47 protein-coding genes and 1 tRNA gene (2 of these 48 running past the window's edge) are annotated in these 57671 nt (G+C 63.4%); 23 read left to right on the top strand and 25 right to left on the bottom strand.

Annotation, left to right across the window (positions count from 1 at the left end; translation table 11 throughout):
• From JT360_RS17035 to JT360_RS17015, 5 genes are all read left to right on the top strand, one after another.
• A protein-coding gene (locus tag JT360_RS17035) for a lysylphosphatidylglycerol synthase domain-containing protein (protein ID WP_214472814.1) crosses the window boundary here: on the top strand, positions 1 to 783 show its 3' portion. It extends 150 nt beyond the left edge of the window; the window shows 783 of its 933 coding nt (coding positions 151-933); its start codon lies off the left edge, out of view; it ends in the stop codon at positions 781 to 783.
• Between the two features lie 179 nt (positions 784 to 962).
• Positions 963 to 1036 (top strand) — tRNA-Gln (locus JT360_RS17030).
• A gap of 90 nt (positions 1037 to 1126) precedes the next feature.
• Positions 1127 to 1777, top strand: a complete 651-nt coding sequence (locus JT360_RS17025) for a hypothetical protein (RefSeq protein WP_214472813.1) — start codon at positions 1127 to 1129, stop codon at positions 1775 to 1777.
• Between the two features lie 31 nt (positions 1778 to 1808).
• On the top strand, positions 1809 to 3494 hold the full coding sequence (locus tag JT360_RS17020) for a tetratricopeptide repeat protein (RefSeq protein ID WP_214472812.1): 1686 nt from the start codon (positions 1809 to 1811) through the stop codon (positions 3492 to 3494).
• 539 nt (positions 3495 to 4033) lie between these two features.
• Complete coding sequence (locus JT360_RS17015; RefSeq protein WP_214472811.1) at positions 4034 to 5038, top strand: L,D-transpeptidase family protein; 1005 nt, start codon at positions 4034 to 4036, stop codon at positions 5036 to 5038.
• 88 nt (positions 5039 to 5126) lie between these two features.
• On the opposite strand, the gene JT360_RS17010 is transcribed toward JT360_RS17015, so the two are convergent.
• A complete protein-coding gene (locus JT360_RS17010; RefSeq protein WP_214472810.1) occupies positions 5127 to 5813 on the bottom strand; it encodes a D-lyxose/D-mannose family sugar isomerase in 687 nt (228 codons plus the stop codon).
• A 290-nt stretch (positions 5814 to 6103) separates the two neighbouring features.
• Between JT360_RS17010 and JT360_RS17005 the strand changes: the two genes are divergently transcribed.
• A complete protein-coding gene (locus tag JT360_RS17005; RefSeq protein WP_214472809.1) occupies positions 6104 to 7162 on the top strand; it encodes a D-TA family PLP-dependent enzyme in 1059 nt (352 codons plus the stop codon).
• 226 nt (positions 7163 to 7388) lie between these two features.
• Here JT360_RS17005 and JT360_RS17000 read toward each other — a convergent pair whose 3' ends face one another.
• The 8 genes from JT360_RS17000 to hutI all read right to left on the bottom strand — a co-directional run bounded on the left by JT360_RS17000 (position 7389) and on the right by hutI (position 25348).
• On the bottom strand, positions 7389 to 8147 hold the full coding sequence (locus tag JT360_RS17000) for a heme ABC transporter permease (protein WP_214472808.1): 759 nt from the start codon (positions 8145 to 8147) through the stop codon (positions 7389 to 7391).
• A gap of 103 nt (positions 8148 to 8250) precedes the next feature.
• Complete coding sequence (locus tag JT360_RS16995; RefSeq protein ID WP_214472807.1) at positions 8251 to 10023, bottom strand: glucan ABC transporter ATP-binding protein/ permease; 1773 nt, start codon at positions 10021 to 10023, stop codon at positions 8251 to 8253.
• Between the two features lie 370 nt (positions 10024 to 10393).
• Positions 10394 to 18982 carry a glycoside hydrolase family 94 protein gene (locus JT360_RS16990; protein WP_214472806.1) on the bottom strand — a complete coding sequence of 2863 codons (8589 nt, stop codon included), beginning with the start codon at positions 18980 to 18982 and terminating at the stop codon, positions 10394 to 10396.
• Positions 18983 to 19269: 287 nt separating this feature from the next.
• Positions 19270 to 19848: a HutD/Ves family protein gene (locus JT360_RS16985; RefSeq protein ID WP_214472805.1), complete on the bottom strand. Its 579-nt coding sequence runs from the start codon at positions 19846 to 19848 to the stop codon at positions 19270 to 19272.
• 11 nt (positions 19849 to 19859) lie between these two features.
• Positions 19860 to 21533, bottom strand: coding sequence for a urocanate hydratase (gene hutU / locus JT360_RS16980; protein WP_214472804.1), 1674 nt, complete (start codon positions 21531 to 21533; stop codon positions 19860 to 19862).
• A 23-nt stretch (positions 21534 to 21556) separates the two neighbouring features.
• Complete coding sequence (gene hutG, locus JT360_RS16975) at positions 21557 to 22375, bottom strand: N-formylglutamate deformylase (RefSeq protein ID WP_214472803.1); 819 nt, start codon at positions 22373 to 22375, stop codon at positions 21557 to 21559.
• A gap of 214 nt (positions 22376 to 22589) precedes the next feature.
• Positions 22590 to 24125 carry a histidine ammonia-lyase gene (gene hutH, locus JT360_RS16970; protein WP_214472802.1) on the bottom strand — a complete coding sequence of 512 codons (1536 nt, stop codon included), beginning with the start codon at positions 24123 to 24125 and terminating at the stop codon, positions 22590 to 22592.
• Complete coding sequence (hutI, locus tag JT360_RS16965; RefSeq protein WP_214472801.1) at positions 24122 to 25348, bottom strand: imidazolonepropionase; 1227 nt, start codon at positions 25346 to 25348, stop codon at positions 24122 to 24124. The genes hutH and hutI overlap by 4 nt, the downstream gene beginning before the upstream one ends.
• 98 nt (positions 25349 to 25446) lie before the next feature.
• Between hutI and JT360_RS16960 the strand changes: the two genes are divergently transcribed.
• Together JT360_RS16960 and hutC are read left to right on the top strand one after the other, a co-directional pair.
• Entirely contained in the window at positions 25447 to 26799 is a 1353-nt protein-coding gene (locus JT360_RS16960; RefSeq protein WP_214472800.1) for a formimidoylglutamate deiminase, read from the top strand.
• The gene (gene hutC, locus JT360_RS16955) at positions 26796 to 27533 is read left to right on the top strand and encodes a histidine utilization transcriptional repressor HutC (RefSeq protein ID WP_214472799.1); all 738 of its coding nucleotides are present in this window, start codon (positions 26796 to 26798) and stop codon (positions 27531 to 27533) included. Before JT360_RS16960 ends, hutC begins: the two co-directional genes overlap by 4 nt.
• Before the next feature lie 140 nt (positions 27534 to 27673).
• On the opposite strand, the gene JT360_RS16950 is transcribed toward hutC, so the two are convergent.
• Positions 27674 to 28018 carry a RidA family protein gene (locus JT360_RS16950; protein ID WP_214472798.1) on the bottom strand — a complete coding sequence of 115 codons (345 nt, stop codon included), beginning with the start codon at positions 28016 to 28018 and terminating at the stop codon, positions 27674 to 27676.
• 223 nt (positions 28019 to 28241) lie between these two features.
• On the opposite strand from JT360_RS16950, the gene aztA reads away from it, so the two are divergent.
• The 4 genes from aztA (at position 28242) to JT360_RS16930 (ending at position 31410) form a co-directional block, all read left to right on the top strand.
• A complete protein-coding gene (gene aztA, locus JT360_RS16945; RefSeq protein WP_214472797.1) occupies positions 28242 to 29075 on the top strand; it encodes a zinc ABC transporter ATP-binding protein AztA in 834 nt (277 codons plus the stop codon).
• Entirely contained in the window at positions 29075 to 29950 is an 876-nt protein-coding gene (gene aztB, locus JT360_RS16940) for a zinc ABC transporter permease AztB (RefSeq protein ID WP_214472796.1), read from the top strand. The genes aztA and aztB overlap by 1 nt, the downstream gene beginning before the upstream one ends.
• A gap of 27 nt (positions 29951 to 29977) precedes the next feature.
• A complete protein-coding gene (aztC, locus tag JT360_RS16935; protein ID WP_214472795.1) occupies positions 29978 to 30919 on the top strand; it encodes a zinc ABC transporter substrate-binding protein AztC in 942 nt (313 codons plus the stop codon).
• 152 nt (positions 30920 to 31071) lie between these two features.
• A complete protein-coding gene (locus JT360_RS16930) occupies positions 31072 to 31410 on the top strand; it encodes a protein tyrosine phosphatase family protein (RefSeq protein ID WP_214472794.1) in 339 nt (112 codons plus the stop codon).
• Here the strand turns inward: JT360_RS16930 and JT360_RS16925 are convergent.
• Positions 31407 to 31874, bottom strand: coding sequence for an Lrp/AsnC family transcriptional regulator (locus JT360_RS16925; protein ID WP_214472793.1), 468 nt, complete (start codon positions 31872 to 31874; stop codon positions 31407 to 31409). The two genes, JT360_RS16930 and JT360_RS16925, sit on opposite strands and share 4 nt — an antisense overlap.
• 136 nt (positions 31875 to 32010) lie before the next feature.
• On the opposite strand from JT360_RS16925, the gene hppD reads away from it, so the two are divergent.
• From hppD to JT360_RS16910, 3 genes are all read left to right on the top strand, one after another.
• On the top strand, positions 32011 to 33123 hold the full coding sequence (hppD, locus tag JT360_RS16920; protein WP_214472792.1) for a 4-hydroxyphenylpyruvate dioxygenase: 1113 nt from the start codon (positions 32011 to 32013) through the stop codon (positions 33121 to 33123).
• Between the two features lie 70 nt (positions 33124 to 33193).
• Positions 33194 to 33418: a type II toxin-antitoxin system Phd/YefM family antitoxin gene (locus tag JT360_RS16915; protein WP_023780515.1), complete on the top strand. Its 225-nt coding sequence runs from the start codon at positions 33194 to 33196 to the stop codon at positions 33416 to 33418.
• A complete protein-coding gene (locus JT360_RS16910) occupies positions 33415 to 33792 on the top strand; it encodes a type II toxin-antitoxin system VapC family toxin (RefSeq protein ID WP_214472791.1) in 378 nt (125 codons plus the stop codon). The genes JT360_RS16915 and JT360_RS16910 overlap by 4 nt, the downstream gene beginning before the upstream one ends.
• Positions 33793 to 33809: 17 nt before the next feature.
• Here the strand turns inward: JT360_RS16910 and JT360_RS16905 are convergent, their stop codons facing one another.
• The 4 genes from JT360_RS16905 to hmgA form a co-directional block, all read right to left on the bottom strand.
• Entirely contained in the window at positions 33810 to 34346 is a 537-nt protein-coding gene (locus JT360_RS16905; RefSeq protein WP_214472830.1) for a DinB family protein, read from the bottom strand.
• A 21-nt stretch (positions 34347 to 34367) separates the two neighbouring features.
• Positions 34368 to 35381: a fumarylacetoacetate hydrolase family protein gene (locus tag JT360_RS16900; protein WP_214472790.1), complete on the bottom strand. Its 1014-nt coding sequence runs from the start codon at positions 35379 to 35381 to the stop codon at positions 34368 to 34370.
• A 90-nt stretch (positions 35382 to 35471) separates the two neighbouring features.
• Entirely contained in the window at positions 35472 to 36326 is an 855-nt protein-coding gene (locus JT360_RS16895) for an MBL fold metallo-hydrolase (RefSeq protein ID WP_214472829.1), read from the bottom strand.
• A gap of 11 nt (positions 36327 to 36337) precedes the next feature.
• Positions 36338 to 37651, bottom strand: coding sequence for a homogentisate 1,2-dioxygenase (hmgA, locus tag JT360_RS16890; protein ID WP_214472789.1), 1314 nt, complete (start codon positions 37649 to 37651; stop codon positions 36338 to 36340).
• 96 nt (positions 37652 to 37747) lie between these two features.
• Between hmgA and JT360_RS16885 the strand changes: the two genes are divergently transcribed.
• A complete protein-coding gene (locus JT360_RS16885) occupies positions 37748 to 38185 on the top strand; it encodes a MarR family winged helix-turn-helix transcriptional regulator (RefSeq protein WP_214472788.1) in 438 nt (145 codons plus the stop codon).
• Between the two features lie 40 nt (positions 38186 to 38225).
• On the opposite strand, the gene tdh is transcribed toward JT360_RS16885, so the two are convergent.
• Positions 38226 to 39260: an L-threonine 3-dehydrogenase gene (gene tdh / locus JT360_RS16880; RefSeq protein WP_214472787.1), complete on the bottom strand. Its 1035-nt coding sequence runs from the start codon at positions 39258 to 39260 to the stop codon at positions 38226 to 38228.
• Between the two features lie 52 nt (positions 39261 to 39312).
• The gene (locus tag JT360_RS16875; RefSeq protein ID WP_214472786.1) at positions 39313 to 40500 is read right to left on the bottom strand and encodes a glycine C-acetyltransferase; all 1188 of its coding nucleotides are present in this window, start codon (positions 40498 to 40500) and stop codon (positions 39313 to 39315) included.
• Between the two features lie 306 nt (positions 40501 to 40806).
• Here JT360_RS16875 and JT360_RS16870 point away from each other — a divergent pair, with 306 nt between their 5' ends.
• The gene (locus tag JT360_RS16870) at positions 40807 to 42879 is read left to right on the top strand and encodes a putative bifunctional diguanylate cyclase/phosphodiesterase (RefSeq protein ID WP_214472828.1); all 2073 of its coding nucleotides are present in this window, start codon (positions 40807 to 40809) and stop codon (positions 42877 to 42879) included.
• A gap of 74 nt (positions 42880 to 42953) precedes the next feature.
• Positions 42954 to 43691, top strand: coding sequence for a polysaccharide deacetylase family protein (locus JT360_RS16865; RefSeq protein ID WP_250888853.1), 738 nt, complete (start codon positions 42954 to 42956; stop codon positions 43689 to 43691).
• Positions 43692 to 43706: 15 nt separating this feature from the next.
• Here JT360_RS16865 and JT360_RS16860 read toward each other — a convergent pair whose 3' ends face one another.
• The gene (locus JT360_RS16860) at positions 43707 to 44135 is read right to left on the bottom strand and encodes a MarR family winged helix-turn-helix transcriptional regulator (protein ID WP_214472784.1); all 429 of its coding nucleotides are present in this window, start codon (positions 44133 to 44135) and stop codon (positions 43707 to 43709) included.
• 114 nt (positions 44136 to 44249) lie between these two features.
• On the opposite strand from JT360_RS16860, the gene JT360_RS16855 reads away from it, so the two are divergent.
• Positions 44250 to 44657 (top strand): hypothetical protein, encoded by a 408-nt coding sequence (locus JT360_RS16855; protein ID WP_013896093.1) that lies wholly within the window; start codon positions 44250 to 44252, stop codon positions 44655 to 44657.
• A gap of 142 nt (positions 44658 to 44799) precedes the next feature.
• Here the strand turns inward: JT360_RS16855 and JT360_RS16850 are convergent, their stop codons facing one another.
• Positions 44800 to 46845: an oxidoreductase gene (locus JT360_RS16850; RefSeq protein WP_214472783.1), complete on the bottom strand. Its 2046-nt coding sequence runs from the start codon at positions 46843 to 46845 to the stop codon at positions 44800 to 44802.
• Between the two features lie 136 nt (positions 46846 to 46981).
• On the opposite strand from JT360_RS16850, the gene queF reads away from it, so the two are divergent.
• Positions 46982 to 47443 (top strand): preQ(1) synthase, encoded by a 462-nt coding sequence (queF, locus tag JT360_RS16845; RefSeq protein WP_214472782.1) that lies wholly within the window; start codon positions 46982 to 46984, stop codon positions 47441 to 47443.
• Positions 47444 to 47451: 8 nt separating this feature from the next.
• On the opposite strand, the gene JT360_RS16840 is transcribed toward queF, so the two are convergent.
• The 4 genes from JT360_RS16840 to JT360_RS16825 all read right to left on the bottom strand — a co-directional run bounded on the left by JT360_RS16840 (position 47452) and on the right by JT360_RS16825 (position 51871).
• Complete coding sequence (locus JT360_RS16840) at positions 47452 to 48042, bottom strand: YqhG/Tai3 family protein (RefSeq protein WP_214472781.1); 591 nt, start codon at positions 48040 to 48042, stop codon at positions 47452 to 47454.
• A 4-nt stretch (positions 48043 to 48046) separates the two neighbouring features.
• On the bottom strand, positions 48047 to 48526 hold the full coding sequence (locus tag JT360_RS16835; protein WP_214472780.1) for a DUF3828 domain-containing protein: 480 nt from the start codon (positions 48524 to 48526) through the stop codon (positions 48047 to 48049).
• 98 nt (positions 48527 to 48624) lie between these two features.
• Entirely contained in the window at positions 48625 to 50277 is a 1653-nt protein-coding gene (locus JT360_RS16830; RefSeq protein WP_214472779.1) for an ABC transporter substrate-binding protein, read from the bottom strand.
• A gap of 43 nt (positions 50278 to 50320) precedes the next feature.
• Positions 50321 to 51871, bottom strand: coding sequence for a trimethylamine methyltransferase family protein (locus JT360_RS16825; protein WP_214472778.1), 1551 nt, complete (start codon positions 51869 to 51871; stop codon positions 50321 to 50323).
• 91 nt (positions 51872 to 51962) lie between these two features.
• Between JT360_RS16825 and JT360_RS16820 the strand changes: the two genes are divergently transcribed.
• Entirely contained in the window at positions 51963 to 52865 is a 903-nt protein-coding gene (locus JT360_RS16820; protein WP_214472777.1) for a LysR substrate-binding domain-containing protein, read from the top strand.
• 243 nt (positions 52866 to 53108) lie between these two features.
• Positions 53109 to 54998, top strand: coding sequence for a DNA mismatch repair endonuclease MutL (gene mutL, locus JT360_RS16815; protein ID WP_214472827.1), 1890 nt, complete (start codon positions 53109 to 53111; stop codon positions 54996 to 54998).
• Between the two features lie 185 nt (positions 54999 to 55183).
• On the opposite strand, the gene JT360_RS16810 is transcribed toward mutL, so the two are convergent.
• Positions 55184 to 56077, bottom strand: a complete 894-nt coding sequence (locus JT360_RS16810; protein ID WP_214472776.1) for a DMT family transporter — start codon at positions 56075 to 56077, stop codon at positions 55184 to 55186.
• A 91-nt stretch (positions 56078 to 56168) separates the two neighbouring features.
• Between JT360_RS16810 and JT360_RS16805 the strand changes: the two genes are divergently transcribed.
• Positions 56169 to 57095: a LysR family transcriptional regulator gene (locus JT360_RS16805; RefSeq protein ID WP_250888852.1), complete on the top strand. Its 927-nt coding sequence runs from the start codon at positions 56169 to 56171 to the stop codon at positions 57093 to 57095.
• A 26-nt stretch (positions 57096 to 57121) separates the two neighbouring features.
• Here the strand turns inward: JT360_RS16805 and JT360_RS16800 are convergent, their stop codons facing one another.
• Positions 57122 to 57671, bottom strand: the 3' portion of a protein-coding gene (locus JT360_RS16800) for a hypothetical protein (protein WP_250888851.1). It continues 8 nt past the right edge of the window; only the last 550 of its 558 coding nucleotides appear in the window; its start codon lies beyond the right edge, outside the window — the gene reads right to left on this strand; the stop codon is at positions 57122 to 57124.

Here is a 57671-nt window from a genome sequence, read left to right as displayed (position 1 = left end):
GGGTTGAGTTCCGTCATCGCCTATGCCGCGCTCGCCGGCTACGACCACATCGCGCTGCTGCATATCGGCAAGAAGGTGTCGTGGCTGTTCGTGACCCTGTGCTCCTTCACCACCTACGCGCTGTCGCACAATATCGGCGGCTCTGTGTTTTCGGGCGCGGTCATCCGCTACCGCGCCTACGGCACAAGGGGGCTGAGCGGCCAGGATGTCGGCGTGCTGGTGGCGATCTGCTGGATCACCTTCGTGCTGTCGACTATCCTCGCCTCCGGCCTTGTGCTGGTGTTCGAGCCGCAAATTATCGACCGGTTCTCCGGCATCGCCCATCACGGCCTGTCGGAAGCGGCGGGCATCGCGATGCTGGTCCTCGTCGCCGCCTACATCTTCGGCAGCTGGCTGCATCTGCGACCGCTGAAGATCGCCAGCTTTCAGCTGCACTATCCAGCGCTGCCGATCGTCGCCAGGCAATTGCTGATCGGCCCGATCGAACTCTTGGCCGCCGCCGCGATCATCTTCTTCACGCTGCCCGAGGCTCACAATCCCGGCTATTTCGTCGTGCTCGGCGTCTTCCTCGTCTCCTTCTCGATCGCCCAGATCTCGCACGCGCCGGGTGGCCTCGGCGTGTTCGAGGTGGTGTTCCTGGCCGGGCTTTCCGACATGGACCCGGTCGGCGTGCTGGCGGCGCTGCTGGTGTTCCGGCTGTTCTACCTGATCATCCCGCTGATTCTCGGCCTCGGCATCGTGCTGTTCTTCGAGCGCTCGCAGTTCAGCCGGACGGAGAGCTGAGGTGCGATTAGCTCCGAGGGGTTACGCCACTGGGCCGTGCGAAACATGGCGGCTGAAACCGGCTGACAAAACGTAGCGATTGAAGCGCAGAGCAGGCTTGACTATTTTCCGCTGGCGGCTACAAGGCAGCGCTCAAGCGGCTCAGCCGTTCGGCCCGCGCGGTTCATGACCGCGCCTGCTGGGGAATAGGTTAACGGTAGACCCACGGACTCTGACTCCGTTAGTCCTGGTTCGAATCCAGGTTCCCCAGCCAGAAATTCCACAACAAAAAGAATGATTTGGCGGGGAAATTTCAGCCCAGTTCATTTTTGCATCGCTATGCTTCCCTGCACGAGACCGCGTCATGCCCACCGATAGCCAGTACATTCTCGCAAACATCAAGCAGGGATGCGTGATGCTCACCGATAATGAGTTCTTCATCGACAGGCTGGTGAAGTATGTCGGCAATGGGAGAATCCGGTGGCACGTCGAATTCCGTGGGCATCGCATCGAGTTGACGACAGGCCAGCTCAAGAAGCAGCCTACCTTCCGCAGGAAGATGCTCGAACAGGCTGGTGTGCTGCCGCCCCAACTTGCCGGGGCCGCCTACAGGCGATGGGCACTCGATCTGAGGAAGAATGCCATTGAGCTTCCTTGGCGGGATAGGCCGGTTGATGCCGGTTTCGCTATCGACAGGCTTGTCAGTCATGGAGGCGACCGCTGGACGGTTGAATACCAAGGCAAGGCAATCAAGTTCACGACGACTAAACTCCGCAGGCAGGTTAGTTTCCGCAAACGAATGCTGGCCAAGGTCAAGGTTCTGCCGCCTCAACTGGAGCCGGCTGCCTATCGGAAGTGGATGGATTGGCTCATTCAAAATGCCACCGAGGCTGACCCGCAGACCGGCGACGACTTGATGAGCGAGAAAAGTTGGCTTGACGACCTGCCAGAGCTAGCCGGCTGGCAAAATGAAGCGCGGCTTAAGGAACCAGCTAGCGGTGGCGGTAATATCTGAGAAATAAACGCCCAAAATTGAATGGAAGTCCATGGACCGCTTCAACCTCGGCAGCTACCGCCGCCCCATCTCCACCCGTTCCGCCGAAACCCAGCGCTGGTTCGATATCGGCCTGAACTGGTGCTACGGCTTCAATCATGAGGAGGGCATCAAGTGCTTCGAGAAGGCGCTGGAGACGGACCCGGGCTGCGCGATGGTGCATTGGGGCATCGCCTATGCGGCCGGGCCTTTCTACAATCTGACCTGGAAAGAGCATGGCGAGGCCGAGGCCAACAGCGCGACCAAGCGGTGCTTCGAGCATGCCCAGCTGGCGCGCGCCAATGCGGCTTCCGCCAGTGAAGTTGAAAGGCTGATAATCGAGGCGCTGGCTTGCCGCTTCCAGAAGCCACATCGAGTGAGCCTCCAAGAATTCGAGCAATGGGATGACGCCTACGCCGCCGCGATGCGGCGGGTCTATGAAAGGTTTCCCGACGACCATGATGTGATGGCGCTGCTGGTCGAGGCGTTGATGATGCGTACGGTGCGGCGGCTTTGGAACCTGAAAACCGGGGCGCCGGCGCCGAATTCGGATGTGCTCGAGGCGCTGGAGGTTTGCGAACGGTCGATCCGGCTCGCTGATGAGGCCGGCATCGCGCAGCATCCGGCGGTCGTCCATTTGCACATCCATCTGCTGGAGATGTCGACCATGCCGGAACGCGGCATGCGTTCGGCGGATCTGCTGGGGCAAATTTGCCCCGATGCCGGGCACATGAACCACATGCCGGGGCACATCTATGTGCTATGCGGCGAATATGAGAAGGCGAAGCTCGCCAGCGAAAAGGCGATCCGCGCCAACGATCTCTATCTCGCTTATGCGCACGAGCCGACCTACTACCTGCTCGGCTGCTGCCACGATCTGCATCTGATGATGTTCACCTGCATGTTGTCGGGCCAGTACGGGCCGGCGCTGTGGGCCGCCGACAAGGTGCGCAGCCTGGTCGCGCGTGACGTCGTCAGCCTTGCCGACCGGCCCAAGCTCACGCAAACAGTGGAAGGCTACCACGCGATGAAATCGCATGTGCTGGTGCGCTTCGGCCGCTGGCAGGAGATCATCGACGAGCCGGTGGCCGAGGAGCCCGGCCTCTATGTGCTGACGGCGGCCATGCAGCACTACGCTAGGGGTGTCGCCCATGCGACGCTGAGGCAGTTTGCCGAAGCCGAGCGCGAGCGCGAGCTGTTCCATCGGCATGTGGCGGGCATTCCGGCCGAGCGGCGTTTTCTGAGCAATCCGACCCGCGCCTCGCTGTCTGTCGGTGCTGCGTTGCTCGACGGCGAACTTGCCTACCATCAGGGCCGGCACGAGGAGGCGTATGGCCATCTGCGGCAAGCGGTCGAGCTGGACGACAATCTCTCCTACACCGAGCCATGGGCGTGGATGCACCCGCCGCGCCATGCGCTGGCGGCATTGCTTCTCGACCAGGGCCGTGCGCAAGAGGCCGAGCAGGTCTATCGCGACGATCTCGGCCTGAGCGGCAAGGTGCAGCGCTGCGCCCAGCACCCGAACAATGTCTGGGCGCTGCATGGGCTGGTCGAATGCCTGGAGCGGCGCGGTGAGGTGGAAGAGCTGCCGGCGCTGCAGGCAAGGCTCGCCACGGCGCAGGCCAAGGCGGACGTGGCGATCAGCTCGTCATGTCTGTGCCGGACGAGCGTGCACCCAGCGCCAAGCTGCTGTGACTGAGGCGACGCCCGCCTGGCGGCCGATCAGCCAAAGCTCCACACTTTGCCTCGTTCCACCCATCTGCCGTCCTCGATCAGCGCAGAGCAGTCTATCTCATCGTGAAGTTGGGCGTGTGGATCGGACGAAAGCCAGGAAGCGTAAGACCGAAGCTGCTTGAGCCTGGCTGTCTTCTCAAGCCGTGCCTGGCGCTCATCCTCGGCTGGTTGAGGCGGTCTTTCGTTCCTCTGGGCGGGAAATTGCATCTTTAGTCTCCTCGATCGTCACCCCAGCCCACGGAGAGGCCGCTCAATGGAAGTTGATCCATTATTGCTCCAGTCCCTGCTCCGCACCTGGGCTAATGCGAACACATGCGCGGACGAGAGTCGCCATCCGTTTTGATGAGGCGGCCCATTATCAACAAATGCATCCGCGTGACCGCCGGGGGCGCTCCTGGTCCGGGCTCGCTTCGGCCTATTAGCAGCGGTGATCGCGACTGAGCTGCAGGTAAATGGAACCAGATCGGCCGTGCAACGTCATAGAAGTGCAGGAGTGTGACGTCGATGATCAGGCTCGTTCTTGTCGCGGCCGCGGCGCTCGTCATGGCATGCGGTGCAACAGCGGCGGCAAAGCTGGACGCAACAACCGTCAACAACGCTCAATTCGACGACAGCGAAGCGAAAGGCGTCAGTGCAAGCGTACTGAAGGCGGAAATCCTCCTCGATCGCGCACGCTTCTCACCTGGCCTGATCGACGGCCGTGGAACAGAGAACTTCACCAAAGCGATCCGCGCGTTCCAGGCGGCCAACGGATTGCCCCCCGATGGCAAGCTCACCCGTGAGACATGGGACAAGCTGGCCGCGACCTCCTCGAGCCCGGCGCTTGAGACTTACGAGCTGACTCGCAAGGATGTGCATGGACCGTTCACGAAGCGAATTCCGGCGCGCATGGAGAGGATGGCCCGCCTGCGCAGGCTCGGCTACCACAATGCGGTGGAAAAGATGGCGGAGCGCTTCCACGTCAGCGAGCAACTGCTCAAACGGCTCAATCCTGGCGTCGGCTTCAGGAAGGCGGGGCGAAAGCTGCTGGTGCCGGCCGTCACCCGAGGCGATCCGCCCGGAGGTATCGCGAACGTCGAAGTCGACAAGAGCGCGCGCCAGGTTCGAGTGCTCGACGCTTCCGGTAAAGTGCTTGCGGTTTACCCCGCCTCGATCGGGAGCCAGGAGAAGCCGGCGCCGAGCGGCCAAGCGGAGGTCAAACGCGTGGTGCACAACCCCACCTATCACTACGATCCCGCGTTCGCCTTCAAGGGAGTCCGGACCAAGCGCCCCTTCACGATCGCTGCCGGTCCCAACAATCCGGTGGGATTGGTCTGGATCGATTTGTCCATCGAGAGTTACGGCATCCACGGGACCCCGGACCCAGCCAAGATCGGTAAAACCTTCTCGCATGGCTGCATCAGGCTGACCAATTGGGATGCCGAAGACCTCGCCGCCGGAGTGCAGAAAGGCACAAAGGTTGTCTTCACTGACGAAGCGGTGGGATCGATCAACCAGGGGGCGCAGTAGGCAGCGCTAACCCGCTTTCGGCCGACCGTGGCTGCTGTCATCGAGGGCACTGGCCGTCAGCTGGCCGGTGCCTCAATTCACGGCGAAACTACCCCAGCCACTTCTCATAGTCGGCGACCAGCAGGTGCAGCGGGGCGACATCCTCGTCAATGTTGGAGAAGCGGCCGATCGGCTCGCGGAAAACATTGTCGGTGAGATCGTCGTTGACGGTCGACACCTCGCCGATCAGCACATCCTTGCCCTCGGCCCAGAAGGCGTGCCAGACGCCCGGCAGCAGCGTGACGCTCTGGCCCGGATCGAGCTTCAGCAGACCGCCGGCGGGCAGCCTGTGGATGGTCCCGTCGACCGGCACCGACACCTCGGCCTTGGGATCGATGCCACCGTCGCGATCGTGCATGAACAGTTCCAGCACCAGCTTGCCGCCGCCACGATTGATGATGTCCTCGGCCTTGATGTTGTGGCGGTGCATCGGCGACAGCTGGTCCTTGCGCGAGATCATGATCTTCTCGGCATAGAGCATGCCCATGCCCTTCTTCATGTCCTCGTAGCGGCCGTTGCGGACGGTGAACAGGAACAGGCCGAGTTCCTTGAACTTCTCCTGGCCGTAATCGGTGATGTCCCAGCCGAGCCGCGAGGTGAAGATGGCCGAGGAATCGACCTGGCGCGCCTTCATCTCTTCCGGCGACCAGTAGGCGAAAGGCGGCATGATGTAGCCGAATGAGCGGATGAAAGCGTCGGCTTCGCGGATGATGTCGTTGATGGCGGAGCGTTTCATGATCATGACCCTTCGTGTCGATTTTGCTCAAGCGCTTAGCGTCTGACGGGGTTCATACGATGCGCTTCAGGTTGTTAGCACGCATGTCGTTGTCCCAAAACCGCTACGCACTTTTGGGCGACATGCATTGGCAAATCGCATAGCCGAACACCGGTGCGGTGTCGATCCATCCAGCCGCCTGCCCTGCCCTGGGCCGTGAACGGATGGCCCACCGATCCGGTCCGCTGGCTGCGTGACATCACGCGCTTTCGAGGCCATAACCCCTGCGGACTTTCACAGGGTGACAGCTGATGCCGACCATCCATGACCTCGATACGCCGTCGATCCTGATCGACGCCGCACGTGCCGAAGCCAATATTGCCCGCGCACAGGCGCATGCCGACAAAAACGGGCTGAAGCTCAGGCCGCACATCAAGACGCACAAGCTGCCCTATTGGGCGAAGAAGCAAATGGCGGCGGGTGCCGTCGGCATCACCTGCCAGAAGATCGGCGAGGCCGAGGTGATGGCGGATGCCGGCCTGACCGATGTTTTTCTTCCCTACAACATCCTTGGCCGCGCCAAGCTGGAGCGGCTCCTGGCGCTGCACAGGCGCGTAACCTTGTCGGTGACGGCGGACAGCATGGAAACCATCGACGGGCTGGCCGCTACCTTCACCGATACCGGCCATCGCCTGTCGGTGCTGGTCGAGTGCGACACGGGCATGGGGCGCTGCGGCGTGCAGACGGCTGGTGAGGCGGTTGGGCTGGCAAGACAGATCGACACGGCCAAGGGCCTCGCCTTCGGCGGGCTGATGACCTATCCGGCCGCGGGCCGTGCGGCGGAGGCCGAGGCCTGGCTCGCCAACGCAAGGCAGGCGCTGGCCGCCTGCGGTTTTGCCTGCGAACGCATCTCCAGCGGCGGCACGCCTGATATGTGGCGCTCCGCCGATGCATCCGTCGTCACCGAATATCGTCCCGGCACCTACATCTATCTCGACCGCTACCAGGTTGCCAAAGGCGTCGGCACTCTCGACGATTGCGCGCTGACGGTGCTGTCGACGGTGGTCAGCCATCCGACGCCAACCCGCGCCATTCTGGACAGCGGCAGCAAGGCGCTGTCCAGCGATACGCTGGGATTACCCGATTTCGGCGAGTTGTTGGGCGTTGCGGGCGCGCGGGTGACGGGCCTGAGCGAGGAGCACGGCACCGTCACGCTTTCGGGCGACGGCAAATTGCGCATCGGCGAGCGCGTGCGCGTGGTGCCCGACCATTGCTGCGTCGTCACCAATTTGTTCAACGAGGTCAACCTGATCGACGGCGACAAAGTGCTGGAAACGCTGCCGGTGGCCGCGCGTGGGCTGATGGGGTGAGTGAACTGATCACCGCTTCCGGCAAGGGCTGGCGGGACAGCACCCCCCTCTGGCCTGCCGGCCATCTCCCCGCAAGGAGGGAGATCGGCAGCTCCGTCGTCGGGTTTCAATTACAGCCGTCATAACATTGGTGATTGGCGAAGGCAGAAGCGACATCCAATCTCCCCCCTTGCGGGGGAGATGGCCGGCAGGCCAGAGGGGGGTGTGAAGAAACTCGGCGTCAGCCCTACGGCCGCTCCGCCTGCCTTGCCGCCACGCGTCGCATGGCGATGACCCGGCGGCGGCGGATTTCGGTGCGCATCGCCATCAAATGCAGTGTGAAGAACAGCGCCGTGAAGCCGACGGCCATGACCAGCAGCGGCCAGAGCATCGAGGGGTCGATGGCCGATCCGCCCATGCGGAACACCGAAGCCGGCTGGTGCAGCGTGTTCCACCAGTCGACCGAGAATTTGATGATCGGGATGTTGATGAAGCCGACCAGCGTGATGATGGCGGCGGCCCAGGCGGCGCGTCCGGCATCGTCGAGCGCGCGGGTCAGCGCGATAATGCCGAGATACATCAGGAACAGCACGAAGACCGAGGTCAGCCGCGCATCCCAGACCCACCATGTGCCCCACATCGGCTTGCCCCAGATCGAGCCAGTGATCAACGCCAGCGCGGTGAAGACCGCGCCAATGGGGGCCGCCGATTTCAGCGCGACATCGGCCAGCGGATGCCGCCAGACCAGCGTGCCAAGTGCCGAGACCGCCATCAGCGTGTAACACATCATGGCGAGCCAAGCGAAAGGCACGTGGATATACATGATGCGAACGGTGATGCCTTGCTGGAAGTCCTCCGGCGCGGTGAAGCTCATATAGAGGCCGACGGCCAGGATCAGCGCCGCAATCGCTGCCAGCCACGGGACGATCTTGTCGGCCAGCCCGACGAAGCGTGTCGGGTTGGCGAAATCGGTCCAGCCGGTCAAGCGTGAAGTGGTGTCGCTCATGCCGATCTAAATAACCCGGCGGCGGCCTCACGGCAATCGAGCGGTTGTCGCAGGCAGTGGAGCGTACTTTCCTTCTCCCCTTGTTGTGGGAGAAGGAAAAAAGTTAAGCGGCCTCGCCCTGGACCGAGCGGCTGAGGCGACGGACTTCCTCGTCGTTGAGCAGGCCGCCGGCGCGCAGCAGGCTGGCGAAGCGGCCGTTGCGCAGCGACAGTTCGGCGAAGCCGCCCATTTCGACCACCCTGCCCTTGTCCATGAACACGACCAGATCGGCGTCGCGAACGGTGGTCAGGCGGTGGGCGATGATGAAGGTGGTGCGGTCGCGCCTGAGTTCGTCGATCGCTCCCTTGACGCGGTCCTCGGTCTCGACGTCGAGCGCGCTGGTCGCCTCGTCGAGCACCAGGATCGGCGCGTCCTTCAGCACGGCGCGGGCGATGGCGATGCGCTGGCGCTCGCCGCCCGATAGCTGACCGCCGCGTTCGCCGACCACCGTGTCGTAGCCATTGCTCTTGGCCAGGATGAAGTCCTGCGCGGCGGCCGCATTGGCGGCGGCATGGATCTCGTCGTTGGTCGCATCGGCGCGGCCGACACGGATGTTGTCCTCGATCGAACGGTTGAGAAGCCCGGCATCCTGGAAGACGGTGGCGATCGAATGGCGCAGCGACTTGCGGGTCACGTTGCGGGTATCGACGCCGTCGATCAGGATACGGCCGCTGGACGGCGAGAAGACGCGCTGCAGCAGATTGATGAGTGTGGTCTTGCCCGCACCCGTCGGTCCGACGATGGCAACGGTCTGGCCGGCCTGCACCTCGAATGACACATCCTCGATGCCATGGCCCGAATTGGCGAACTCGAAGCCGACATTCTCGAACCGGACATGGCCGGTGACGTTGGTGAGGTCACGCAGGCCATCCGGCTCGGCGGCGTCGGCCGCAGAGTCCTCGAAATGGTAGAAGTCCTCGAGCTTGGCGCGGGCCTCCGAGATCTGGTTGGCGAAAGCCGACATCTGGTCGAGACGAGCGATCAGCAGGGTGGCAAAGCCGGTGAAGGCGATGACGTCGCCGATGCGCAGCTGGCCATGGGTGACCAGATACGCGCCGATCAGAAGCACCACCATCATCGAGATGGTCGACGACAGGCGGTGCAGCGCATTGGCCATCGCCCACCAGTCGAGCACCGGGTTCTGTGCGTCGAGCAGGTTCTTGACATAGCGGCGCAGCGTATCGGCTTCATGGCCGAGGCGGTTGTAGCTCTGCAGCACGGCGACGTTGCTCACCGAGTCCGTCACATGTGCGAACACCTTGTGATAGTGGCGCTCGACGGCGGCCTGACCTTCCTTGGTGCGCTTCATCACCAGCCGGCCGATACCGACATAGAGCACGCCGAGCGCGAGCAGCACCATCGACATGCGCAGGTCCATGCTGATGGCCGTCGGGATCAGCAGGACCAGAGCGACGGCGGTGGACAGATGCTGGCGCATGAATTCGAGCCACAGGCTGAACAGCGTCTCGACGGCGCGCAGCAGCGTGTGCAGGGCGTTCGACGTGCCGCGCTGATGATGCCAGGCGAGCGGCATGGTGATCACGCGCTCGAACGACTGGCACAGCACCTCGCTGCGGCGGGCATGGGCAAAACGGTCGGCGCCGCGCGCCACCAGAACGAAAGCGATAATGTTGAAAGCACCAAGGCCGGCCCACAAAGCGAGGGTCGAGAACACCGAGCCGTGAGCGGAAATCGCATCGATCACCCGACCGAACATGATCGGCTCGAGGATCGCGATGATGGCCAGCGTGACATTGGCGCCGCAGATCAGCGCGACGCGCTTCCTGTCGGCGGCCAGATAGCCCAACGCTCTCCAATAGATCTGCAGAAGTGACACTTCAGCTACTCCGCTAACTCTCTATTGTGCCCAACCCGATATTGTGCACTGCACCATTTATTGACACGTAACGGTTGACGCGTCGCAAAACAATGCCCGTCTATCGCTTCCGTTCCCATTTAGCGAACAAAAGATGACGACGATGCGAAATCTGGCGTGATCACCTAACGGTTTGAGATAAAAGGTGAAATGTCAGCCTTGCGGCAAAATCGTGGCAGCAGACGAGCAGTGCCACATTTTTAATCACAGCGATCGTGTCCGGCCGATCGGATGGAATGCAGCCTACGCCGCCAACGGCCACGCGCAAGTAAACAGCGCGCGATCTCGCGCGCCACCAAGGGCGCGCGAGACACAACCTAAACTTTTGATTTCACGCGGGTATCTTGACCACGACCTCGGTCTGACCGCCAGCTTTAGGTTCGAAGGACGCGGACTTTGTTTTCGAACCATCGACTTCGAGCGAGATGGTCTTGGCCTTTTTGTCGCGGATGACATGAACCTTGACCTCGGCGCCGAGCATCTTGAGCGATGCCTGGTAGCCATCCCAGTGGCTGGGCAGTTTGGGCCGTAACGTGATCTGCTTGCCGCGCCGTTCTATGCCGAGAATGCCTTCGACCGCCGCTCGGTAAAGCCAGCCTGCCGAGCCGGTGTACCAGGTCCAGCCGCCGCGGCCTGCCTTGTCGTCTCCGGCATAGATATCGGCCGCGACCACATAGGGCTCGACACGATAGTGCTCGGCCGAGGCCTCGTCGAATGCGTGGTTGACCGGGTTCAGCATCGAGAAGCAGCGATAGGCTTCGTCGGTCTGCCCCATCTCGGCCAACGCAATGACGAACCAGGTGGCGGCGTGGGTGTACTGGCCGCCATTCTCGCGCACGCCGGGCGGATAGCTCTTGATATAGCCGGGATCCTTCTGCGTCTTCGAGAAGGGTGGCGTGAACAGCTTGACGATCTTGAGCTTGTCGTCGACGAGCAGCTTCGTCGCCTGCTGCATGGCCGTCGTCGACCGCGCCGGGTCGCCCTCGCCTGAAAGCACGCTCCAGGATTGGGCGATGGAATCGATCCTGCACTCCTGCGACGTTCGGGAGCCCAAAAGCGTGCCGTCGTCGAAGCTGCCGCGCCGGTACCATTCGCCGTCCCATGCGGTGCTTTCAAGCGCCCGCTTCAGCGCATCGGCATGCTTTGCCCAGGCCTGCGCGCGCTTGCTGTCGCCCTCTGCCTTGGCGACGGGTGCGAAATCGCCCAACGTCTTCAGCAGGAACCAGCCCAGCCAGACGCTCTCGCCCTTGCCGTGCTCGCCGACACGGTTCATGCCGTCGTTCCAGTCGCCGCCAAGGATCAGCGGCAGGCCGGCAGGACTGCTGCGCTTGATGGCAAGGTCGAGCGCACGCGCGCAATGGTCGTAGAGCGACACCGTCTTCTTGGAGATTTCCGGGGTGAAAAAGGCATCGTGCTCGCCCTCGCCCAGCGCCTGCCCATCGATGAAGGGCAGTTGCTCCTTCAGGATGCCGGCGTCGCCGGTCACCGTCAGATAGCGCGCCGTGGCGTGGGCCAGCCAGACCACGTCATCGGAGATCAAGGTGCGCACGCCTGCCCCGGTGCGCGGCAGCCACCAATGCTGCACATCGCCCTCCGGGAACTGCCGCCGCGCGGCGTTGAGGATCTGGTCGCGCGCCAGCGTCGGATCGTGCGCCAGCAGCGCCAGAGTGTCCTGCAACTGATCGCGGAAGCCGAAGGCACCGCTCGCCTGATAGAAGGCCGAGCGGGCGCGGATGCGGCAGGCAAGGCTTTGATAGGGCAGCCAGTGATTGACCATGGCATCGAGCGCCTTGTCCGGCGTCTCGACCTGGATGGTGTCGAGGAAACCGCGCCATTCGCGCTCGTTGTGGGCCAGGCGCTGGTCGAAATCCTGGCCCCGGTGCTTCTGCACCAGCGTGCTCGCCTGCGCAGGGGAATCGGCATCGCCAAGCAGCCAGAGCAGCGTGACGTCGCCGCCGGCCGGGATCTCGACGTCGCGGGCGATCGCCGCGCAGGGATCGTCTCCGGCCTCGACACGGCCGGACAGCGCCGCACCGCTCATCACCGCCTGCGGCAGCTCGCTGGACCCATGCCGGCCGAGGAACTCGGCGCGGTCCGATGTCACCGAATGGACACCGGCATCGGCGGCGAGGAAGGCCACCCGCTCGCTGAAATCGAGCCCGTAGGGGTTTTGCGCCAGCAATGCGCCGGTCGCCCCGTCGCGGGACGGCACGATGGTTGCCGCAGTGCGAGAGCGATGCCCGCCAAGCACCCATTCGGCATAGGCATAAACGCGCAGCCGCGCCGGCACCGAGCCGGAATTCTGGATGCGCAGCCGTGAAATCTTCACCGGATCGACCGGGTCGACTACATGGGTCAGGTCCATCGACAGCGGCCCACGCCTGGAGCGGAAGGTCGAGAAGCCCTGGCCGTGCCAGGCTTCGTAGGTCATCGAGGGATCGCGCACCACTGCGGCGATCGGCGAGAACGCCCTGCCGCTGGCCTGGTCGTATATATAGATGCCCTCACCCGGCCGGTTCGAGACCGGATCATTCGACCACGGCGTCAGCTGGTAGTCGCGGCTGTTGCGGCTCCAGGTGAAGGCGGCCCCTTCGGCCGAGGTGTGGAAGCCGAACGAGGCGTTGGCGACGACATTGATCCAGGGCTGCGGCGTGGTGCGCAGGCCTGCCAGACGCACCACATAGTGCCGACCGTCGCCGTCGAAACCGCCAAAGCCGTTCCACTGGTTGAGGCCGGTGCCATCGGCGCTGGCATCCACCACCGCCTGCGAAGCATATGCGTGCGTCATGGGCGTGGGCGCCGAAATTTCGCGCGGCGTCAGCAATCCGGCCAGCTGCACCCCGTCGCGCGCCTGCAGGGCAGCCGCCTCGGCCCGCTCGATCTGATCGAAGATGGTGCCGTTGCGCGTATGCAGCACGACCCGGGCGACGGCGAGCAGCGTCCTGTAGGTGGTCTCTTCCATCAAATCGCGGCGCACCGCGAAAATGTGCTGTCGGGGGCCTAGTTCCTTGCCGCGCAGACGGCTGTTTTCGCACAGCGTCTCGACCGCGCGCTGCAGATCCTGGACATAGGACGAGGCCTGCTCGTTGACGACGACGAAGTCGATCATCATGCCGCGGGTGCGCATATATTCCTGGAAGCGCAGCGCCTGGGCAACGATTTCCAGATCGGCGACGTCGCCGATCCTGACCAGAAAGATCGGGAAATCGCCCGAAATGCTGGTCGGCCACAGGCTGGACTGCTTGCCCAGGCCCGAAGCGATGGATTCGGCCGGCAGGCGCAGGAACGGATCCGGATAGATCAAATAGCGCGCCAGTTTCTGCACATTGGCGGCATCGGTCAGACTGAGGCCCATGTGGCGGGTCTGCACCTGGCTGCGCGTCCAGGCGAGCATGGCCTGGCGGGCAAAGCTCTCCTGATGATCGAGCCGGCCGATGGCTTCTTCCAGCTCGGCGCGGTTGGCCCCGACGACGGTCCAGAAGGTCAGCGATATCTTCTTGTTGGCGGGCACGCGCACCTGGCGGCGCAGCGAGGCGATTGGATCGAGCGTGAAGCCGGAACGGCCGCCGAGCCTGGCGCCTGGATCAAAAGCGGCGGCATCGACGATGGTGCGGCCACGGCCGATGAAGGCGCGCCTGTCGGTCTCGGCCTCGGCATCACGCGCCGGTCCGGACGGATCGGTGACGAAATGCACCAGGGTGACGTCGGGCTCGCTGGCTTCGCGCTTGCGGCGCGTGGCGAAGATCGCGCCATTGTTGGCGGCGATTTCCGTTTCCACGAACATCTTCGAGAAGGCCGGATGCGCGTTGTCGGAGGCCTCCCAGCCCAGCACCAGCTCGGCAAAGGACGTCACTTCGATGTAACGATCGGATGTGCTCTCATTGTAGAGCGTGACCCTGCGACCCTCGCCATTGCCTTCCGAGATGACGATGCATTCGACCTCGGAGCGCAATGTACCGACCGTTTTGACGAAACTCGCCTTGTCGTCGGAGAACAGGGTCTGCGTCTTTTCCTCGGCCGCGCGCTTGGGCTCTGAAGTCGCCGACCACCAGTCGCCGGTGGCAACGTCGCGGAGGAAAATGTAGGAGCCGAGCCGGTCCTCGACCGGATCGGGCTGCCAGCGTGTGACGGAAAGATCGCCCCAGCGGCTGTAGCCAGAGCCGGTCGCCGTCACCATCACCGAATAGCGGCCGTTCGACATCACATTGGTCGAACGCAGCGCCCGCGGCGGATCGAGCACGATGCGGGTGTCGGGGCTCTCGGTTTCGGTCTCGTCCTTGGAGCGCTCGTCCGCTTCGGTGCGGACGGTCGCCGTCGGGATGTCGCGCGGCGCCCTCTCCTGCAACAGCAGTTCGGCCGATTCAATGACCGGATCGCTGTGGAAGCGATCGCGCAGGCGGCCCTCGAAGATGGCGTCGGCGACGGCGGCGATCGACATGCCCGAATGGTGCGCCATGTAATTCTGCACCACGGCATGATTGGTGCCTTCCGGCACGCGCTGCGGCGTGAAGTCGACCGCGTCGTAGAAGCCGTGGCGGCCAAGCGCGCCGATTTCACGCAGCCGCGCAAGGTTCTGCACGGCTTCGCGCGGGTTGAACTGCGCCGCCAGGATGGTCGCATAGGGCGCAATCACCGTGTTCTGGCCAAGGCCGCGTTTCAGCCCAAGGCCAGGCACGCCGAAATTGGTGTACTGATAGGTCAGTTCCCGGTCGCGGGCGTTATAGGCCGCTTCCGAAACGCCCCACGGCACGTTCTTCTGGCGGCCGTACTGAATCTGGCGCTTGATGATCAGCTTGCTGGTCTGGTTCAAGATCGAGCCTTGCGGCTCCTTCATCACCAGCGGCGGCATCAGGTACTCGAACATCGAGCCCGACCAGGACATCAGCGCGCCTTTGAAGCCGATTTCGACGATCGGGCGGCCGAGCCGGAACCAGTGCTCGGTCGGCAGGTCGCCCTTGGCAATGGCGAACAGGCTGGTCAGTCGCGCCTCGGAGGCGAGAAGGTCGTAGCAGCTTTCGTCGAGTTGGTGTTCCTCGACCCGGTAGCCGATCGACAGCAGCTTGCGCTCCGGCCGCATCAGGAAGGAGAATTCCATCTCGAAGGCGAAGCGGCGCGTGCGCTCGCGCAGGGTCAGGAGCTTGGCGCGCAGCGCTTCGACGGCATTGTCGTCGCTGTGGGCATCGTGGACATGCGCCTCGCAAGTGGCTTCCAGTCTCGCCGCCCAGTCGACGATGACATCGCTCTGGGGCGATGCCGCCTCGGTGTGGATGGCGGTGGCGAGCTTGCGGATCTCGCCGGCCAGCACGGCGAGGTTGATGGTGCGGATCGAGGCCATTTCCGGCTGTGCCTTGATCGTATCGACGGCGCGCCGCATGCCGTCGAGGCGGTCAATGAGACGCTGGCGCAGAGGCCTAAGCTGGCGGCGGTCGTCGGGCAACTCATCAAGGCTTTCGCTCAGAATGGTCACCGTATCGAGAATGCCTTCGAAATCGCCCTGGAGGTGAACGGAAGGGGCTTCGGCCCACTCGGCGCAGGCAGCAGCCACCGCCACCAGGTGACCGGCGAGATTGCCGCTGTCGACAGCCGAAATATAGAGCGGGTAGAGCGGCTTCAGCGTCGTGGTGTCGTACCAGTTGAAGAGATGGCCGCGGCTGCGCGGCATGCTCTCTATGGTGGTCATCGTGGCGTCGATGCGGGTGATGGCATCGGACAGGCTGATCCAGCCGAAATCGCGCGCCGATACGACCGACAGAAGATAGACGCCGATATTGGTCGGAGACGTCCGCGGCGCCACGACCGGTGCCGGGCTTTCCTGGAAATTGTCCGGCGGCAGGCTGTGATGCTCCGCGGTGACGAAGGTCTCGAAATAATGCCAGGTGCGCCGCGCCACGGTGCGCAGCGTATGGATATCGGCCTGCGAAATGCGCAGCCGATCCTCGGTTTCGGCCGAGCGGCTGATCCAGCTGGCGATCGCCGGCGAGCCGATCCAGAACAGGGCAAAGAAGAAGGCAACGAAAGCGCCGGTGGAATCGGCCAGCACCGGAATGGCGAGGCCGACGAAGCCGATGATCACGGCACCGTACATCATGCCGTAATAGGAGCCGACATCATTGTCGCCCGCCTTGTGTGCCTGCGAGGCGGTGCGCCATTCCAGAAGGTTCTGGCGGCTGACGAACAACCGATAAAGCGTGCGCACGATGGCATCGCCCATCATCCAGGCATTGTGCGCCATCAGCACGATCTTCAGCGCCACCATGGCGGTGCCAAAGGCGACGTCGCGCGCCAAGGCCGAGAAATGGCCGCGCGGCGTCTGGTCGCCGCTCTTCGGCAAGATGGCGTTGACGACGTCGAAGGTCGGCGCCATGAACAGGCTGAGGATCAGCAAGGCCTGCCACTGCGCGGCCTGCGTGAAGGGCAGCAGGGTCCAGCCGGCAATCGCCGCCATCACCCAGAAGATCGGCGTCAGCGAACGGCGCAGATTGTCGACCATCTTCCAGCGCGACAGGGCCGGAACGCCGGAGCGCGGATCGAGGATGAAGCCGAGAAGCTGCCAGTCGCCGCGTGCCCAGCGATGATGGCGCGAAGCGTCGACCGAATAGCGGGTCGGATAGTCCTCGACCAGTTCGACGTCGGTGACCAGCGCCGAGCGCGCCAGCGCGCCTTCAAGCAAATCGTGGCTGAGGATGGTGTTTTCCTCGATGCGGCCCTGCAGCGCCGCCTCGAAGGCGTCGACATGGTAGAGGCCCTTGCCGGTGAAGGAACCGTCGCCGAAGACATCCTGATAAAGGTCCGAGACGGCGAAGACATAAGGGTCGAGGCCGCGATTGGCCGAGAACACACGCTGGAAGAACGAGGCCTCGTCGCCGCTGGTGAGCGAGGCGGTGATGCGCGGCTGCAGGATCGTGTAGCCGGCGGTGACGACTCGCTTGGTGGCATCGAAATGCGGGCGGTTGAGCGGATGGCAGAGCTTGCCGACAAGGCTCGAGACCGCATCACGGGTGGTGCGTGTATCGGCGTCGAGCGTCATCACATGGACGACTTTTTCCGGCAGCGGGACCTCGAGCGGCAGGAAGGTGGTGTCGCTGTCGCCGCGCAGCAGCAGGTCGAGCTCATGCAGCTTGCCGCGCTTGCGTTCCCAGCCCATCCAGCACCCTTGAGCGGCATTGTAGAGCCGCCGGCGGTGCAGGATATAGAAGCGCGGTGCGCCTTCCGAAGGGTAGCGGGCGTTGAGACGGGCGATCTCGGCGCGGGCGTATTCGAGGATCTCGGCGTCGGCCGCATCGATCTCGATCTTGCTGTCGGGCCAGTCCGACAGCAGCGCGAAATGGATCTCCTCCGCCAGATTGGCAAGGTAGTGCACTTCGATGTTGCGGATGTTTTCCTCGACATCGTCACGTGAGCCGATCAGCGAAGGCACAACCACCAGCGTGCGGGCTTCGGGCGGCACGCCGTGCCGGTAGTCGTAGCCGATCAGGCGTGTCGGCTTGAGGAAAAGCGAGACCACGGTGTTGAAGAAGGCGAGCGCGCCTTCGCTCGCCGGCACGGCAAACAGCGCCAGCATCAGAACGATCGACGGTACTGAGAGGCCGAGATTGGCCAGCGCATTGCCGGTGAGGACAAGAAGCAGGACGGTCAATGCGAAGACGGGCAGGACGATGCCAAGCCATCCGGTCTTGCCGAAGGTCCGCTTGACCGTCTGGCTGATGGTCGGCCGATAGCCGATCGCTTTCTCCAGTTCCAGACGGCGTGGACCGACGAGATAGAAACCGACGTCGGTGTGAGCGGATGCAATTAGCGCATCACCCTCCTCGCCGCTGTCCAACCCGGCCTCAGCGGTGGTATGACCAGCCAATTCGATCGCCTTTTCGGCGACGCGGTATTCCGACAGGTTGGAGCGGCGTGCCAACTCCTCGATCGCGGTCCGGTACTGATCGCGCGAGAAGAAATCGAGCGCGGCGAAATCTGTGCGCTCGCGCAGCACGGTATCGATGCGGCTGACGCCTTCGAACCATACCGTCCAGTCGATGTCGTTGATGAGGCGAAGGCCGCGGATGATGTTGCCGGTCGTCACATTGCCGCTGGACAGGGTGTGATGCTCGGAGATGATGATCTCCTCGGCATCGGAGCCGGTCTTTTCGAGCTCGCCCTCAAGCCACTCCAGGGCCTTGCCGGCATTCTGTGACCCATCGCGCAGGCGATAGAGAAGCTGGGTAGCAAAGGTGGTGTCCTGCGCGTGCGTGCTGAAATTGGCCAGGATCGCCTGGCGGTCGGCGCTGTCGTCCGTCGCCAGCACCTTGTCGGCGACATCGTTGGCGATCTGGCGCATCTGGCGGGTGCGATTGACCCTGACCGCCAGCCGGCGGAGATTCTCGATCAGCACGAAGCGCAGAAGCGATGGCAGCGCCCAGAGTTCACCGATTTTCAGCGGCTCGACCGACTGGAAACCCTGGACGATGGACTTGAACATGGTCGCCGAGACGGAACTGTCCGAATGCGCCACATAGGTCCAGGCCAGAGCCAGTGCGCGCGGCACGCTGCCTCCATCGGGCAGTTTCAGCTTCGGCAGCTGACGGTAGAAACGGCGCGGCAGGTCGCGCTTGACCTGGAAAATGGTCTCTTCGACCAGATAGTTGTTGTCGAGCAGCCATTGCGCGGCCGGGGTGATCGTTTCACCCTTGGCCTGCGCCGCATTGGTTGAACGGTAGACTTCGAGGATCTTCTTGGCGCTGTCGCGGATGCGAGCCTGGAAATCGAACGGGATCAGGCCGAACAGATCAGCGAGATCGCCTTTTGCCAGGCTTTCGCCGAGCAGCCGGAGGCGTTCCTCTGGCAGGAATGTCGATCTTATCGGCTCTTCCGTGATGGCCGGAAAGCTCGCGCTTGTCTTCTCGATCTGGGCTGGATTCGTCTGAATATTCATTGAAAATTCCGTAAGCGGGCACTCAGCGGCGTCACCGCCACGGCAATGGCCCTAAAACCGGTCGAAATGCAATTGGTTGCATCAACCCCTATGCCGAAAGTTTGTTTCCACACCACTATGGGGCGTCATCTTTCGACCAACTCAAAGACGAGCGCCCCTCGCTCCCGTCAGGATCGATCGACGGTGAGGATTTGGGCTTTTTCGTGATCCCGGCAAGAGCTTACGCTATATTTCGCCGGCATTGCGATCATGTTTGGAAACAGGCGGTAACCGTTGGCGCGAAAGTGTCAGACCGCGGGGGCTATCCGGATCACGAACAGCGTCGCATTGGGAGCGGGCTCGACCCGCAGCACCGGAGCATCCGGCCCGAGCAGCAGCGTATCGAGCGGACCGAGGCGAACTGGCCCGGCGTCCGGGAAATCGGCTTTGCCACCGTGACAAAGGATGAGGGTTGAACCGGCGCGGGTCGCGATTTCCACAGGCTGCGAAAGCGCCAGGCGCTCGACCGAATGCAGCATGCGGCCGCGGCGGGTCATGACGTTGAGATCGGCGATCGGGCCGGCGATCAGCGCAGCACTGGTCGGCATGTCGGCTGGGAACGAAAAAGGCTGGGAAGCGGGCGTCAGCCGCGCCTCCGGCTGGCCGGCGATATCAAGCACGATCCCCTCGCCTTCCAGCACCGAGAGCGTACGGTCGATGCCGGCAAAGTTGGAGAATGGCCCGCTGCTTTCGACGCGGGCCATCGAAACGCGCCAGTCAAAATCATCGAGGCCGGCGCCGTCAGGCGAGACGGCGATCTCGGTCGTCGTGCCGCCGCCATTCTTCCACGGCATGACGCGGTAGTCGGCAGCCCGCAGGACGCGCATGAGTTGGCCCGTTAGCCGAGAATGCCAGGCAGGTTGAGCTGGTGTTCCCTGGCGCAGTCAATGGCGATGTCGTAGCCGGCATCGGCGTGACGCATGACGCCTGTCGCCGGGTCGTTCCACAGCACGCGTTCCAGGCGCCTTGCGGCGTCCGGCGTGCCGTCGGCGACGATGACCATGCCGGCATGCTGGGAAAAGCCCATGCCGACGCCGCCACCATGGTGCAGCGACACCCAGGTGGCGCCCGACGCGGTGTTGAGCAGCGCGTTGAGCAGCGGCCAGTCGGAGACGGCATCCGAGCCGTCCTTCATCGATTCCGTCTCGCGGTTCGGCGAGGCGACCGAACCGGAATCAAGGTGATCGCGGCCGATGACGACAGGCGCCTTGAGTTCGCCTTTGGCCACCATCTCGTTGAAGGCGAGACCCAGCCGGTGGCGATCGCCAAGACCGACCCAGCAGATGCGCGCCGGCAGGCCTTGGAAGGAGATACGCTTGCGCGCCATGTCCAGCCAGTTGTGCAGATGGGTGTTGCCGGGCGTCAGTTCGCGCACCTTGGCATCGGTCTTGTAGATGTCCTCGGGATCACCGGAGAGTGCTGCCCAACGGAACGGGCCGATGCCGCGGCAGAACAGCGGGCGGATATAGGCAGGCACGAAGCCGGGGAAGGCAAAGGCATTCTCGAAACCTTCGTCCTTGGCCACCTGGCGGATGTTGTTGCCATAATCCAGCGTCGGCACGCCGGCATTCCAGAACGCAACCATAGCCTCAACATGTTCGCGCATGGAAGCACGCGCCGCCTTCTCGACCGCCTTGGGGTCGCTGACGCGCTTCTCGCGCCACTCAGCCATCGTCCAGCCTTTCGGCAGATAGCCGTTGATGGGGTCATGGGCCGAGGTCTGGTCGGTGACCATGTCGGGGCGAATGCCGCGCCTGAACATCTCGGGCACGATCTCGGCCGCGTTGCCGAGCAGGCCGACCGACTTCGCTTCGCCGGCCTTGGTCCAGCGCTCGATCATCCCCATCGCCTCGTCCAGCGTCTCGGCTTTCTCGTCGACATAGCGGGTGCGCAAGCGGAAATCGATCGAATCCGGATTGCATTCGATCGCCAGGCAGCAGGCGCCGGCCATGACGGCGGCCAGCGGCTGCGCGCCGCCCATGCCGCCGAGGCCAGCGGTCAGGATCCATTTGCCCTTGAGGTTGCCGCCATAATGCTGGCGGCCGGCCTCGACGAAGGTCTCGTAAGTGCCCTGCACGATGCCTTGCGTGCCGATGTAGATCCACGAGCCGGCCGTCATCTGGCCGTACATCATCAGGCCCTTCTTATCGAGCTCGTTGAACTTCTCCCAGGTCGCCCAGTGCGGCACCAGGTTGGAATTGGCGATCAGCACGCGCGGCGCATCCGGGTGCGTGCGGAACACGCCAACCGGCTTGCCTGACTGCACCAGCAGCGTCTCGTCCTCGCCAAGCGTCTTCAGCGAAGCGACGATGCGGTCGAAATCGTTCCAAGTGCGCGCCGCCCGGCCGATGCCGCCATAGACGACCAGCTCGTTGGGGTTTTCGGCAACGTCAGGGTCGAGATTGTTCATCAGCATGCGCAGCGGCGCTTCGGTCGTCCAATACCTGGCATTGAGCTTGTCGCCGCGGGGGCTGCGCACTTCGCGGATGTTGTGGCGAGGATTGGTCATCATTGTCCCTTTCGGATGGCGGCGCGTCAGCGCCCGGCCCAGTCAATGGCGGTTTCGAGAATCTGCTTCAGCGTGGCACGGATGGGCGCCGCATAGGTGGCGTCATAGGGCGTCGGCCAGTTGTCCGGCGTGCCCTTCGCCTCGGGCTCGCGCATGTAGCCGCGGTTGGAGAGTTCCATCTGTAGCGCATGCACGCCCTGCCGCGGCTGGCCAAAATGGCGCGTGATCCAGCCGCCCTTGAAACGGCCGTTGACGACCCATGTCTCGCCGGCCGTGGCAAGGATTGCAGCGACTTTTTCCTGCAGGACGGGATCGGCGCTCTTGCCGTCGTTCGTGCCGAGATTGAAGACCGGCAGCGTGCCTTTGAACAGGCGCGGCAATATCGAGCGGATCGAGTGGCAGTCGTAAAGGACGATCTTCTCGTGCAGGCCACGCAAGCGGTCGACCTCGGCCTGCAAGGCGGCATGGTAGGGCACGAAGAATTTCTGGCGCCGTTCGTCGATCTCCGACGGTCCCGGCTCTTCGCCCTCGCCGTAGAGCGGATCGCCATCGAAAGTCTCGGTCGGGCAAAGGCCTGTTGTCGCCTGGCCGGGATAGAGCGAGGCGCCGGACGGATCGCGGTTGACGTCGATGACGGTGCGCGAGATCGCGGTGTGGACGACGGTGGCGCCGAGGCTGCCGGCGAAATCATAGAGATTGTCGATCCACCAGTCGCAATCGCGGCGAGCAAGCCAGGGCGACACCAGCCGATTTTCGAGACCGGCGAGGTCGATCCCGGTGTGCGGGATCGACACCAGCAGCGGCGCGGTGCGGCGGGTGACGGTGAGCCAGGGGTTGGCAGTCATAGAAAATCTCCATGTGCTGGAGCTCTACGGCGCCCCCCTCTGCCCTGCCGGGCATCTCCCCCACTTGGGGGGAGATTGGCCGTAGCGACGGCTTTCGCCAATCGCCAGCGTTGAAGGAAGAGCGGCGCCAAGGAAACTGCTGATCTCCCCACTTGTGGGGGAGATGTCCGGCAGGACAGAGGGGGGCGCGAAGGATCGCGGCCTATGCCTGCATTCATGACGCTATCCCCGGCAGCACGATCGCACCCGCCGCCCTCACGGTCGCGCCACTGCGCACCATGGCGATTGCCTTCTCCATGTCGGGGTGAAAATGCCGGTCGTTGTCGAGATGCGGCACCTCGGCCCGGACCAGCTTGCGCACCGCTTCCAGAGCGTCACTCGATGCCAGAGGGGCATGGAAATCGCAGCCTTGCGCGGCGGCCAGCAATTCGATGCCGATCACCGCCGTCGCATTCTCGACCATACCGATCAGCCGGCGCGCGCCGTGGGCCGCCATCGAAACGTGGTCTTCCTGGTTGGCCGAGGTCGGAATGGAGTCAACGCTCGCCGGATAGGCCTTCTGCTTGTTTTCCGAAACGAGTGCCGCCGCCGTCACCTGCGGGATCATGAAGCCGGAATTCAGGCCGGGCTTCGGGGTGAGGAAGGCCGGCATGCCCGACAGCGCCGGATCGACCAGCATGGCGATGCGGCGCTCCGACAGCGAGCCGATCTCACAGACGGCAAGCGCGATCATATCGGCGGCGAAGGCCACCGGCTCGGCGTGGAAATTACCGCCGGAAAGGGCGGTGTCATCCTCGGCGAAGATCAGCGGATTGTCGGTAACGCCATTGGCCTCGGTTTCGAGTGTGTCGGCCGCCTTGCGCAACACATCCAGCGCCGCGCCCATGACCTGCGGCTGGCAGCGCAGGCAGTAGGGATCCTGCACGCGCTCGTCGCCGACCCGGTGTGACTCGCGGATAGCGCTGCCGGCCATCAGATTGCGCAGCGCGTCCGCCGTCTCGATCTGGCCGCGGTGCTTTCTCAAGCGATGAATGCGCGGATCGAACGGCGCGTCGGAACCCTTGGCGGCATCGGTCGACAAGGCACCGGCGACCAGTGCCGACTGGTAGAGCACTTCGGCCTCGAACAGGGCGGCCAGCGCGTAGGCGGTGGAAAACTGTGTGCCGTTGAGCAGCGCCAGACCTTCCTTGGCGCCTAACGTCACCGGCTCCAAGCCGTGCGAGACGAAGGCGACCTTGGCGGGGAAGCGGCCATGCGGGGTAAAGCATTCGCCGACGCCGATCATCACCGCCGTCATGTGCGACAGCGGCGCAAGATCGCCGGAAGCGCCGACGGAGCCTTGCGCCGGCACCACCGGGATGACGTCGTTGGCGAGCATCGCTTCCAACAGCTCGATCGTCTCGGGGCGCACACCGGAGGCACCCTGCGCCAGGCTGGCCAGTTTCAGCGCCATCATCAGCCGGGCAACGGCGACCGGCATCGGCTCGCCGACGCCTGCGGCATGCGACAGCACGATGTTGCGCTGCAAAGTCTCGAGATCCTCGGCCGGAATGCGGACGCTGGCCAGTTTGCCGAAGCCGGTGTTGATGCCATACACCGGCTCACCCTTGGCAACGATCCTGGCGACAGCCTCGGCGCTCGCCTTGATTTTCTGGCGGCACGCATCGTCTAGCCTCAATGCGGCGCCACGGTAGATGGCGCGCCAGTCGGCCAGCGTCGCATTGCCGGGCTTCAGGGTCAGTTCGGTCATTGTCCTCTCCAGATGCGGGCATGGAGCGGGTTGAAGCCCATGCGGTAAACGAGTTCGGCGGGACGTTCGATGTCCCAGATCGCCAGGTCGGCGGATTTGCCTGACACGAGCGTACCGGTTTCCGCCTGCAGGCCAAGCGCTCGGGCGGCCTCGCGGGTAACGCCGGCAAGACATTCATCGACCGTCATGCCAAACAAGGTCGCCGCCATGTTCATGGTCAGAAGCAACGAGGTCAGCGGCGAGGTGCCGGGATTGTTGTCGGTGGCGACAGCCATCCTGACGCCATGCCGGCGAAACAGCTCGATCGGCGGTTTCTTTGTCTCGCGAATGAAGTAGTAAGCGCCGGGCAGCATCGTCGCCACGGTCCCCGCCTTGGCCATCGCCACGGCGCCGGCCTCATCGGTGTATTCGAGATGATCCGCCGACAACGCACCATAACGAGCGGCAAGTTCGGCGCCATGCAGGTTGGACAGCTGGTCGGCATGAAGCTTGACCGGCAGGCCTGCGGCCTTGGCGGCGTCGAAGACGCGCGCCATCTGTTCCGGGGAAAAGGCAATGCCTTCGCAAAAGCCGTCGACCGCATCGGCCAGTCCTTCAGCGGCAACCGCCGGAAGAATCCCCTTGGCGACCAGATCGATAAAGGCGTCCTTGTCGCCCTTGGCTTCCAGCGGCAGCGCGTGGGCCCCGAGAAAGGTCGCGCGGATCGTCACCGGCCGCCGTTCGCCCAGCTTCCGGGCAGCGCGCAGCGATTTCCGCTCGTTTTCAAGGTCGAGTCCGTAGCCCGACTTGACCTCCACGGTCGTAACACCTTCGGCAATCAACGCGTCGAGGCGCGGCAGCGATTGGGCGATCAGATTGCTCTCGCTGGCAGCACGCAAGGATTTGACCGAGGAGACGATGCCGCCGCCGGCCCTGGCGACCTCTTCATAGGTGGCGCCGGCCAGCCGCATCTCAAACTCATTGGCGCGGTTGCCGGCATGGATCAGATGGGTATGGCAGTCGATCAGGCCGGGTGTGATCCAGCGGCCCTCGCAATCGATGATCTCGCCCTGGGCAAATGCCGAAGGCATCCCGGATTCCGGACCGGCATAGACAATGCGGCCATCCCGCGCGGCGAGCGCGCCGTGCTCGACGACACCAAGCCCGGCGGAATTTTCAGCCATGGACGCAAGGCGCGCATTGCGCCACAGACGAAGTGCCCGGCTTTTGCTCTCTGCAGCCATCATCTTTTCCGTTTCAATCGGTGGCAATTATGTATATACATATTGAAACGCACTGCAAGTGCTATCATCGCATGCGAGACAGGGAAGCGGAGAGAAAAGTGACTGACATCTTTGCGGCACAGGCGCTTCTTCCCGATGGCTGGCACAGCAATGTGCGGATCACTTTCGCCGATGGGCGCATTGCAGCGGTCGAACCCGGAGCCCCCGCGTCGGCTGGCGACGAACACCACTCCATCCTGCTGCCCGGCATGCCCAATCTGCACAGCCACGCCTTCCAACGCGGCATGGCCGGTCTTGCCGAACTTCGCGGCCCCTCCGCCGACAGTTTCTGGAGCTGGCGCGAGGTGATGTATCGCTTCGCGCTGTCGATGACCCCAGACCAGGTCGAAGCCGTTGCCGCACAGCTCTATGTCGAGATGCTGGAGTCCGGTTTTTCGCGCGTCGGCGAGTTTCATTATCTCCATCATGACCGCAATGGGCAACCCTACGCCAACCCCGCCGAGATGGCCGAGCGGATTGCAGCGGCCGCGGGCGAAACCGGTATCGGCCTGACGCTGCTGCCGGTGTTTTATGCGCATTCCTCCTTTGGTGGCGCCGCGCCGAATGAGGGCCAGCGCCGATTCGTCAACGATGTGAATCGGTTCGCACGGCTTGTTGAGAAGTCTAGCGAATCTGTTCGCGGCTTGAATCAAGCCGTCGTTGGTGTCGCCCCGCACAGTCTGCGCGCCGCGACACCGGAAGAACTCACTGCCGTTGCGGCTATCGCGCCGGACGGACCGATCCACATCCACGTCGCCGAGCAGGTGAAGGAAGTCGAGGACTGCCTGGCCTGGTCCGGCGCACGGCCGGTCGAATTTCTGCTGGCCAACGCCGAGGTCGACCAGCGGTGGTGCCTGATCCATGCCACCCATATGACGGACGCGGAAACGACTGCGATGGCCAAGAGCGGCGCCATTGCCGGTCTATGCCCGATCACCGAAGCCAATCTCGGCGATGGCACTTTCGCGGCGCCGCTGTTCAGGGAGCATGGCGGCCGCTTTGGCGTCGGCTCCGATTCCAACGTGCTGATCGGACTGCCCGACGAATTGCGCCAGCTCGAATATTCGCAGCGCCTTGCGCACCGCGCACGCAATGTGCTTGCCGTGGCCGGCGGTTCGACGGGACGAGCGCTGTTCGATGCTGCCCTTGATGGCGGCAGCGCCGCGCTTGGCGCCGGCGCCTCGCGGATCGCTGTCGGCGCAGCCGCCGATCTCGTCTCGCTGGACGCCAAGAACCCTTCGCTGGCCGGCAAGACCGGCGACGCGATCCTCGACGCCTGGATCTTCGCCAATGGCAGCAAGGTTGACTGCGTCTGGGTGCATGGACAGAAGCTGGTCAGCGGCGGCCGGCATTCAAGGCGCGAAGCCATCGCCGAGCGGTTTCGCGGTGTGATGACGGCGCTGTCGGCATGAGCACGGTCGAGACAGCGGCGGCGGACAGTGGCGGCTCGCTGCACCAGCGCATCCTGTCCGACATCAGTGAGAAGATCCTGTCAGGCGCCTGGGCGCCCGGCCATCGCATTCCGTTCGAGCACGAGCTGACGGAGCAATACGGTTGCTCGCGCATGACGGTGAACAAGGCGCTGTCGCAGTTGGCCAAGGCCGGCCTGATCGAACGCCGCCGCCGTTCCGGCAGCTTCGTGCGCCGGCCGCAATCGCAAGCGGCGGTGCTGGAGATCCACGACATCCGGATCGAAGTCGAAGCGCTTGGCCTAGCCTACCGCTACGAGCGCGTGGCGCGGCAGAAAAGGCGCAGCAGCGCCGAGGATCGCGGTTTACTGGAACTCGACGCCGCTGGGCCGGTGCTGGCGCTGGAATGCCGGCACTTCGCCGGCAAGCGGCCGTTCGCGCATGAGCAGCGGCTGATCAACCTCGCCGCCGTGCCCGAGGCGGGCGAGGAAGAGTTTCTCGACATCGCGCCCGGCCCGTGGCTGATCGGCCGCGTGCCTTGGAGCGAGGCCGAGCACCGCATCCGCGCGGTTGCCGCGGATGATCATGCAGCCGATGCCCTCGACATCGACCCCGGAGCGCCCTGCCTGGTGGTCGAGCGCCGGACCTGGGGCGCCGAACATCCGGTTACCCATGTGCGCTTCACCTATGCGGCTGACAGCCACACGCTGGTGGCGAGGTTCAGGCCGCAGGGGTAGTGCTTGCTCACCCTCCCCCTTGTGGGGAGGGTCGGCGAGCCGACGTTGCGAAGCAAGGTTGGCGAGACGGGGTGGGGGTGAGCGCCGACCCCCACCCCGCTGCTGCGCAGCGACCCTCCCCACAAGGGGGAGGGTAAAGCTCAAATCGCCGCCGTGATAATGATCTCGACCAGATATTCCGGCGCGGCGAGCTTGGCTTCACCGGTGGCGCGGGCCGGGGTGTGGCCCTGGGGCACCCACTTGTCCCATTCCGAATTCATCTCGGCGAAGGTGCCCATGTCGGCCAGCCAGATGATCGCCTGCACGATTTTGGTTTTGTCGGTGCCGGCCTTGGCCAGCAATTCGTCGATGGTCGCCAGAATATCCCTGGTCTGAGCGGCGACGTTGCCGCCGGGCTCGCCGACCTGGCCGGCCAGATAGACGGTGTTGCCATGGATGACGATCTGGCTCATGCGCGGGCCAACATCGATGCGACGAATGCTCATGGGAGGTTCCTTCGTTTGACGGGTCGCGCCTGTTTAGAGTTGGCGTGGGCTTCGGGCAAGGCCGCCGGCGCCAAATCCCCTTGGACCAGCGAGGGGCGAGATTCATGGCAAGTTGAGCCGCCGGTCGCAATTCCGCCCGATTGGCTTGTTGACTAATGTAATAACATCACATATCCAATCGGTCCCCTGCCCGCGGCAGGGTTTCGCCGCTCCACGGAACGACATGAACCAGACCTGCCTGACATTCCGTGACCTGACGCTGGGCTACAACAGCCACCCGGCCATCCATCATCTCGACGGCGCGATCCGCAAGGGCTCGCTGACGGCCGTGGTCGGCGCCAACGGTTCCGGCAAGTCGACGCTGATGAAGGGTATTGTCGGGGTACTGAAGCCGATGGCCGGCGAGGTTGTCCGCGCGCCGGGCGTGCGTGCGGCTTACCTGCCGCAGCAATCCGAGCTTGATCGCTCCTTTCCGGCGCGCGTTGTCGATCTGGTCGCGCTCGGTCTTTGGCCGAAGCGCGGCATGCTTGGCCGTTACACCAAGGAAGACCGCGAGTCCGTCAGTCAAGCACTGATGGCGGTCGGCCTCGGCGGCTTCGAGAAGCGGCCGATCGACACCCTGTCGGGCGGCCAGCTGCAGCGCACGCTGTTTGCCCGCGTGCTGTTGCAGGACGCCGACCTCATCCTGCTCGACGAGCCGTTCAATGCGGTCGATGCCAAGACGGTCGGCGACCTGATCGCCCTGATCAAGCGCTGGCACGGCGAAGAACGCACCATCATGGTTGTCGTCCATGATCTCGATCTGGTGCGCCAGAATTTCCCTGAAACCCTGCTGCTGGCCCGCCGGCCGATCGCCTGGGGCGAAACCAGGGAAACGCTGAAGCCGGAGAACCTGTTGCGCGCCCGCCGCTTCCATGAAGCCTGGGAGGAAAATGCGCCCTGGTGCGAGCCGGACGAGCACGCTCATGGCCCCGATCGTGATCATCATGACCATGATCACGATCATCACGGCCACGCTCACGACCATCACCATGGCGCCGGGCCGAGGGCTGCCTGATGGAGATGCTCTACGGTCTTTTCATCGCCCCCTTCGCCGATTTCGCCTTCATGCAGCGGGCGCTGGTCGGCTCGCTGATGCTGTCGCTCGGCGCCTGCCCGATCGGCGTCTTCCTGATGCTGCGGCGCATGAGCCTGTCGGGTGACGCCATGGCACATGCCATCCTGCCGGGAGCGGCGGCCGGCTTCTTGTTCTACGGCCTCGAAATCCTGCCGATGACCATTGGCGGCCTGATCGCCGGCGTCATTGTCGCGCTCGGCGCCGGTGCTGTCTCGCGCTTCACCATCCAGCGCGAGGACGCCTCGATGGCGGCCTTCTACCTGATTTCGCTCGCCATCGGCGTGCTGATGGTGTCGATCCGTGGCTCCAGCGTCGATCTCATGCATGTTCTGTTCGGCACCGTGCTGGCACTCAACAATGAGGCATTGACGTTGATCGGCGGCATCGTCGCGGTAACCCTGGTCAGCCTCGCCATCTTCTGGCGGGCGCTGGTCGCCGAATGCCTCGATCCGCTGTTCCTGCGTTCGGTCAGCCGCATGGGCAGCCCGGTGCATTTCATCTTCCTTGGCTTGGTCGTGCTCAACCTCGTCGGCGGCTTCCAGGCGCTCGGCACGTTGCTGTCCGTCGGGTTGATGATGCTGCCGGCGGCAGCCGCGCGCTTCTGGACCGCGCGCGTCGAGCCCATGTGCGTGCTGGCCGTGCTGATCGGTTTTGCATCCTGCATCGCCGGGCTGCTTTTGTCCTATCACGCCTCGCTACCGTCCGGCCCGGCCATCATCCTGTCGGCCGGCGTCGTGTACTTCGCCTCGATCCTGTTTGGCACGCGCGGCATTCTGCGCGCGCGCATCGTCCATCACCGTCACAGAACGGCCTGATCCCCGCCCCCAAAGGAGACCTGACCCATGCTGAAATCGATCCGTGCCGCCCTGGCGATGAGCGTTATAACATTAACTGCCTTCGGGGCGTCATCCGCCTTGGCGGCACCGCTGAAGGTGGTCGCCAGCTTCACGGTCATCGCCGACTTCGCCAGGAATGTGGGCGGCGACCGGGTCGACATCACCGCCATCGTCGGGCCGGATGGCGATGCCCATGTCTATGAGCCGAGCCCGGCCGATGCGGTCACGATGGCGAAGGCGGACATCGTTCTGGTCAACGGCCTGCATTTCGAAGGTTTCCTGCAGCGGCTGGTCGACGCCAGCGCCACCAAGGCGTCGATCATAACCTTGACCAAGGGTGTGACGCCGATCGATTTCAAGCCTGAATTCGCCGACGCGGACGCCGCCGAAGGCGCCGGCACCGGCGGCGGCAAGACGGTCACCGACCCGCACGCCTTCCAGTCGATCGCCAATGCCAAGATCTATGTGAAGAACATCGCCGAGGCCTTCTGCGCGGCCGACAGCGACGGTTGCGTCTCCTACCAGACCAATGCCGCGACCTACACCAAGAAGCTCGATGCGCTGGAAGGCGAAGTGAGGGCGGCCATCCAGGCAATCCCCGAGGCGAAGCGCGTCGTCATCACCTCGCACGATGCCTTCGGCTATTTCGAGCACGAATACGGCCTGACCTTCCTCGCCCCGCAGGGCATTTCGACCGATTCCGAGCCGTCCGCCGCCGATGTCGCCAAGCTGGTCGAGCAGGTGAAGCAGGACAAGGCCGCGGCGATCTTCGTCGAGAACATCACCAACCCGCGCCTGATCGAACAGATTGCCAGCGAGACCGGCCTCAAGGTGGGCGGTACGCTCTATTCGGATGCGCTTTCGCAGCCCGATGGGCCGGGCTCGACCTATATCGACATGATGCACAACAACATCCGCCAGATCAAAGGCGCGATCCTCGGCAGCTGATATCCGCCAGGGCTATCCAACCGGGCCGCGCTGGCCCGGTTGGATTTTTCTGCCCACAATGTCTATTTGGCAGGGAATTCCCTCGATGCGGATTGCCGCACGTGCCCGGCAGTGGCAAGACTGCCGCCTGACCAGATTGCGAGGATGCTGCCATGGAATACCGCGAGATCAGTGAAGGCTATTCGGTCTCGGGCCAGATCCAGCCCGAGGACGTCGCCGCCATCAAGGTCGCCGGCTTCAAGAGCGTCATCTGCAACCGGCCGGATGACGAGCAGCCCGGCCAGCCCTCGGCCGACACGCTCAAGGCGGCGGTGGAAGGCGCAGGCTTGGCTTTCCGCTATATCCCGGTCATCAGCGGCCAGATCACGGCCGAGAATGTCGAGGATCAGGCCGAGGCGCTCGACGAACTCGACGGGCCGGTCTTCGCCTATTGCCGCTCCGGCGCCCGCTGCACCAATCTTTATGGGCTGATCCAGCAGTCGAGGGGTTAAATCGGCAGCGCGCCGGTTTCCTTCAACGTCTCGAGCACGATCGCCGTCTTCACATGCTGCACGGATTCGTGCGGCAGGAGTACGCCGTTGACGAATTCAGACAGCGACTTCAGGTCGGGCGTCACCACTTTCAGGATGTAATCCATCTCGCCGGTCAGCGCGTGCGCCTCCTGCACTTCCGGCAGGCGCGCCACCAATTCACCGAAGCGCCGTGCATTGTCGCGGTTGTGGGTAGCCAAGGTCACCGAGATGACATTGACCAGCGAGAAGCCGAGCCTGTCGCGGTCGAGCACGGCGCGATAGCCCTTGATATAGCCGTCCTCCTCCAGCCGCTGGCGGCGGCGCGAACATTGCGATGCCGACAGGTTGACCCGTTCCGATAGATCGTTGTTGGTCAGCCGCGCATCGCCCTGCAGGAGCGCCATTATCTTGCGATCAAACCGATCTATGCGCGTCTCATCCATGGTTTTACCTAACATCATGCACAGTTCTCGCATGACATCATCATTTCAAGCGTTTGAATGCAAGCACCATGCACCGGCCCCGCGCTATGATGACGTCAGATGGCCTTTCAGGCCCAGCAGTTCTTGGAGGAATATCATGGGTCCCTTCCCGCACGACGCGCCGCCCGCCACGATCAGCAAGGACAACCCGGCCGGCACCGATGGCTTCGAGTTCGTTGAATTCGCGCATCCGGAGCCGCAGAAGCTGGCCGAGCTGTTCACCCGCATGGGCTATGTCGCAGTCGCCAAGCACCGCACGAAGGACATCACCGTCTGGCGCCAGGGCGACATCAACTATGTCGTCAATGCCGAGCCGGGCTCACACGCGATGAAGTTCGCCGACAAGCACGGCCCTTGTGCCGCCTCGATGGCCTGGCGGGTGGTCGATGCCAAGCATGCCTTCGACCATGCCGTTGCCAAGGGCGCCACGCCATACGAAGGCGACGACAAGGCGCTCGACGTGCCGGCCATCGTCGGCATCGGTGGTTCGCTGCTCTATTTCATCGACGCTTACGGCAAGAAGGGCTCGGCTTACGATACCGAGTTCGAGTGGCTTGGTGCGCGTGACCCGCGGCCGCAAGGCGTCGGCTTCTACTACCTCGACCACCTCACCCACAATGTCTATCGCGGCCAGATGGACAAATGGTGGGATTTCTACCGCAATCTGTTCGGCTTCAAGCAGATCCACTTCTTCGACATCGACGGCAAGATCACCGGCCTGGTCAGCCGCGCCATCACCTCGCCTTGCGGCAAGATCCGCATTCCGCTCAACGAGTCCAAGGACGAGACCAGCCAGATCGCCGAGTACCTGAAGAAGTACAATGGGGAAGGCATCCAGCATATCGCCGTCGGCACCGACGAAATATACGAGGCCACCGACAAGCTCGCCGCCAACGGACTGAAGTTCATGCCGGGCCCGCCGGAGACCTATTACGACATGTCCTATGACCGCGTGAACGGTCATGACGAGCCGATCGAGCGAATGAAGAAGCATGGCATCCTGATCGACGGCGAAGGCGTGGTCGACGGCGGCAGGACCAAGATTCTTTTGCAAATCTTCTCGAAGACCGTCATCGGCCCGATCTTCTTCGAGTTCATCCAGAGGAAGGGCGATGAAGGTTTTGGCGAGGGCAATTTCCGCGCTTTGTTCGAATCGATCGAGCAGGACCAGATCAAGCGCGGCGTGATCAAGGTTCAGGCGGCGGAGTAGTCCGCCCCGACCAGGTGGCTTGCGGCTCGATCGATTATGACCTAAATTATGGTCACAAAGGATCGAGCCCATGAATGTTTCCATCGCCGAGGCCAAAGCCAAGTTATCGGAACTCGTCAGTCGCGCGGAAGCCGGTGAGGAGATCGTGCTTACGCGCCATGGGAAGGTCGCTGCGCGTATCGTTCCGCCGGCAGTGGCCGAACCCCTGCCGCGTATCGGTGCCTTAAAGGGTAAGATCTGGATTGCGGACGATTTTGACGAACTCGGTCCCGAATGGGACGAGTATGTGAAATGACGGTCGGCCCGTTTCTCGCCGACACACATATCATCCTCTGGTCGATTTCGGATGACCGACGTCTTAGCGAGCACCACCGCGCCGTCCTGGCTTCGGAAGCGGTGGTGTTCGCGAGCGCCGCAAGTGTCTGGGAAATTGCCATCAAACGTTCGATCGGAAAGCTCAGCGCGCCGGACGATCTGCCGACGTTGCTTCCCAGAATGCAATTTCAACCGCTCGCAGTAAATTTCCAGCATGCGAACGCCGTCCGCGACCTACCCCGATACCATGGCGATCCGTTCGACAGGATGCTGATTGCGCAAGCACAGCTGGAGAACCTCACCATTCTTACATCGGACCCGCATTTTACCCGATACGATGTCGCTTTGGCCTGATCAGCGAAGTTTCGATCTCACAAACCCAGCCGCTCGACCTCTTTCTCCCTCAGTTTCAAATCATAATCGAGCAGGAACTCATCCAGTTGCGGCGGCGCGACCGAGGTGCCGGACAGCATCGCGTGCACCTGGCCGCGATGGTGGATGTCGTGCACGAAGACATGGGCGAGGATGTCGCCGATGCGTTCGGGGATCATGCCGTCCTCGCGCCGGTCGGTGACGACACGGCGGTCGAGATCGGGCTCCGACAGGCCATCGCAGAAGGCGATCAGCCGTCGGTCGGCCACGACCTGGGCGGCAAAAAGCGCCTGTGGTTCATCGAAAGGCACGAAATCATCGTGGGCGGCGGCGCCGATACCGCCCTCCTCGAGAAAATCAAGATAGAGAAGATCGACCGCGAGGATATGGTTGAGCGTCGTCTTGATCGACGGGAAAAAGTTGGTGCGTCTTGCTTCGAACTCGCCGGGTTCGAGCGCGAGCACGGCACGATAGAGCCGGTCATTCGACCACAGATTGTTACCCGCCAGCCGGCGCAGATGGTCCAGAAGATTCATCACCGAAACCTCCCGCAGCCCTCACCTTTGGTATTTCTCGACCTTCTGCTCGATGGCACCGAAGATCGAATGGCCGGCCTTGTCCTTCATCTCGATGCGCACCGTGTCGCCAAAGCGCAGGAACGGCGTCTTGGGTTCGCCCGACACAATGGTCTCGATCATGCGCAGTTCGGCGATGCAGGAATAGCCGGCGCCGCCCGCCGAGACCGGCTTGCCCGGGCCGCCGTCGAGCTTGTTGGATACCGTGCCGGAACCGATGATCGTTCCTGCTACCAGAGGCCTTGTGCGGGCGGCATGCACGATCAGCGCCGGAAAATCGAAGGTCATGTCGACGCCGGCATTGGCGCGGCCGAACGGCTTGCCATTGAGATCGGCCAGCAGCGGCAGGCTGACCTTGCCGCCGTCCCAGGCATCGTCCAGCTCATCCGGCGTCACCGCAACGGGCGAAAAGGCCGAGGACGGTTTTGACTGGAAAAAGCCAAAACCCTTGGCCAGTTCCGGCCCGGTGAGCGCGCGCAGCGTCACATCGTTGACCAGCATGACCAGCCGGATCGCGGCGCGCGCTTCATCGAGGCTTGCGCCCATCGGCACGTCGTCGACGATGACGGTCACTTCCGCCTCCATGTCGATGCCGAAGGCTTCATCGCGCATGCGGATCGGATCACGCGGCGCAATGAAGGAGTCGGATCCGCCCTGGTAGATCAGCGGGTCGGTCCAAAAGCTCGCCGGCATCTCGACGCCGCGCGCCTTCCGCACCAGTTCGACATGGTTCACATAGGCCGAACCATCGGCCCATTGATAGGCGCGCGGCAGCGGTGAATGCGCGTCATTTTCGTGAAAGCGGGCCGCGGGCACCGCATTGTTCTCAAGCGATTCCGCTATGGTCGCGAGATGCGGCGAGATCCTGCGCCAATCATCGAGTGCGGCCTGCAGCGTGCGCGCCAGGAACGAGGCGTCGGTGAAGCGTGTCAGGTCGCGCGAGACGACGACGAGTTTTCCGTCACGCGTCCCGTCCTTCAATGTGGCAAGCTTCATGCGGTTTCCTCTCCTGATGCGGCTTTGGCGCCGCTTTGGTTCTTTGCTTACGCTTGATCTTTTCCGAAAACCGGTTCCCACTTTTCGGGATCATGCGAGCTCCACAACAAGGCCGTCGCGGGCGATCGTCAAGTCGCCGGCCCATGTTTTCCCGACAGCGGTAAGCCAGTCGGCCTCGCCGATCTCGGCATCGTCGGCCGGAATGAGATGATTGAGCACCAACCTCTTCACGCCGGCATCGCTGGCAATGCGGCCGGCTTCCTCGGCAAAGCTGTGGCTGGCAAGCAGATGTTCTCTGAGCCGCCCACCATTGCCGGTTCGGGCGACCAGCCGCTCGATGCCTTCTTCCAGCATGGCTTCGTGGACGAGGATGTCGGCACCTTCGGCGAAATCGGCGAGCGGTGGAAAAAAGGCTGTGTCGGCGGAGAACACCACGCTTTTGACGCCATGCTCGAAGCGCAGGGCAAAGCTGTCGGCCACCGGCGGATGGTCGACGCGCAGCGCCGTCACCTTCAGGCCGCTTTGCTCAAGCACCTGGCCCTCGCCGAACTCGCTGATCGAAACCAGCTCACGGATATCGGGCCGACCCTCATCGACGATGCGGATTTCGATGTCGAACTCCATCGCCTGGCAAAAGCGGTGCCAATAATGGCCGGTGCCGGGCGGGCCGAACACGCTGACGGGTGTCGCCAACCCTGCCGTCCAGGCGGTGTGGATCAGCGGCCCCAGCTCCAGCACATGATCGGAATGCAGATGCGTGATGAAGACCAGGTCGAGCGCCTTCAGGCTGACGCCGGCATCGACCAGACCGCGCGTCACGCCGAGCCCGCAATCGACGACGATGGTTCGTCCGCCGATCTGCAGCAGCGACGAACTCGGCCATGGTCCGCCCGGCCGCAGCGCCGGGCCGCCTTTCGAGCCAAGCAGCACCAGCCGGTCCGACATTGGCTCGTCGCTCAAGACCAGTCGCCCTCGGGCGTGCCATTGAAGCGCTTCTTCAGGTCGGCCCAGCAGTCGATGTAATTGTCCTGCCGGGTTTCCAGTTCGGCGCCGTAACGGGTCAGCATCTGCGGAAAACGGGTTTCGAACATGAAGGCCATGGTGTTGTCGAGCTTGACCGGTTTCAGATCCGTGCGCGAGGCCTTTTCGAAGCCAGGCGCATCCGGCCCATGGGCCAGCATCAGATTGTGCAGGCTGATGCCGCCGGGAACAAAGCCTTCTTCCTTGGCATCGTACTGGCCATGGATCAGCCCCATGAACTCGCTCATGATGTTGCGGTGATACCAGGGCGGCCGGAATGTATCCTCGGCCACCAGCCAGCGCGGCGGGAAGATGACGAAGTCGATATTGGCCGTGCCCTCCTCGCCGCTAGGCGCCGTCAGCACGGTGAAGATCGACGGATCGGGATGATCGAACAGCAGGGCGCCGACCGGCGAAAACGTCGCCAGATCATATTTGTAGGGCGCGTAGTTGCCGTGCCAGGCGACAACGTCGAGCGGCGAATGGCCGAGATCGGTGACATGGAAATTGCCGCACCATTTGACGGTCAGCCGGCATGGTGTCTCCTTCTCCTCGAACCAGGCGCAGGGCGTCTTGAAGTCGCGCGGGTTGGCCAGGCAATTGGCGCCGATCGGGCCGCGGTCGGGCAAGGTCAGCTTGGCACCGTAGTTTTCGCAGACATAGCCGCGCACCTCCTCGTCAACCAGTTCGACCTTGAACACCAGGCCGCGCGGCAGCACGGCAATTTCGCCGGGCCTGAGTTCGATGACGCCCATCTCGGTGACAAAGCGCAAGGCGCCAACCTGCGGCACCACCAGCAACTCGCCGTCGGCATTGAAGAAATGATCGTCGATCATCGATGTATTGGCGACATAGACATGGGCCGCCATGCCGGTCTGGCCGAGCACGTCGCCGGCGGTGGTGATGCTGCGCATGCCCTGAATAAAGTCTGTCGGCTCCGTCGGCATCGGCACCGGGTTCCAGCGATACTGGCCGAGTGCCAGTTCATGGTCGCCGACATTGGGCGCGGTCTTCCACAGGGGATAGCTCGCCGCCTTGAAGCGGCCGGTGTGCTTGACGCTCGGCCTGATGCGATAGAGCCAGGAGCGCTCATTGGTGCCGCGCGGCGCGGTGAAGGGCGAGCCCGAAAGCTGCTCGGCATAGAGGCCGTAGGCCGGCCGTTGCGGTGAGTTCCGCCCTTGCGGCAGCGAACCTGGCAATGTCTCGGTTTCGAAGTCGTTGCCGAAGCCCGGCATGTAGGAAAAGGTCATCGCTTCCTCCTCGCGAAATGCTTGACCAAATTGGTTTCATTTGTAACCATTGAAAATGTAACTATCAATGCCGAGGGCATTTGCCGGTGGCTGGTCATGGAAATCCTCGAACTCGAAAACTTCCTGCCCTATCGGCTGTATCGGCTTGCCGACGCCGTGAGCCGCGAATTCTCCCGAATATACAAGGACAGTCACGGGCTGACGCGGCCGGAATGGCGCACGCTTTCCGGGCTTGGCCAGCGCGGCACGATGACCGCGACGGAGCTCGGCGAGCAATCGGCCATGCACAAGACCAAGGTCTCGCGCGCCGTGGCCGAGCTCGAACGGCGGCGCTGGCTCATCCGAAACACTGACGAGAACGATCGCCGCGTCGAGCATCTGACGCTGACCCGGGCCGGACTTGAGGCCTATCGCGAGATGGTGCCGCTGGCGAAGGCGTTCGAGCGGGAGTTGCTGGCAAGGCTCAGCGCCAGCGAACGCGCGGCGATTGTCAGTGGGGTGGCGGCGCTGGAGGGGGCGTTGGGCGGAAAGTAGAGCTGATAGGCTGGCGGGATCGCCACGCCTCTTATTCTGCCTACCAATCCATTACCACCTTGCCCGAGCTGCCGCTGCGCATCGCGTCGAAGCCTAGTTGAAAATCGTCGATGCCGATGCGGTGCGTGATCAGGCCGCTCACATCGAGCGGGCCCTGAACCAGCGCGATCATCTTGTACCAGGTCTCGAACATCTCGCGGCCATAGATGCCCTTGAGATGCAGCATCTTGAAGATAACCTTGTTCCAGTCGATCTCGAAGCCGGTGGGGGCGATACCGAGGATGGCGATCTTGCCGCCATTGTTCATGGTGTCGATCATGTCGCGGAAGGCAGGCGCCGCGCCCGACATTTCGAGGCCGACATCAAAACCCTCAGTCATGCCGAGCGCCGGCATGACGTCGCGCAGCTTTTCCTTCGAGGCGTCGACGACATGCTGGACGCCAAGCTTTTTCGCCAAAGCCAGCCGCACCGGATTGATGTCGGTGATGACCACCTTTCGGGCGCCGACGCATTGCGCCACCAACGCGCCCATGATGCCGATCGGACCGGCGCCGGTAACCAGCACGTCCTCCCCGACGAGATCAAAGGACAATGCGGTATGGACCGCATTGCCCAGGGGATCGAAGATCGCGGCCACCTCGTCGGGCACATCGTCGGGGATGGGCACCACATTGTGCTGCGGGATCGCCAGATACTCACCGAAGGCGCCAGGCCGGTTGACGCCGACACCGAGCGTGTTGCGGCACAGATGCCCCCTGCCCGCACGGCAGTTGCGGCAATGGCCGCAGACGATGTGGCCTTCGCCCGACACCCGCTGGCCGACTTTGTATTCGGTGACCGCCGCGCCGAAATCGGCAATGGTGCCGACGAACTCATGGCCGGTGACCATCGGCACCGGCACGGTCTTCTGCGCCCAATGGTCCCAATTGTAGATGTGCACGTCAGTGCCGCAGATCGCGGTCTTCCTGATCTTGATCAGCACATCGTTAGGGCCGATCTCCGGCACCGGCACCTCTTCCATCCAGATGCCCGGCTCGGCCTTGGCCTTCACCAGCGCCTTCATCATGTTCGACATTCTTTTGTCCCTTGAAGCTCTTGATCCGGAATCGCTTTTCGGCGCTGATCGCTCAGGAAATCACACCCAATTCCCTGCCGACCGCGCCAAATGCCTCCACCGCACGGTCGATGTCGGCAGTGGAATGCGCCGCCGACATCTGGGTGCGGATACGCGCCTGGCCCTTCGGCACCACCGGGAACGAAAATCCGATGACATAGATGCCGCGCTTCAGCATGCGCGCCGCCATCTCCTGCGCCAATGTCGCATCGCCCAGCATCACCGGGATGATCGGATGATCGGCGCCGGCCAACGTGAAGCCGAGCTTGCCCATCTCGGACCTGAACCGCGCCGCATTGGCATATAGGCGCTGGCGCAAGGTGTCGCCATTGCGGATTAGGTCGAACACCTTGATCGAGGCACCGGCAATCGCCGGCATCAGCGTGTTGGAGAAGAGATAGGGCCGCGAGCGCTGGCGCAGCCACTCGACCACCTGCCGCTTGCCCGAAGTATACCCGCCGGAAGCGCCGCCGAGCGCCTTGCCCAGCGTACCCGTGATGATGTCGACCCTGCCCTCGACGCCGCAATGCTCGGGCGAACCGCGGCCATTCCGGCCGACGAAGCCGACCGCGTGGCTGTCATCGACCATGACCATGGCGTCGTACTTCTCGGCGAGATCGCAAACGCCTTTGAGATTGGCGATAATGCCATCCATCGAAAACACGCCATCGGTGGCAATCAGCCGGAAACGGCAATCCTTCGCCTCCTTCAGCCGCGCCTCGAGATCGGCCATGTCGTTGTTGGCGTAGCGGAAGCGCTTGGCCTTCGACAGCCTGACGCCATCGATGATCGAAGCGTGGTTCAGCGCATCCGAGATGATCGCGTCATCCTCACCAAGCAGCGTCTCGAACAGGCCGCCATTGGCGTCGAAGCAGGAGCCGTAGAGGATGGTGTCTTCCAGGCCGAGGAAGGAGGAAATCGTCGCCTCGAGCTCCTTGTGCTCCTCCTGCGTGCCGCAGATGAAGCGCACCGACGCCATGCCATAGCCGTAGCGGTCGAGCGCTTGGGCGGCCGCCTTTCGTAAGTCGGAGCTATCGGCGAGGCCGAGATAGTTGTTGGCGCAGAAGTTCAGCACCTTCTCACCGCCGACCTCGATCTGCGCCGACTGCATCGAGGAAATCACCCGCTCGGACTTGTAGAGGCCGGCCGATTTGAGCCCTGCAAGTTCGCTGTCGATATGGGAGAGAAATGCTGCGGTCATGATCGGGCCTCGTTTGACGTGGCCCGACTGTCGTCCCGCCTGCGCAAAAAATCCATCGCAAAAGCGACCGGATCGGGTGGCCGTCAGCATCAAATGAAAGGCTGTGGGTATCGTCCAGGTGACTACCCTCGACCGCAGGGATAACGAATGGTCAAATGCAGACCTGCGGTGAAACGGGCCGATAACCATTTCGCGATCTTTCAGAGCCTCCCCCTTGCCGACCCGCTGTCGATTTCCAGTCCTGTTAACGTTTGCGATTCAATGGTGCTCACACAGGAATCCGTTGGCGAGAGGGCCGCCCCCAACATGTCGCAGCAGCCGGTGCAAACCGTTTCAGGCAAGCTCATACTGCTGATCAAGGCCGGCTACTGGGTGGCGCTGCTGATCATTGCGGCCATGGTGGTGGCCTCCTTCGTCCTGCTGCAGCAGACTATGGCCACGCAGCAGCACAACCACACCTTGCTCGATATCGTCGGCACGCAGAAAACCCTGTCGCAGCGCATCGTCTTCCTTGCCAGCGCAACCGGCTCCGCCTCGCGCGACAAGCAGCCGGCGCTGGTCAGCGCGCTCAAGCAGGCGACGGCGGAGTTCGAGACGAACTACGATCTGCTGTTGAAACAAACAGGCGCTGATCCGGAATCGCCGGTGAAGCTCGACCCAAAGTCGATCGAAAACGTGCTTTTCGCCAAACCCTTCCATCTCGACTATTTCTCGGTTGGGCTGATCGCCAATGGCGACCGTCTGGTTTCGGCGCTTGAAACGCAACTCACCAATCTCGACAATGACGGCTACAAAGGCGGCGCCGAACGCGTCAACCTCGATACCTCGGTCGCCAACGCCACCTTGTCAGGCTATGCCGCTCTCGGCCAGCGCATCAGCGCCGACGCCGACGAACGATCGGAAAAGCTGCTCGCCCTCCATCGCACGCTGTTCTACGCCACCCTCGGCGTCATCCTGCTGGTGGCGCTGTTCATCTTCCGGCCGATGTCCAACGCGATCCTGCGCAAGACGCGTGAACTGGTCGATGCGCGCAATTCGATGGCCTTCATCGCGGTTCATGACGGCCTGACCGGCCTGCACAACCGCACCTTCCTGACCGATCATTTCGAGACGCTGATCAAGGGCGCGCATCGGCGACGCGAACGCCTGGCCGTGGTCCAGCTGGACCTCGACCGTTTCAAGCAGATCAACGATACGCTGGGCCATGCCGCCGGCGACTATGTCCTGGTCATCACGGCACAGCGCATGCGCGATTCCTGCCGGGCGTCGGATCTGTGCGCGCGGCTCGGCGGCGACGAATTCGTGATGATCCTCAATGGTGCCGGCAGCACCGAAGACATCAACATGCTGGCACGGCGCATCCTGGCGCACATCAACGAGCCGATCATCTTCCAGGGCACAACCATTCTTCCGGGTGCCAGCGGCGGCATCGCCGTCTATCCGATCGACGCCGACAACGCGCAGGACCTGCTCGTCCATGCCGATCTGGCGCTTTACTCCGCCAAGAAGATGGGCGGCGGCAATTTCTCGTTCTTCTCGGAGGAATTGCGCCGCGAACTCGACTACCGCAAGCAGCTCGAACACGACATCAAGGTCGCCATCTCAGACAAAGCGTTCCAAGTTTATTTCCAGCCGCAGGTTTCCCTGACCAACGGCTCGATCAGCGGCATCGAAGCCCTGGTGCGATGGAACCATCCCGAACGAGGCATGATCTCGCCTGGCGAATTCATTCCGGTCGCCGAGAAGTGCGGCTTCATGCCAGAGATCGGCCGCATCGTGATCAGCAAGGCCATCAACGAGGCCGCCGAATGGAACCGTGCCGGGATTGCCTTCGGGCGGCTTGCCGTCAACGTTTCGGGCACCGAGTTGCGCGAGCACGATTTCGATGCGTTTCTGTTTGAGACGCTGGAAAAGGCCGGACTGCCGCCGCAGAAACTGTCGCTGGAAATCGTCGAATCCGTCATTCTGGACGACGAGAAGACAGGCATCGCGGCGAAACTGCGTCATATCAGGGCCGCCGGCGTGCATCTTGAACTCGATGACTTCGGCACCGGCTATGCGTCGCTCAGCCACGTCAATCCCAACGAGATCGACCGGCTCAAGATCGACCGCCGCTTCGTACAGAACATCCATGAGAACGGCGACAATTCCAAGATCGTGCGCGCCATCACCGAGCTTGCCCGCGGCCTCGGTATCTCCATCGTCGCCGAGGGCGCCGAGACCGAGGCCGAACTCGACTCGCTGATGGCGATCGGCTGCGACCAGGTACAGGGATATTCCATCGCCTTTCCGATGCCGCAGGACAAGGCGCTAGAATGGCTGACCGCCCGCATGCCGAAGAAGGCCAAGCTCACGGTATTGCAGGGAAGCCTGGCGTAGGTCGGGCGAGGTTCGGCTTGACAACCAGCCGCCGAAATGGCGGCCTGTCGGAGCGCAAACGGATCCGGCGGCTAATGACATTCTTCCGGCTTGTCCTGGCCGCCATGCTGACGTCAGCGTTGCCGGCTCATGGGGCGGATCGCATCATCTATCTCACCTTCGACGATGGCCCGCTGAACGGCACCAGCAACATCCTTGACGTGCTGGAGGCGAGCCAAGTTCCGGCAACGCTGTTCATGGTCGGCATGCATGCCGAGGCCAGTGCGTCCAACAGGGCCCTGGTGCGGCGCGCCAAGACGATGCCGCTCGTGACGATCGGCAATCACAGCTACAGCCACGCCTACAATCACTACCGGCACTTCTATGGCGATACGGAAGGCGTGGTGGCCGATATGCTCAAGGCGAATGCGGTGCTCGGCCTGAAGCCCGCGGTGCATGCGCGCCTGCCGGGACGCGATGTGTTTCGGCTGCCCTCGATGTCAAAGAACGACAATTCGCTCGGGCCGGCTCAAGCCGGCCGTGAGGATCCCGACTACGAGTTCGTCGCCGCTTCCGGCTTTTATCTCTATGGCTGGGACCACGAATGGGTGCACAAGGACAGCGGCGAGCCGGTGCAGAGCGTCGACCATCTGGTCAGCGAGATCGACCACCTGTTCGGCTATGGCCACTTCGCCAAGCCCGGCAAGCTGATCCTCTTGATGCATGACGAGATGTTCCAGGACAGTTTTGACGGCAAGACGAAGCTCACCGACCTGATCACAGAGCTGAAGCTGCGCCGCTACGCTTTTGGAACAATCCAGAGCTACGACTAAGCCGGACGATCCGTCTTAGCTCTCAACATTTTCGCGCAATGCAGCCAGCACCTTTGCGAACTCGGCCAGACGCTCGTCGGGCAGTCCGGTGCGAAGCCGCTTGTCGAAGACAAGTGCGGCTTGCCGCAGCGTCTCGAACAGAGCTTCTCCCGCTGCCGTCAATTCGACGAGATGAACCCGGCGATTGACGGGATCGCGGCGGCGCGTCAGCAGGCCCTGCGCCTCCATCGCGTTGAGGTGGTGGGTCAGCGTCGCGCCCTGGATGCCGATCATGCCGGCAAGCTCGCGCTGATTGGCAAGTTTGCTCGACTTGACCGACAGCAGCGTGAGCCAGACCGGCAAGGTTCCGCCCGCTTCAACCAAAGCGGCGTCGAAGGCTTGGGCGACAAGCTTGGCGGTGCGGCCAAGATTCATGCCGATTGGCGGGCGTTCAAAGGGCGTCATCGTCGGACACTAGTCGCTGTTTTCCAAGGATGGAACAGGTTCGCGTTTATACATTGACATCGAACAGTTAGATATCTAATTATAAGCGAGGTAGCGGGGCGAGAGGAGAGCGGCATGCAATATGTCTACATCGTCGTCATCGGTCTTCACGTCATGGCAGGCGTATTCTGGGCGGGCACAACCATCGCGGTCGGCCGTGACCCGGACATCCGCGCGGAACGGTTTTTCCGGCCGCAAATGGGCGCTGCCGGCCTGGTTTTCCTGACCGGCATACTGCTCTGGTATTTCTTCCATGAGGGCGCTTTCGGCTCGATGGAGAAGGTGCTGGCGCTGGGCATCGTGACGGCCCTGATCGCCGCCGGCGTGCAGGGCGCGCTGGTGGGCTCTGCCAGCAGGCAGCTTGCCGGCGCTGATGCGGCTACGGAAAGCCGGTTGCGCGCGAAGATGACAAGAGGCGAGCGCATCGCCGGAGGGCTGCTGGTGCTGACCGTGCTGTGCATGGCCACCGCCAGAATGTTTTGAGCGCCGCCACGCTGCAACCTCATAGGATCGTACGTTGTCTGGCAACGAGCCAATGACGTGCGGGCGCGCGGATCGAGCCGGTGTACACGGGCTCTCGTATGCCGGCTCGGCCGCGTGCCACCAACTTTTGCGATGACGAATTTCAGATCCGTAAGCCGAACCTGATCCCGTCATAGATAGCGGCATGGATGTTGCGCGAGGCGACCGCGTCACCGATGCGCAACAGCACGAAGCCGCCTTGCGGGTTGCGTGCCGGGAAAATGTCGCCGCCGCTGACCAGGCGTTCGTAATCGACGGCGCCACGATTGCGCGACAGCGGTTTCAGGCTGAGATAGAGATCGTCGAGCGGCGCCGTGCCGTGCTCGACCACCACCTGGTCCACCCTGCGCTCCCCGCGCCAGCCATCGGCAAAGTCCGAGCCGAGTTCGGCAACCAGTTGATTGCCCTCGCGCCGCACCGAGCGCAGGCGCGTGTTGATGGTGATGGTGACGCCCTTTTCCTGGAAGGCGCGCATATACGGCACGTGGTTCATGCCGCCCATTTCGGGAGCAAAGAAACGCTCCGGCGAAACCAGTTCCAGTCTTGCACCGCTGTTGGCGATCAACTCGGCCGCGCCCATGCCCTGATGGCCGCCATTGTCGTCATAGAGGAGCACGTTCTCGGCCGGCTTGACGCTGCCCGCCATGATGTCCCAGCTCGACGTGACGAGATTGTCGCCCGCCGCCAGCGGCGGGTTCTGCGGCAGGCCGCCTGTTGCGACCACCACCACGTCTGGCGCGAGCGCCAGAACATCATCCTGCTCGGCCCAAGTGTCGTAGCGGATCTCGACGCCGAGCCGGTCAAGTTCGGCCAACCGCCAGTCGATAATACCGATCAGTTCCTTGCGGCGCGGGTTCTGCGTCGCCAGACGCACCTGGCCGCCGGCTTGTGACGAGGCCTCCAGGACCGTGACTTGATGGCCGCGCTCGGCCGCGACCCGCGCCGCCTCCAGTCCTCCGGCACCGGCGCCGACGACGACGACTTTCCGCTTGGGACCTTCGGTCTTGACGATGATGTGCGGAATCTCGGCCTCGCGACCCGTCGCCGCATTGTGCACGCACAGCGCCTCGCCGCCTTCATAGATGCGGTCGAGACAATAAGTGGCGCCGACACAGGGGCGGATTTCGTGCTCGCGGCCTTCCATCACCTTCTTGATGATGTGCGGGTCGGCGATGTGCGCACGGGTCATGCCGACCATGTCGAGCTTGCCGGTGGCGATCGCGTGGCGCGCGGTGGCGACATCGGAAATGCGCGCAGCGTGGAAGGTCGGGAACTTTGTCGCCGCCCTCACCTCGCCAGCGAAATCGAGATGCGGGGACGAGCGCATGCCGGTCACCGGAATGACCTTGGTCAATGCCGCGTCGGTCTGGATCGAACCGCGGATGATGTTGAGGAAATCGACCTTGCCCGAGCCGGCCAGCCGCCTGGCGATCTCGACGCCCTCCTCCTTCGACAGGCCTTTCTCGAAATCCTCGTCGGCGACCATGCGGATGCCGACGACGAATTTTTCGCCGACCGCCGCGCGCACCGCATCGAGCACCATGTTGGTAAAGCGCAGGCGATTGTCGAGCGAGCCGCCATATTCATCGTCGCGATGATTGGTGGCCGGCGACCAGAAGCCATCCATCAGATGGCCGTAGGACTCGAACTCGATGCCGTCGAGGCCGGCAGCCTGGCAGCGTTGGGCGGCCGACGCATAGTCGGCAACGATGCGTTCGATATCCCAATCCTCGATGGTCTTAGGGAAAGCGCGGTGCGCCGGCTCGCGCACCGGCGAGGCCGAAAGCACCGGCAGCCAGTCGGCCTTGTTCCAGCCGGTGCGGCGGCCAAGATGGGTGATCTGGATCATCACCTTGCAGTCATGCTCGTGGCAGGCATCGGTGAGTTCTGCCAGCCACGGCACGATGCGGTCGTCATAGACATGCAGATTGCCGAACGCGGCCGGACTGTCGCGCGAGACGATGGCCGAACCGGCGGTCATGGTCAGCGCCATGCCGCCCTTGGCCTTTTCGGCATGGTAGAGCCGATAGCGTTGCTTTGGCATGCCGTCCTCGGAATAGGCCGGCTCGTGGCTGGTCGACATCACCCGGTTCTTCAGCGTCAGATGCTTGAGCTGATAGGGTTGGAGAAGCGGGTCGTTGCTGGTCATCGTCTTCCTGCCGTTTCAAATCGTGTCGGAGCAGCACGCTGCCCCATTTCCCGTTTAAGCATCGGATTCGTCCGAAAACCGCTGCGCATTTCCTGGTCCGGTGCTAATGAGCGGCAAATTCGAAGGAAACCCGCCCATGATCGACACCAAAACCCTCACCCAGCTCGGCGCCCACGTCGAGACGCCACAGAGCCCCGAACAGGCAGTCCTGGAGACCGTGCCGTTTTCGCGCGGCGACGGACCGCCGGCAATCGTGCGCTTCACCTGCCCGGAATTCACCTCGCTGTGCCCGGTCACCGGGCAGCCGGATTTCGCTCATATCGTCATCGACTACGCACCCGATGCGGCTCTGGTGGAATCGAAGTCGCTCAAGCTGTTCATGACCTCGTTTCGCAACCACGGCGCCTTCCATGAAGACTGCACCGTCATGATCGGCCGCCGCATCGTGGCAGCGACCAAGCCGCTGTGGCTGCGCATCGGCGGCTATTGGTATCCACGCGGCGGCATCCCGATCGACGTGTTCTGGCAGACCGGCGCTCCACCTGAAGGCGCCTGGCTGCCGGAGACCGGCGTCGCGCCCTATCGCGGGCGCGGCTAGCTCGGCCCTCATTCGCATTGGTACTGGCTGAGCGCCCATTCGCCGGTCACCGACAGCAGGTCCGATATCTTCCATTCGCCGCCGGCCTTCTTGAGCTTCCATTCAAGGCGGTGCGGATTGCCGGCGACGACGAAGGCGACGATGACCTTGGCCTGGTCGCCATTGATCGATTCGAGCGTCTTCAGGCTCTTGTCGATCTCGCCCTTGTCGTAGTCGGCATTGTCGAGCGCCATGTTGGGATCGAGGCACTCGCCCTGCCCGGACTTGCGCAGCGCGTCGCTCTTGTCGAGCACGGTTTTCGCCGGATCGGTGAAATGGCTGCGCTGCGCCGGATCGACCTCCAGGCCAACCTGATCGTAGAAAGGCCGCACCACCGCTGTCGGCGAACCCGGTTCGCTGGGCGGCCAGCCAACTGGTGGCGTCGCCGGCTCGACGGTCCCGCCCGGTGCATTGGCAGGCGGCGTGCCGCTGTCGTCGGGCGCGGTCCCTGCCGGGGCGTTGGCCGGCGGCGCGCCGAAAAGCCCTTGCGCAGCGGCGCCGTTCAAACCCGCCGCCAACAGGCACATGGCCGACAGTGCCAGGATCGCACGACGCGGCATCGCATCACTCCGGATCTTGGCCCGCCATGCATTCGAGCTGGCTCAGCGTCCAGTCGCTGGTCTTCGAAGCAATGTCCGACACCTTCCACTTGCCATCGACCTTTTTCAGCGACCAGTGCATTTCGCGTTTTGAATCGTCTCCTTCCGAAAAAAGGCTAAAGCTCGCCACCACCTGCGCCGTGTTGCCATCCACCGTCTCGGACAGTTTCAAGGTCTTGGAGACGGTCTTCTGGTCGAAATCCTGCGCATCCAGACCAGGATCGAAATCGATACAGGCGACCTGGTCCGGATTCTTCCTGGTCGCCTGATCGTTGAGATCGAGCAGTTTCGTCACCGGCTCGGTGAAGCGATCCCGGTATTGTGCGTCGGCCTCGAACCTCACTTCCGGAACATAGAAGAACTTCACGGCCTCGGACGCCGGACCGGCCGAAGCGGCGGCGGGCAAGGCTATCGAAAGGGCGGCAAGGAGCACTGTCCGTCTCATGCAGAATCTCCGGCTTTTGATGGCTTGAGGCAATCAATACCACACATCCTGCATATCGGCTTTTTTGCGACCCATGAAGTCCCCTGCGCCGTCTCCTTTCAGGCGCCCAGCCAGACGTTCTGAAGATCCATTTCAAAGGTCTGATGGACGCCGTAGTTCTTCACCTTCTTGTTCGTGTGGCTGTAGAGCTTCTGCCAGAACGGCTGGATGATGACACCGGAGTCCTGCAGGATCTGCTCGACATCCTTCATCACTTCCTTGCGCTTGGTGACGTCGATCAGCGAGAGCGCCTGCTTGAGCTTGGCGTCGAAATCGGGATTGGAATAGGCCGATTCATTCCACGCCTCGCCCGTTCGATAGCCAAGCGCCAATACCTGAACACCAAGCGGGCGCATGTACCAGATGGTCATCGAATAGGGATATTTCGTCCAGTCGTTCCAGAAGGTGGAACCAGGCAACACCGTACGCTTCACCTTGATGCCGGCGTCGCGCAACTGGCCGGCGATCGCATCGCCGGTGTTCTTCTGCCAATCGTCCTCGATGGTGATCAGCTCGTGCTCGAAATCGGCCTGACCGGCGTCCGCCATCAGTTTCTTGGCGCCGGCGGCGTCACGTGTCTTCTTGGGCAGCGGATAATATTCCGGATGGATCGGGCTGACATGGTGGTTTTCGCCAACCGTGCCGCGCCCGGCATAGCCGAGCTGCAACACGGCATTGTTGTCGACGGCCATCTGCAGCGCATTGCGCACCCGCTGGTCGTCATAGGGTTTGTGGGTGATATTGGTGCGGGCAACGAGTGTCGTCGCCGTCGCGACCTCGGACTTCACAAGCCCCATCTTGTCGAGGATGTCAATGAAGTCGGCGGGCGACTCGAAATTGAGGTCGATCTCGCCGGAGTCGAACGCGTTCACCGTAGCGTTGAAGTCGGTGCCGTAGTCGATGAACTCGACACTGTCGAGCGGGGCTTCGCCGCCCCACCATTTGCCGTTCTCGCGACGCTTCACCACCGCCTTCTGGCCGACATCGTAAGAAACCAGCTCGAACGCTCCCGTGCCGATCGGCTTCCTGATCGGATCGGCGCCATCGGCGTCGAAGTTGCGGTGCACGACGAGTGCTGGATAGTCGGTGAAGTTCGGGATCAGCGAAATGTCGGGTTCGCTGAGCTTCAGCTTGACCGTGTTGTCGTCGACCTTGGTGACCGCGCCATCCCTGGCCTTGCCGGTCTTGGTGTCGATCAGTGCGCCGACGCGTGCGGCCATGGAATTGCCGGCGACGCCCTTCTCGCACCAGCGCGTCACGTTGTGCACCACGTCATCGGCGTTGAAGGCATCGCCATTGTTCCAGGTGACGCCCTTGCGCACGTGCAGGACGTATTCGGTGGCATCGTCGTTGATTTCCCAGCTTTTGAGCAGCACGGGTTCGAAGGTGAACTGTCTGGTGTAGCGCACCAGCGGCTCCAGCCAGCTGCGCGAAATGTTGGCCAGTTCCACCCAGTCATACGTGCGCGGGTCCTTCTGCGCCTTGACCGGCATCGAGACATGCAGCGTTCCGCCCTTTTTTTTCGGCTCCTCGGCCACGGCCTGTTGCGGTACGGAGAGGCCGATCATGGCGTAGGCCAGCGCCGTCGATGCGCCGAATGCGCTTGCCAGCGCCAGGAACTCGCGTCGGTCCATGCGCCCCGCGCGTGTCTCCTGCGCCATCGCCTCGATAGCGCTCGGGACGCGATCGCCATTGCTTCTGAAAAGTGTCATTTCTTCCTCCCTTATGGTTCCCGTCGGGTCTTCGTCCCTTGCCTCAACTCACTGTGTCCGGCAGCTTCTCCTCGCGCCGCGCGATCAAATCCCTGAGACCCTCGGCCACGCCTTCGTCGAGCTTCGGCTCCTCATAGTCCGCGAGCATGTTGCGCGCTTTCTCGCGACCGCGCGTGTCGTGGTCCTTCGCCCCTTCAGCCTTCCACTGTTCGAACGAGTTGAAATCCATGATGCTGGGCATGAAGAAAGCCGACTCGAAATGTTCGAGCGTGTGCTGGGTGCCGAGGAAATGGCCCTGCGGCCCCACTTCGCGGATCGCCGCCATGGCTTCCTTGAAATCGTCGAACGGCAGGCCTCCGGCATATTTGTACCAGCCGACAAGCTGCTCGCAGTCCGTCGCGAATTTCGAATAGCCGCAGGTCAGGCCGGCTTCCAGCCATCCGGCGGAATGCCAGATGTAGTTGGCGCCGGCCAGAATGGCGGCATGCATCAGCATGTTCGCCTCATAGCCGGCCTGGGCGTCGTTCAGTTTCGATCCGACATGGAAGCCGGACGTGCGCCACGGCAGCCGGTATTTCCGCGCCAGCGCGCCCATCAGATACATCATCTGGGCGGCCTCCGGCGTGCCGCCCATGGGAGCGCCGGTCTTCATGTCGACCGTGACCATGAACTGCCCGTAGATCTGCGGCGAACCTGGACGCAGGAGTTGCGTGAACGCGACGCCGGCAAGTGCTTCCGCATTGACCTGCGCGACCGCGCCCACGGCGGAGGCCGAAGTCGAGGCGCCGCACAGCGCGAAAGGCGCCAGGATCAGCGGCTGATTGTGACGCGCATAGACCTTCATCGCGTCCAGCATGGTGGCGTCCCAGACCAGCGGCGAGTTGCAATTGGTGATCGCCACCAGGACCGGATTGTCGCGGACGAAATCCTCGCCGAAGACGATGCCTGCCATCGCCATCGTGTCTTCGGCCCGATCCCTGGAGGTCACGATGCCCATGAACGGCTTGTCGGAGTGCTTGAGCGCCGAATGGATGATGTGGAGATGGCGTTTGGGCACCGCAATTTCCATCGGCTCGCAGATGATCGAACTCGAGGAGTGCAGCGCCGGCGCCATGTAGGCGAGCTTGTGGAAGTTGTTGAGATCTGCAAGCGTGCCGTAACGCCTGTTATTGTCGAGGTCGCGCACATAAGGCGCGCCATACATCGGCACGAATATCGAGTTGTTCCCGCCCACGCGCACGGTGCGTTCAGGGTTGCGCGCGTTGAGCGTGAACTCGGACGGAACCTTCGACACAAGCTCCATCAGGAGAGCGCGATCGATGCGGACACGTGTCTCGGAGACGTCGGCACCCGCCGCTTTCCAAAGGGCGATCGCCTCGTCGTCACGGAACTCGCATCCCACCTCTTCGAGGATCGAGAGCGACTCCTCGTGGATCAGTTCGACCGCCTCGTCCGGGACCATCTGATAGACCGGGATCTTGCGGACCAGGGTCGGGAACGACGTGACCGGAGCGCCTCGCAGCGCCTTTCGCCCCAAGCGGCCGCCGCTGCGGCGGTTGGTGTTTCCAGTCAACTCAGCGGCCGGTGCGTTCATGACAACTCCGTCTGTCCATCTGTGTCAATTTAGTAAGGCCAAACGTGTCTGTGACGTTGGAAAATCCTGATCTCTTGTATAAGCTCAGCTTATGCGAAGCTTGCGCCACCTCCTGCCCTCCGCCGGCAGCCTGATCGTCTTCGAGGCGGCCGGCCGGCTGTCGAGCTTCACCGCCGCCGGGCGGGAGCTTGGCATGACGCAGGCGGCCGTCTCCTATGCCGTGCGCGGGCTGGAAGAGCAGCTCGGCGCCAAGCTGTTCCAGCGCCGCCACCGGCAGGTCAGCCTGACGGAAGCCGGCGAACGCTTCCACGCCGACGTCTCCCTGGGGCTCTCACACATCCGCAAGTCGGCCGAGGACCTGCGCCTGCAAGCGACCGGCGGCCATGTGACCCTCGCCGCCTCGACCGCCTTCGGCTCCTTCTGGATGATGCCGCGCCTGCAGCAGTTCCGCGACGAACTGCCGGGCATCGACCTGCGCATCCAGACCGCCGACCGCGACCTCGACATCATCGCCGAAGGCATCCCGCTAGCCGTGCGCGGGGGCGAGCCCCGGGAATGGCCGGACTATCATTCGCAGCCGCTTGCCGACGAGGAGATCTTCCCCGTCGCCGGCGCCAGCTATCTGGCCAAATTCGGCATGCCAAGGACGGTCGCGGAACTGGCCATGCACCGTCTCATCCATCTCGAGGAGCCGTACCGCGAAGCGGCCAGCTGGGACGAGTGGTTCCAGTCGGCCGGCCACGCTCTCAACGATACCGCGCGAGGCCTGCGCATCAACGACTATGGCCTGGTGATCCAAGGCGTCATGGAAGGACAAGGCATCGCGCTTGGCTGGCGGCACCTTGCCGAGCGGCTGCTGGCGACGGGGCTGCTGGTGCCGGTGACGGATCATGTGCTCAGGACCGGCAAGGCTTTCTACGTCGTCTGGCCGAAAAATCGCGAGCTCAGCGACAACGCCCGCAAGGTCAGGGATTGGCTGGCGGCGCAGGCTTGAGTGTCGCAGAACCGTAGCGATCCTTCACACCGCTCTGGCCTGCCGGACATCTCCCCCACAAGGGAGATTGGCAGTTTCGGCCATGCAGCTCTTCGGAACGCTGAAGATTGGCGAAAGCCGTGGTGACATCCGATCTCACCTCCTTGCGGGGGAGTTGGCCGGCAGGCCAGAGGGGGGTGCTGTCCCGCCAGCGTCTCCATGGAAGCCTTCCGCATCGGGCTCGAATCCGCCTATAATGCCGCTATGCCCATTCGCCAGCTTTCCGAAACGATGATCAACCAGATCGCCGCCGGCGAAGTCATCGAGCGTCCGGCGAGCGTGGTCAAGGAATTGGTGGAGAATGCGCTGGATGCCGGTGCATCGCGCGTCGTGGTCGTCACGTCAGGCGGCGGGCTTAACCTGATCCGCGTCACCGATGATGGCTCCGGCATCCCCGAACAGGAGCTTTCATTGGCGATCGCACGCCATTGCACCTCCAAGCTCAGCGAGGACATTCACGACATCCGCTCGCTTGGCTTTCGCGGCGAAGCGCTGCCGTCGATCGGCTCGGTGTCGCGGCTGTCGATCCGCTCGCGCACGGCCTTGGGCGACAGTGCAGCCGAGATCGGCATCGAGGGTGGCCGCATCCTGCCCGTCAGGCCGGCGGCCGCCAACCGCGGCACCACCGTCGAGGTGCGCGACCTGTTCTTCGCCACGCCGGCACGGCTCAAATTCATGAAGGGCGAGCGCGCCGAAAGTTCGGCCATTAGCGATGTGGTCAAGCGTATCGCCATCGCCTTTCCGGCCGTTCGGTTCACGCTGGCCGGTTCCGACCGCTCGACCCTTGAGTTGCCGGCGACCGACGACAGTCCGGAAGGCAGCCTGCGCCGTGTCGCCCAGGTGATGGGCGCCGACTTTCCCGACAATTCCATTGCCATCGACGCCATGCGCGAAGGCGTGCAGCTGACCGGCCATGTGTCGATCCCGTCCTTCACCCGCGCCAATGCGCTGCAGCAATATGCCTATGTCAACGGCCGGCCGGTACGCGACAAGCTGATCGCCGGCGCCATCCGCGGCGCCTTCGCTGACGTCCTGCCTCGCGACCGCCACGCGGTGACGGTGCTGTTCCTGACGCTCGATCCGGCCATCGTCGACGTCAATGTCCACCCGGCCAAGGCCGATGTGCGCTTCCGCGATCCGGGCTTGGTGCGTGGGCTGATCGTCGGCGCCATTCGCCAGGCACTGGCCGATGCCGGCATCCGTTCAGCCACCACGGGAGCCGCCGGCATGATGGCGGCTTTCCGGCCGGGTGCTGCATCCTACGGTCACGGCGGCCCGGCCAATGGCCACCGCAGCTATGACGCAGCGTACCACGCGTCCGGCTCCGCCGGTTTCGACCCCTCGCGATCGCCGCAGCGACCGCTCGACATGCAATTCGAAGGTGCGGGTTTTGAACGTGCCGCGCCAAGGACCGGCGGCCTCGGTGAACCCGACCAGGCGGCGTTCGATACCGGCCCGCTTGCCAGCGCCGATGCGCGCGCCGGGCAGAGCGAAGCGGCCGAGACGCTGCTTGGCACGGTCCTGGGTGCGGCACGCGCGCAGGTGCACGAGAACTATATCGTGGCGCAGACCAGGGATTCACTCGTCATCGTCGACCAGCACGCCGCGCATGAGCGGCTGGTCTACGAGGCCCTGAAGAATGCGTTGCATTCGCGCGCGGTGCCGTCGCAGATGCTGTTGCTGCCTGAAATCGTCGACCTGCCGGAAGAGGACGCCGAGCGGCTCGCCATGCATTCCGAAACGCTCGCCCGCTTCGGCCTCGGCATCGAGCGGTTCGGCCCGGGCGCCGTCGCCGTGCGCGAGACGCCTTCGATTCTGGGCGAGACCAATGTCCAGCAATTGGTGCGCGACCTCGCCGACGAGATCGCCGACAATGACACGGTCGAGACGCTGAGGGAAAGGCTGGACAAGATCGCCGCCACCATGGCCTGCCACGGCTCGGTCCGCTCCGGTCGCCTGCTCAAAGCCGAGGAGATGAACGCGTTGCTGCGCCAGATGGAGGCGACGCCGGGATCCGGCACCTGCAACCATGGCCGCCCGACCTATATCGAGCTCAAGCTGGCGGATATCGAGCGGCTGTTCGGACGGCGGTGAAGGCCAGCGGGGCGCAGACCCCCACCCCGCTGCTTCGCAGCGACCCTCCCCACAAGGGGGAGGGTGAAGGCTCTGCTCCACCTCCCCCTTGTGGGGAGGTCGGACCGAAGGTCCGGGCGGGGGTCCGAAAAGAGCCGCTGCAAAGCGGCTCATTTCGAGTCAGGAAATGACCACAACTCCCCGTTTTATCTCTTCAAATTGACCACAATCACACCACCAAGCGCCAGCGCGCCGCCGAGGATGCCGAGCAAGGTCGGCACTTCGCCCAGCCAGAAGAAGCCGATCAGGGCGGACATCGGCGAGACCAGGTAGAGGAAGTTCGAAGCACGCGCCGCCGGCAGCCGCGACAGAGCGGTCGCCCAGGCCGCATAGGCGATCAGGCTCGGCACGATGCCGAGATAAATGACGGCACCGAGACCGGCGGTGTCGGCGACGGCCGCCTGCTGGAAAGCGGCAGGCAGGAAGGGTGCCAGGCAGAGCGCACCGAGCACCATGTTGGACGCAGCGATGGTCAGCGGGTGATGACGGGCAAAGAGCGGCTTCTGGACGATGGTGTTGACGGCCGAGCACAGCGCGGAACCCAGCACCAGCAGCGCGCCGGCGTTGAAATGCAGGCCATGGCCGTCGGCCAAGGCGATGATGCCGATGCCGGCGAAGGAAATAGCCGTGCCGGCCCAGGCCATGCCGGAAAAGCGCTCGCCCAGAAGCGCCATCGCCATGATGGCGGTGAAGATCGGGCTGACGTTGATGATGAAGCCCGCGGCTCCCGCCGAGACCGTCAGCTCGCCGAAATTGAGCATGGCGGTGTAGAGCGCGACGAAGATGGCGCCACCAAACGCGAAGCGCCACAACTCGCCGACCCTGGGCAGCGCCGGGCGCTTGACGGCAAGGAAGATCGCCGCCGGCACCGCGGCGATGGCAAAGCGCAGGGCGCCAAGTTCCAGCGGCTGGAAGGCGGCAAGGCCGGCGCGGATCGCCGGAAAGGCGGACGCCCAGCCGACCACCGTCAGCGCCACGGCGATGGCGGCCGTGGTGTCCATCCGCTGTGTCTTATTCAACGTGCTCGTCGTCGCGCTCATCTCGTTGTCCTCGTGTTCTTCCGCCCCGAAACGCAGAAAACGCCTTTTCATGCCGATTGACAAACGACCAAATCGAGGATCACCTGTGACTATGGATCACAGCTCAGAGACGATGGTGCCGCTCGAAACGCTGCGCGCCTTCGATGCGGCCGCGCGAACCGGCAGTTTTTCGGCGGCCGCCGAGAAGCTCAACATCACCCATGGCGCCATCAGCCGGCAGATCGCCAAGCTTGAGGATTGGCTCGGACTGAAAGTGTTCGATCGCGGCGCGCGCGGCGTGACGCTGACAATCGAAGGCAACAGGCTGCATCTGCGCACCTCGGAGGCTTTCGCGCTGATATCGAGCCATTCCGACCGCTGGGTCGAGCCGCGCGGCACCGCCGTGGTGCGGCTGACCTCGATCCCCTCGGTCAGCGGGCTGTGGCTGATGCCGCGCATCGCGGCGCTGGAGAACAGTCCCACCAAGCTGCGCATCGTGCTCGACGTCGATATCCGCCAGGCCGACCTTGCCGACGAAGGCATCGACCTGTCGATCCGCTGTGGCCGCGGCGGCATTCCGGGCCGCGTCTCGGTGCAGCTTTTCGAGGAGCATGTCTTCCCCGTCGCCTCACTGGGGCTGGCGCGCGAGATCGGTCGCGGCGACCCGGCCCGGCTGCTCAAATTTCCGCTGATCAACGATTCCGACGCCTCCGGCTGGCGCGCCTGGTTCGCGGCGCAAGGCATGGACTACCGCCCACGCCCGCAAGACCGGCGGTTCGAGGATTATAATCTGGTGCTGGATGCCGCGGCCTACGGGCTCGGCATCGCGCTGGCGCGCCCGCCGCTGACCGGGCATCAGTTGAAATCAGGCCGCATCACCGCGGTCGATGAGCGCACCGCGCTCAATCCGGTGTCCTATTGGCTCGACCGGCCAATGGGACGGCCGCGCACGGCCGCGGCGGACCTTGCCCGCCGCATCGCGCAGCAGGCCGGATTGGCGCCGGACAAGATCGAAGCGTTCATCGAAGCCGATCGATAGACCCGTGGGGTCAGCCGATTCGACGTTCAACGAAGCAGCAGCAGGACGAAGCCGAAGATCACGGTTGCCAACAAACCGGTCATTATCGAAACAAAGCCGATCCTCACCAGCAGGCCCTCGGGGTTCGGTGCCGCACCGTGGGATTGACCGGCCGGCCTTCGCCGTCCCGCCGGCGTATCCAAGGCGACGGCGTTGCGCGGGACCGGAGCCTGCGGCGGTATAAGCGACAGCAAGGATAATCCCGCAGCTCTGGCTGGAGCGTTGTCATTGGCAGTTGCCGAAGGCGGCACGACGTCGCGCTGCGTTTGGCCGTCGGGCGCCGGTTTTCTCGCCACCGCCGTGGCCAGTACCGCCTCGTCCCTTGTCTCAAGCTGCGCCAGATAGGCCTCGACGATTCCGGACGAAGCAATCTGCTGCGATCTGACGGCCATCGGCGCGGCCGGCATGGCCAACAGGGCCGGCGCGGTCCGCTCTGCGAACAGTGAGGGCGCCGGGGGCTGGACCAGTTCCCTGATCAGCGCCGTCCTGACCGGATCGGCCTTCGCCAGCGGCACGGGTTGCGGTGTCATCGCCTCC

The sequence above is a fragment of the Mesorhizobium sp. dw_380 genome, from assembly GCF_018588885.1.
GTDB lineage: Bacteria > Pseudomonadota > Alphaproteobacteria > Rhizobiales > Rhizobiaceae > Mesorhizobium.
The sequence above is the reverse complement of the archived record's forward strand: the minus strand, read 5'-3'. Positions and strand labels throughout refer to the sequence as shown.

Excerpts from the sequence above, each read along its gene's own strand:
- hutI (WP_214472801.1), bottom strand. The coding sequence starts at position 25,348 with ATGGCTGCAGAGAGCAAAAGCCGGGCACTTCGTCTGTGGCGCAATGCG.
- tdh (WP_214472787.1), bottom strand. The coding sequence starts at position 39,260 with ATGTCGAACATGATGAAGGCGCTGGTGAAGGCCAAGGCCGAGCCGGGC.
- hppD (WP_214472792.1), top strand. The coding sequence starts at position 32,011 with ATGGGTCCCTTCCCGCACGACGCGCCGCCCGCCACGATCAGCAAGGAC.
- hutG (WP_214472803.1), bottom strand. The coding sequence starts at position 22,375 with ATGACTGCCAACCCCTGGCTCACCGTCACCCGCCGCACCGCGCCGCTG.
- aztA (WP_214472797.1), top strand. The coding sequence starts at position 28,242 with ATGAACCAGACCTGCCTGACATTCCGTGACCTGACGCTGGGCTACAAC.
- hmgA (WP_214472789.1), bottom strand. The coding sequence starts at position 37,651 with ATGACCTTTTCCTACATGCCGGGCTTCGGCAACGACTTCGAAACCGAG.
- JT360_RS16825 (WP_214472778.1), bottom strand. The coding sequence starts at position 51,871 with ATGAACGCACCGGCCGCTGAGTTGACTGGAAACACCAACCGCCGCAGC.
- JT360_RS16895 (WP_214472829.1), bottom strand. The coding sequence starts at position 36,326 with ATGTCGGACCGGCTGGTGCTGCTTGGCTCGAAAGGCGGCCCGGCGCTG.
- JT360_RS16805 (WP_250888852.1), top strand. The coding sequence starts at position 56,169 with ATGGATCACAGCTCAGAGACGATGGTGCCGCTCGAAACGCTGCGCGCC.
- JT360_RS16985 (WP_214472805.1), bottom strand. The coding sequence starts at position 19,848 with ATGCGCGTCCTGCGGGCTGCCGACTACCGCGTCATGCCGTGGAAGAAT.
- JT360_RS17020 (WP_214472812.1), top strand. The coding sequence starts at position 1,809 with ATGGACCGCTTCAACCTCGGCAGCTACCGCCGCCCCATCTCCACCCGT.
- JT360_RS17015 (WP_214472811.1), top strand. The coding sequence starts at position 4,034 with ATGATCAGGCTCGTTCTTGTCGCGGCCGCGGCGCTCGTCATGGCATGC.
- aztB (WP_214472796.1), top strand. The coding sequence starts at position 29,075 with ATGGAGATGCTCTACGGTCTTTTCATCGCCCCCTTCGCCGATTTCGCC.
- aztC (WP_214472795.1), top strand. The coding sequence starts at position 29,978 with ATGCTGAAATCGATCCGTGCCGCCCTGGCGATGAGCGTTATAACATTA.
- JT360_RS16820 (WP_214472777.1), top strand. The coding sequence starts at position 51,963 with ATGCGAAGCTTGCGCCACCTCCTGCCCTCCGCCGGCAGCCTGATCGTC.
- JT360_RS16835 (WP_214472780.1), bottom strand. The coding sequence starts at position 48,526 with ATGAGACGGACAGTGCTCCTTGCCGCCCTTTCGATAGCCTTGCCCGCC.
- JT360_RS17000 (WP_214472808.1), bottom strand. The coding sequence starts at position 8,147 with ATGAGCGACACCACTTCACGCTTGACCGGCTGGACCGATTTCGCCAAC.
- hutC (WP_214472799.1), top strand. The coding sequence starts at position 26,796 with ATGAGCACGGTCGAGACAGCGGCGGCGGACAGTGGCGGCTCGCTGCAC.
- JT360_RS16930 (WP_214472794.1), top strand. The coding sequence starts at position 31,072 with ATGGAATACCGCGAGATCAGTGAAGGCTATTCGGTCTCGGGCCAGATC.
- JT360_RS16855 (WP_013896093.1), top strand. The coding sequence starts at position 44,250 with ATGCAATATGTCTACATCGTCGTCATCGGTCTTCACGTCATGGCAGGC.
- JT360_RS17010 (WP_214472810.1), bottom strand. The coding sequence starts at position 5,813 with ATGAAACGCTCCGCCATCAACGACATCATCCGCGAAGCCGACGCTTTC.
- JT360_RS16950 (WP_214472798.1), bottom strand. The coding sequence starts at position 28,018 with ATGAGCATTCGTCGCATCGATGTTGGCCCGCGCATGAGCCAGATCGTC.
- JT360_RS16850 (WP_214472783.1), bottom strand. The coding sequence starts at position 46,845 with ATGACCAGCAACGACCCGCTTCTCCAACCCTATCAGCTCAAGCATCTG.
- JT360_RS16875 (WP_214472786.1), bottom strand. The coding sequence starts at position 40,500 with ATGACCGCAGCATTTCTCTCCCATATCGACAGCGAACTTGCAGGGCTC.
- JT360_RS16830 (WP_214472779.1), bottom strand. The coding sequence starts at position 50,277 with ATGACACTTTTCAGAAGCAATGGCGATCGCGTCCCGAGCGCTATCGAG.
- hutH (WP_214472802.1), bottom strand. The coding sequence starts at position 24,125 with ATGACCGAACTGACCCTGAAGCCCGGCAATGCGACGCTGGCCGACTGG.
- JT360_RS16915 (WP_023780515.1), top strand. The coding sequence starts at position 33,194 with ATGAATGTTTCCATCGCCGAGGCCAAAGCCAAGTTATCGGAACTCGTC.
- JT360_RS16885 (WP_214472788.1), top strand. The coding sequence starts at position 37,748 with ATGGAAATCCTCGAACTCGAAAACTTCCTGCCCTATCGGCTGTATCGG.
- JT360_RS16860 (WP_214472784.1), bottom strand. The coding sequence starts at position 44,135 with ATGACGCCCTTTGAACGCCCGCCAATCGGCATGAATCTTGGCCGCACC.
- JT360_RS16810 (WP_214472776.1), bottom strand. The coding sequence starts at position 56,077 with ATGAGCGCGACGACGAGCACGTTGAATAAGACACAGCGGATGGACACC.
- mutL (WP_214472827.1), top strand. The coding sequence starts at position 53,109 with ATGCCCATTCGCCAGCTTTCCGAAACGATGATCAACCAGATCGCCGCC.
- JT360_RS16925 (WP_214472793.1), bottom strand. The coding sequence starts at position 31,874 with ATGGATGAGACGCGCATAGATCGGTTTGATCGCAAGATAATGGCGCTC.
- JT360_RS16990 (WP_214472806.1), bottom strand. The coding sequence starts at position 18,982 with ATGAATATTCAGACGAATCCAGCCCAGATCGAGAAGACAAGCGCGAGC.
- JT360_RS16905 (WP_214472830.1), bottom strand. The coding sequence starts at position 34,346 with ATGAATCTTCTGGACCATCTGCGCCGGCTGGCGGGTAACAATCTGTGG.
- JT360_RS17005 (WP_214472809.1), top strand. The coding sequence starts at position 6,104 with ATGCCGACCATCCATGACCTCGATACGCCGTCGATCCTGATCGACGCC.
- JT360_RS16910 (WP_214472791.1), top strand. The coding sequence starts at position 33,415 with ATGACGGTCGGCCCGTTTCTCGCCGACACACATATCATCCTCTGGTCG.
- JT360_RS16840 (WP_214472781.1), bottom strand. The coding sequence starts at position 48,042 with ATGCCGCGTCGTGCGATCCTGGCACTGTCGGCCATGTGCCTGTTGGCG.
- JT360_RS16900 (WP_214472790.1), bottom strand. The coding sequence starts at position 35,381 with ATGAAGCTTGCCACATTGAAGGACGGGACGCGTGACGGAAAACTCGTC.
- JT360_RS16870 (WP_214472828.1), top strand. The coding sequence starts at position 40,807 with ATGTCGCAGCAGCCGGTGCAAACCGTTTCAGGCAAGCTCATACTGCTG.
- JT360_RS16865 (WP_250888853.1), top strand. The coding sequence starts at position 42,954 with ATGACATTCTTCCGGCTTGTCCTGGCCGCCATGCTGACGTCAGCGTTG.
- hutU (WP_214472804.1), bottom strand. The coding sequence starts at position 21,533 with ATGATGACCAATCCTCGCCACAACATCCGCGAAGTGCGCAGCCCCCGC.
- JT360_RS17025 (WP_214472813.1), top strand. The coding sequence starts at position 1,127 with ATGCCCACCGATAGCCAGTACATTCTCGCAAACATCAAGCAGGGATGC.
- queF (WP_214472782.1), top strand. The coding sequence starts at position 46,982 with ATGATCGACACCAAAACCCTCACCCAGCTCGGCGCCCACGTCGAGACG.